Below are 57,671 nucleotides of genomic sequence, written 5' to 3'. Positions count from 1 at the left end.
TGACGCTGAAGAGGACGATGACGATTCAAACGATAATCCTGACGATCAGGATGAAAAGGACCCTGATGCCGATGATGACAGCGATGATGCTGACGCGGATGAAGGGCGTGATGATGACGGTGATGATGATACCGACGACCGTAATGTCAAAAAAGGTCGCAGTGCTGAGCGTCAGCGCTGTGCACGTATCTTTGGCAGCAAACATGCTACCGGGCGCGGAGATTTAGCGGTTTCTCTGGCACTCAATTCCGGCATGAGTTCCGCCGCAGTGATCCGTGTTCTTGCCTCCACTGCAGCTACTTCACCGGCATCAGCCCCTCGTAAACGTTCTTTGGATGAGCGGATGCAAGCCCACGGTAATGTACAGCCTGGACAAGACACCGCCGCCGCATCAAAAGGCGCGTCACTGGTCAATAAGATGACCAGCCTCTATGACTCAGCAAAGGGTAAAAAATAATGGATAACTTCGGACAAAATGCTTTCCAGCCGGGTATGCGCTCATCTCTGTATGTGCCCGACCAGTTAATCGCCGGAACACTGCAACTGGTCACGGATACCGCTGTTATTGCTCAGGCAGCGGCAATCCATTTGCGTGGCACCGTGATGGGAAAAATTACAGCATCAGGCGAATACATCAAGTCAGTAAAAGATGCGGATGACGGCAGCGAAGTGCCGGTTGCGATCCTTGTCGATGATGTGGATACAACAACAACGTCTCAGCGCGGGGGCCTATACTTGATGGGACAATTCAATCAAAACCGCATTATTCATGATGCTTCATGGACGCAGGCCGAGTTAAAAACGGCACTTCGGACGTATTCAATCTTCCTCGAAGACAGCACCCAAGCAACAGTTTAAAACCTCACTTTCTGATTTGCACTCAATGCCACTCACCTGGCAGGGGTTTGCTCGTCTTCAATCTTGATCTGGTGGCTCTGGCTGCCAGAAAATTAAAAGAGATACTACATGAATATTTTTGATACCAACGCGTTGGTTCAGGTTGTTCCTAACCTTAAAACAAGCCAAAACTGGTTACTGGATCGCTTCTTTCCTAACATCGTGACCTATGAGACTGAAGAGGTTTCAATTGATGTGGACATCGGTAAGCGCCGCTTGGCACCTTTTGTCTCCCCGTTAGTCGCCGGTCTTTTGGTTGAAAGCCGAAAATATCAGACCAATACCTTTAAGCCTGCTTACATTAAAGATGTGCGGGTTCCAGATCTACGAAAACCTATCCGCCGCCAAATGGGCGAGCGTATTGGCGGCGAGTTCACCGCCACTGAACGTGAGATGCTCAATATTCAATTTGAAATGGAAGATCAAATTGACATGATCAACCGCCGCTTGGAATGGATGGCGGCCAGTGCACTGACCAAGGCAAAAATTATGGTCGTGGGTGAAGGGTTTGAAACGGCTGAGATTGACTTCGGCCGCTCAAGTTCTCTGACCATTACACTGAGTGGGTCAGATAAATGGCCTTTATCTGTTCCCGCAGGCACGACCAACACCCGACCGTCAGATGATATTGAAGACTGGCAAACACTGATGTTAAAAGAGTCCGGGGCGGTGGCCACTGACTTGGTATTTACGACCTCCTCATGGAAAGCGTTCCGTCTCGATACCTCTATTAAAGACAATGCCATCACATTCCCAGCATTGAGTCCGTTTGGTAATCAGGTTGACGCCGGACCACGAATTTCAAAAGGTGCAGTCTATAAAGGTCGCTGGGGAAACTATGATTTGTGGTTGTATAACGATTGGTTTATTGACCCGGTTGATGGTATCGAAAAACCAATGATCCCCGATGGTGCCGTATTGATGTCAGGTGCTGACTTGATGGGGACGCGTGCCTTTGGTGTCATTCTGGACCCTGAGTTTAATTACGGGCCTTTGGCGTTTGCACCGTCATCATGGACCATGAAGAACCCCGCTCAGCGTTATTTGATGATGCAATCCGCTCCGCTGGTTATTCCAAGCCGGGTGAATGCCTCCCTCTGTGCGACGGTGGTGTGATATGGCAAAAACACCGAGCAAGCAGCAAGCCAGCATCAACGAACTGGGCGGCTTGCCGCCCGAGTTCGCCGCTGACACCCCGCAGGAACAGACTGTTGTGACGGATAATAACGAAACACAGCCTGATCCTGAGGTGCAAAAAGAGACATCAACGAGTGAGGAACCGCCTAAAACACCTGAAATATCAGATGATCAGAGCACGGTTTTTGGTGAGTCTCAGACTCAGGAAAACACCACAGAGAATGAACTGGGGAGTGATGGTCCTGCTGATGACTCTGACGAGATGGAGCTTGTGGTGGTAAAGGGCCAGACCCTGCGCCATAGCGGGGAAACTCATGAGGAGAATAGCCGTTTATTCCTACCACATAATGATGCTGAAAGGCTGATTAGTCTGGGCGTGGTTGCTGATGTGAAAGCATTACGGCAGCAGGCAGCACGCGCTGTAGGCCCCTCAATCACTGTCGATGATGGTGTGAAGATAAATCGGGGTAGCTGATGGGTATCAACTGGGATCAGCATCTTCTTGCACCCTTGCATTCGGTATTTGGTGACCCGGTTGATTATCGCCCCGCTGGTGGTAAGCCAACTTACACCATCAGAGGCATCTTTGATCGGGCCTACACCACCATCGATACGCTGGATGATGGCAGCACCATAAATACCACTAATCCCGTTTTAGGGGTCAGAGATAGTGAGTTTCGTTCGCCACCCAAACAAGGGGATCGGGTATTTATTGGTGTCGTGGCTAATGAACCAGTCAATACCTTGTTTGCTGTCGCAGATGTTCAGCCAGACAGTCACGGTGGCAGCAAACTCATTCTTAATCGGGTAAAAACATGAATACAGCGCAGGTCAGGCAGTTGGTTGTTGATGCCATTGTTGGGAATACTGACGCGGGAAACCGCGTCTACTCCCCGCGTGACTGGCCAACGACCGAGGAAATGTATCCGGTTATTTTGGTGCAAACCCTTATCGAGGAAAAGCAGTCATTAGGCCGTAACGCCCCACAGTTCAACACCATCACCACCGTTCGCATTACTGGCCGGTTGCAGGAGTTGGACGGTGAGAATGAGAATGACGGGGCGAACAAGGCAGAGTTGTCGCTCGAGCGGTTGCGAGAACAAATTGAACGAGCGGTGATCAACAGTTATGACCTCACCCGCCAAATACAGCAGTTTGCCCGAGTTCGCTCAACCATTGATCTGGATTCGAGTGGTGAAGGGCATATGGCTCAACTACTGATGGAGCTGGATATTGAGTATTACCAAGGCCCAGAGGATTTTTACCCCATTGTGGGCGATCCTCTGGAGGGTATCGATATCACTATGTCGATGCCAGACGGCACCACTCAACCTGTGGTATCAATAGACCTTTCGGAGTAAACCCCATGATTGTTAAACCCGTAGCCGGTCGCACTGTACGCGACCCGGTTAAGGGCACCTTTTTGCCTGAATCCGGCGCTGAGGTTCCCGATAACTCATTTTGGCGTCGTCGTTTAAACGACGGTGATGTCGTGCGTGAACAGCCTAAAGAGGCTAAACCCGCGCCAGAAGTCACTAAAGCGGAGAAAACCAAATAATGACTATTCCTTTTACTAACATTCCGAGCAATCTTCGGACGCCGCTTTTCTTCGCTGAATTTGATAACTCTCAGGCGAACACGGCAACAACGACGCAGCGAACACTGATTATGGGGCAGATGCTGGATGAGGGGACTTTACCGGCAGATATGCCCGTACTGGTTTCCTCCGTGGCCACCGTCGCGGGACAATGCGGTGCAGGTTCAATGTTGCATGGTCAGATGGCTGCATACTTAGCGAATGACACAGCTGGTGAGATCTACATTTTGCCGTTGAGTGATGCGGAATCGATGGTGGCGGCAACAGGTAAGATCACCGTGACCACGCAGGCATCAGCAACCGGGGTTATCTCTCTTTATATCGCCGGTATTCGTGTACAAGTCGCGGTGGTAGCGACTGATGATGTGGCGGCTATTGCCACTGCATTAACCGCCGCCATCAATGCAGCAAGTGCCTTACCTGTCACTGCTGTCGCTGTGGAAGCAGTCATCACGCTCACGGCTAAAAACAAAGGTGCACACGGTAACACGATTGATTTACGTCTGAATTATCTGGGTAGCACTGGCGGTGAAACCACGCCAGATAGCCTGGTACTGATATTCACACCGATGGCTGGCGGTGCGGGTGCGCCTGAATTGGATGATGCGCTGGCTAATTTGCAGGACCGAACCTTTGATTTCATCATCAACCCGTACACCGATACGGCATCGTTGAATAAAATCAAAGAGTTTCTGTCAGACAGCACCGGTCGATGGAGCTACAGCCAGCAATTGTATGGCCACAGCTTCGCTGCTCAATCCGGCACTTATGGTCAACTGACAGCTGCAGGCGAATTGCGTAATGATCAGCATGCTTCACTGTTGGGGGTAAATGGTTCGCCAACACCGAGCTACGTCTGGTCAGCGGCTTATGTTGGCGGGATTGCGCAAAGTCTGCGTAATGACCCCGGACGCCCGTTACAAACATTAGCGATTAGTGGTGTACTGGCCCCGCCACTGGCAAGTCGATTTACGCTGACCGAGCGTAACAACCTGCTGCACAGCGGGATATCGACGGTCACCACTGCCGACGATGGCACGGTACAGGTAGAAAACATCATCACCACCTACCAAAAGAACAAATATGGGGCGGAAGATGACAGCTATTTGCAGATTGAAACCTTATTTCTGCTGATGTTCGTCACCCGATTCCTGCGCACTCAGGTGACATCGAAGTTTGCCCGTATGAAGCTGGCGGCTGATGGCACCCGCTTTGCTCCCGGCTCGGCGATTATCACCCCGAACGTGATCCGCGCCGAGTTGATCGCGCAGTACCAGACGTTGGAATTTAACGGTTACGTGCAAGATGCCAAAGGTTTTGCCAAGGGATTGATTGTCGAAAAGAGCGCCAGCAACCCGAACCGCGTTGATGTGCTGTGGACGGGTGTTCTGATCAATCAGTTACGCATCTTTGCCGTTCTCAACCAATTCCGCCTACAGGCATCTGCATAAGGACGCATTATCATGGGTGATACCTCCAATCGCCTCGCCGGGACAGCGTATGTCACGGTTGACGGCATGACTATCATGGTGGCGGGGCAGTTCAAGTACAGCCCTTCCAAATTCAAGCGTGAAACGCTCACAGGGATGGATGGGGTACATGGTTATAAAGAAACCTTTAGTGCTCCGTTTATTTCCTGCCAAATCCGCGACAGTGGCGGCACGTCGATCAGTGATTTTAACGATCAGACTAATGTCAATATTGTCTGTGAGCTGGCCAATGGCAAAACGATTATCGGCAGTGGTATGTGGTCGGTCAATACTCAGGAAGTGGATAGCACTGAGGCAACGGCTGATATTCGCTGGGAAGGTGGCTCTGTATCGGTGACGGAGAACTAAGATGTCTGAACTGGAACGCACTAAAACAATCACGCTTGTTAAGCCTATTTCTCATGATGCGACTAAAACCACCTATGAGTTTATCGAACTCAGTGAGCCGGTATTATTACAGGTTCAGCAGTTTTATGACGAGCAGGCTAAATCGGGCGCACTGAGTGCGATGGGGCTACTTATTTCGCTGGTGTCGAATGTGCCGCGTGAAGCCATCAAAAAGATGGCCTTTACCGACTATAAATCCTGTGAGGTCTACATGATGAGTTTTTTAGCCTACTCCCCCCAGCCGGAGAGTGGGGTAATGAGCTAGCAGATGTGACTTATTACTATAGGTGGGGGCCAACTGATGCTTGGTCCCTGACCTATAGCCGATTGCAGTGGTGGTATCAGCAAGCGGTCAGAATTAACAAGGTTAAGGCGGGTAAAGATGGGTAATGCATTTGATTTTGAACTGACTGCGTCAGATCAGGCATCGGCCTCCATTCAGCGCATCGAAGAGGCTGTAAAAAACCTCCTTCCCGATCTGGATAAAACGCGCGAGGGACTTAAGCTGGGCGGGCAGGAATCAACGGAAGGCATTGATGATCTGAATACTCGCCTCAAAGGAATGGGGCAGTTTGCGCGTGACGGTGTGCAGTTTATCGGCGATCTGGTACCGCCCCTTAAAATGGTCGGTGAGATAGGCGGTAAGGCGCTCAGCTTTGGTGCGCTTGGCGCTGTTGGCTATCTTGGCATCAAAGCCGCTCAGGGGTTAAGCGCTGCTGCTGATTCGGCGTACTCACTTGATGTCGCGGCTAAAAATGCCGGTATGTCAGTTGATAATTTTAGCCGTGTTAGCGGCGCGATGCAGATTTTGGGAGTAGATAGCGACTCCGCCCGTCAATCTGTAGAAGACTTATATAAAACGTTCAATGACCCTTTGTGGGCGAGAAATGATACGACGCAGGCATTATTGGCTCAAAACGGGATTATCATTGAGCGGCTCAAGGATGGCACGGCAGATGTGTATAAGACCTTGGAAAATGTTGCAAAAATATTCCCTAAACTATCGCCGCAAACACAGAAAACAGTGGCTGATGCCTTAGGGTTTGATGCGCCTATGTTGGCATTAATGCGTGAGGGCGTCAGATACAAAGAGTTACTGGCTAAAGCGGATAAATTCAATTTAACCGTAGACCCTGCCCTCAATCAGCAACTCACCGAATTAGACCGCACAATAGCGGAGGTGAGCGCCGCATGGGATGGGCTAAAACAGCGCGGACAGAATAAGTTTTATAGTGCGATCCTGTCTGATGGTTCAGTTAAAGACGGGATAGAAGGCGTCACTGATGTCGTCACTAATGGTATAGACAGTATTTCAGTTGCGCATTTTTTAGGGTTAAACCGAGGGAAAGAGGCTGATCAATTACGTCGTGGTTATAACGACCCCGAGTTTTATAAAAATCTGAGCGAGTGGGATAAGGTTGGGTCAGATTACGGAATAATGACTGAGGGTTATCGGAAAAAATATGAACAATATTATGGGCCTAAAGATGAGCAAGAACAGAAGCGACTTGATGCAGAAAAGGCAATAACTCCCGCCAATACCCCATACAGGTTTCCCAGCGAGGATCAGCAGCAAATAAGGCTAAAACAGTTAGAGTCGCAGTATAACCTTCCACCTACAATCCTTGATCGGGTCTACCTGACTGAATCTAATCGAGGTAAAAATCTACTATCACCCGCAGGGGCGCAGGGTCCATTTCAGTTTATGCCGCCAACAGGTAGAGATTATGGCTTAAACTCGATGGATGACCGAATGGACTTCAATAAATCCAGCGAAGCAGCAGCCAAGTATCTTTCTGACTTGCTTAAAATGTTTGATGGGGATGTCAATAAGGCCGTTGCTTCTTATAACTGGGGACAGAATAACGTTAAAAAATATGGGCTAGAGCAAGCGCCTGCTGAAACGCGTAACTATCTCCAGAAGATTATGCCGGGTTTACCTGCCATTCATCCTCAGTCCGGCGGGTTAGCGGCTAGTACTCCTTCTGATATCAACGTATCACCTCCAGTATCGATAAACGAAACCGGAGAAAGCATCACAGGAAATCAGCCACCATCTATTTTAACAAATCCGAATAATAGCGTTAGGGACATTGATGACATAACTCAAGGTGTTGGCGGCAAGTCTGAAATAGAGCTAACGCTGATTGATGATAAAACAGGTGCCCGCAGAACCATTACTTCCCCAGTAGGCGCTAAAATATCAACATCAATGAGTTACCCAAGCTAATGCAACGTCGTTACCAACCTCGCTTCTGGCGGGGTTTTTACTTTAAGGGGGAATAAATGTCTCTGATAGGTAATGCACTTTCTGATTTATTAGGTACGGGCGGTGATAGTTGGCAGTGGTCCGAGCATCTACACCCTGCATCATTTCGTGGGGTTCCCTTTGCGGTTATCAGTGCGGAAGGTGTTTTCGGTCGTCGGCAGGCCATTCATGAATACCCTTATCGAGATACCGCATGGATTGAGGATCTGGGCCGCGCCACTCGTCGCCTGACTATCCGTGGTTTTCTCATTCAGAGTAGCGGCCTTTATAACGCGCCCGATGTTATGACCCAGCGCGATTCATTGATTGCCGCCTGTGAAATGCCCGATGCAGGGACATTAGTACATCCAACTCTGGGCGAAATGACGGTCAGTATTCCCGAAAGCGGTCTTCGCCTGAATGAAGGGGCGGAGTCAGGGCGGGTTTTTGAATTTACGTTGACCATCATTGAGTCTGGTTTACGGGTGTTTTCTGTTACCAGCTCCGCTGATGCGGTTTCGTCGATTCAGTCGTCATGGTTTGGTCTGGCCTCCAAGTCCGTCGCCACCTTTATTGCCACGGTCAAAGGCGAGATCCGTTCAGTGACTAAAACCATCAGAACGCTGAAAAGTACCGCCGCATTCTGGGTCAACATGGTGAATTCAACCACCAGTGAGGCGACAAATCTCGGGAATGTTCTCCGCTCAACCCTTGGGCGCGATCGTTATGGCCGTTTTAATCACGGTGCGGTTGGGGGGAGCGTGTCAGGGGCCACTGCATCTGTCATCACGCAGAGCGACACAACGGACCTGTCCGCGCTGGTGGATCAACGAATGGCTGTTTCAGTCGAGGGGCGTGCATCACTCGCTGCTGCTACCGATGCCTTGACAGAGGCCGCAACGGTAGCAGTACATGCCAACGCTGTTCTGGCTGTCGTGAATGCCATCTTGGCCAGCGGAGCCAGTACCCTTGATTTAATCCGCATGATGCAAGAGTTAACGGCAATCAATGACGACACCTTTCGACCCAATCCCGGCGACAGCAATACCGCCGCCGCCAGTTATCAGCTCATTATTGTGTTGTGTGCGGGCGCGATGGTGTTTGCCGCGTCGCAATATCAACCGGAAAGCTATGACGATGCGGTCGATATATTGACGCGGGTCTGTGATGTGGTAGACGGTGCCGCGCTTTCAGCGGCTGATACAGGCAATGATGAGGTGTATCAATCATTAATGACGTTACGTGAGTCTATCGTCACGCTGTTACAGCAGACGGGCGCTAACCTGTCTCGCGTTGAGATAGTCAATTTTAACCGCTCACTGCCCGCGCTTAATCTGGCCAATCGGCTCTATCAGGATGCCAGCCGGGGTGATGCACTGGTGAAAATGGCGGTGCCTGTTCATCCGGCATTTATGCCCCTTCGATTTAAGGCGCTGAATTCATGAGTGATGATTTGACGCTGCGTATTGGCAATAAGCTGATCACGGGCTGGGATAATATCCGTGTCACTCGCAGCATAGAGCGGTTGCCCAGCGATTTCAGCCTGTCATTGATGGACCTTTATCCGGGGAGTGATAACCAGCAGTGGGTCAATCCCGGCGACCCCTGCGTGGTTAATTTGGGTGATGATGTGGTGCTCACCGGGTATATCGACCGCTGGGCACCGATGATCAGCCGTAACCGCCGCGAAGTGAGGGCGACAGGGCGGAGCAAGTGCCAAGACTTGGTTGATTGCTCCGCAGAGTGGCCAAACAATGTGATCAGCCAATCAACAGCGCTACAGATCGCCCAACGATTGGCGCAGCCCTACGGCATTACGGTAACGACAGATGTGACCGACTTGGATATTGTCCCCCAATTTACATTGAACTGGGGTGAATCCTCGCAGGAAATCATTGACCGGATCACCCGCTGGGCGGCGCTGCTCTATTACGACTTGCCCGATGGGAACCTCTATCTGACTCGGGTGGGGACGCGCAAAGCGGCCAGCGGTGTCGCGCAGGGCATCAATATCGAAGACGCCGCGTATAACTCCGGTATGGATCAGCGCTTTTCTGACTACATTGGTGTATCGATGTCGGTGAGCCAACTTCAGGAGCAGGTACAGGACGCCGGATATGGCGCGGTGACGTTAGCCCGCAGTCGCGATCCTGAAGCGGCCAAAATGCGTTATCGCAACCGTATTATCATTGTTGAAAGCACGATGAAAGCGCTAAAACTGGCCCAGCAGTGCATCGACTGGGAAATGAACCGCCGTTATGGCCGCTCTAAAGAGCTGTTGGTGACGGTCGATAGCTGGCGGGATAAAGACGGAAAACTGTGGGAACCTAACACGCTGATCCCCATTGATTTACCTGTTTTTGGTTTAAAGGATGAACTCTGGCTGCTATCGGAGGTGACCTACCTCAAAGACGATCACGGCACCGCCGCGCAAATGGTCCTGATGCCCCCCGAAGCCTTTACCGTCCAACCTTATCAGTTTTATTCAAATCTTATGGAGTTAAACCAGTAATGAGCGACTCAGGGCAACTCTCCAAGTTATACCGGCAAATAAAAATGATGATCGGGGTGGGGCGAGTGACGGGCAGCAATGATGGTGGCACCGTTCAGACCGTCCAATATCAAACCCCTTTAGAAGTTCGTAGTGATACCCCGAGGCTGGCTGAGTTCGGTTTTTCATCAGGACTTCCCGCCAATACTGATGTGGTTATTGGTTTTTTAGGTGGGGATAGGTCAAGCGCAGTCATTATTGGCTCAAATCATCAGTCTTTTCGTCATACCGGACTCAATACGGGTGAAACGGTTATTTATTCGCAATGGGGGCAATACGTTAAGTTAACTGAAACAGGGATTATTATTGAAGCCAATGGCCAGCCGGTCACGATTAATAATGCTACGGAGGTGACGATTAATGCTTCGGAAAAAGTGCGGCTAAATACGCCTTTACTGGAGGTCAGCGGCGATATTATTGATAACGCTGGCAGCAATGGCACCACACTGAAAACCTTGCGCGAAGCCTATAACACCCACAATCACCAACTTAAAAATGTTCAGGGTGGCAGCTCGACATTAACCAGTGAAGTGACGGGGAAGGTGGTTGAATGACAACCGATATCAAAACAATCTGGGAGCCGGACAAATTGCTGGGCGACTGGCAGACCGGCGGCGGTGGGCTACTGGATGGCAATGATTTAGAGACCGCCATTTTGATTAGTCTGTTCACTGACCGACTGGCCCGTGCTGATGATGCTATCGAGGGCGATGATCGCCGGGGGTGGTGGGGCGATACGGGATCAGAGTACCCGATTGGCTCCCGTCTGTGGTTGCTGCGCCGCAAAAAACTTACTACCAAGGTAGCGCTAAAGGCTGAAGACTATGCCAATGAAGCCTTGGTTTGGTTGCTTGATGATGGTGTGGTGACGGCAATCAGCACCAATGCCCAGATAATGTACCCCAACCGATTGAATCTCATCGTCAGCTATCAACAACCTGCGCAAACACAGGCGTCTGTTAAATTTTCATGGGTATGGGAGACCTAATACATGCCATTTAATCGCCCCACATTAAGCGAACTGCGCCAGCGCAACCTGTCTTATATTCAATCAGAGCTCAAGACAGGCGGTAACTTATTACGCTTCTCCAATATCGGTGTGATCAGTGATGCTGATGCCGGAATGGCGCATTTACATTATGGCTATCTGGATTATATCGCACTGCAATCCACGCCTTATAATGCCACCGACGAATATCTTGCCGCATGGGCCGCATTGAAAGATGTGTTTCGCAAGCCAGCCAACCCCGCCACCTGTCCTACCGTCGAATTTAGTGGCACTACAGGCCGTGTGATTGCCGCTGGGAGCCTGTTAAATCGGGCCGATGGTTATCAATATCGCCTCGATCACGAGGTCACGCTGGGCACTGGCGGCACAGGCACTGGCTCAATTACGGCGGTTCTGCCAAGCGTATTGGATGACAACACGGGCGGTGGTATTGCCGGGAATGCCGATGCAGGGACATCCCTGACATTGGATGTGGCCATCGATGGTGTTCTGTCGGTGGCCACCGCCACAGTTAAGATATCTGGCGGCGCTGATATTGAATCAGAAGATGCTTTTCGTTCTCGTATGCTGCTGGCTTATCAAAATACCCCTCAAGGCGGCAACGATACCGATTATCGCGGCTGGGCTTTGGCTGTGCCGGGGGTGACTCGTTGTTGGGTGAAGCGCCGCTTGCAGGGGGTGGGCACGGTCGGTATTTATATCATGTGTGATGGCAATGATTCAGGCGGCTTTCCGGTCGGGACTGACGGCGTATCTCAGCTTGAAGAGTGGGGCGCGGTAAAAGCGACCGGTGATCAGGGGCGGGTAGCCGACCACATTTACCCCTTACAGCCCATTATTGCCATCATCTATGTTTGTGCGCCGGTGGCGGCACCGGTGAATTTTGTGATTAGTGGTATTTCTACAGCAGATAGCGAAACCACCACAGCAATAAACACGGCCATTGACGAGGTGTTTTTTACTGAGGGCGAACCGGGCGGTAAAATTCTACTGTCGTCACTGCTGCTGGCCATCGGTGATGTGACAGGCACCAGTGGTTTTATTCTCGACTCCCCAACGACTAACATCCAGCTTGAAACCGGACAATTACCTCTCCGGGGCACGGTGACCTACCTATGAGTCGATATTCTGTTAATGAATATACCGCCGCAATTCAATCGCTGATGCCGAGGGGCTTAGTTTGGCCCAAAATATCAGATGGGGTTCAAACCAGCACGTTACGAGCACTGGCAAGGTCTTACCAGCGCAGTGATGAGGATGCCCGTGATCTGCTTGATGCCGCTTTTCCTTCAACAGCGACCGCCATGCTACCCGAGTGGGAAGCGACGCTTGGGTTGCCGGATTTATGCGCGATAGGTGAGATAGACAGCATTATCCAGCGCCAGCGGGCCGTCGTCTCCAAACTGTTCGGCATTGGTGGCCAGTCGGTGGCTTACTTTACCCATGTTGCCGGGGCGCTGGGTTACACCATCTCAATCACCCAATATCGACAGGCATGTGCCGGGATGTCGGTTTGCGGTGACGCCATAAACGGTGAAAAGTGGCCGTTTACATGGCTGATCACCTCGCCGAAAACCACGATTAATTATGCCCAATGCGGTTTGACTTATTGCAGTGATCCACTGCGTTCGTGGGGAAACAAACAACTTGAATGTCGGTTAACAGTGTTAAATCCATCCCATACCATTCTTAAATTTGGCTACATTAGCTAGTTAATCACTCTCTATTTATTTTTATGCGCCTTAACTGGCGAGGGTTTCTTATGCAAAAAATTGGCGATATCCCTAATACGCGCGCCGACAATAATGGCGAGTTTACTGATGGTAATGTTGCTGGTGGCGTACCACCGACAATACTACCGGCAGAGTGGTTTAATACCATTCAACGCGAATTAATGAGTATTTTAGCAGCAGCCGAAATTGAAGCTGATAGTGATGCTTTTGATCAAGTTCTATTATCGATACAAAAGCTCGTTAGTGAGGGAATCCCAGATCTTAAAGATGCCTCATTAACCCAAAAAGGTATTGTTCAGTTAAGTAGTTCGACTGGTAGCACCAGTGAACTATTAGCAGCCACGCCGAAAGCGGTTAAAACAGTAAATGATGCCACTCTAAAGATTGCAAGTAACCTTTCAGAGATCGCAGCAGCAGGGCCAGTCGCAGTCGCAGCTGCCCGCACAAACCTTGGTGTATCTCCCCACGGATTTTCCCGTTTTACATCAAACGGAAGCTTTACTGTTCCTGCCGGTGTTACTCAGATTTTTGTGAGTGGCTGCGCTGCAGGAGGCGGTGGAGGTTCTTCACTCGCCACTAACAGCAGCTCTTTCGTAACGGGTGGTTCTGGTGGTGGCGCTGGACAGCCAGCCATGTCCGTTCCAATCACTGTCACTCCTGGCCAAGTTATCCCAGTAACGATCGGTACTGGTGGCTCGGGGGCATCGCCAGCAACAAATAACGCCACAGCGGGAGGTAATACTCAGCTCGGAACTGGAGGGTCATTGCTGAATCTAGCTGGTGGATCTCCAGGCCTTATAGGTGGTGGCGGCACCGGATTCCCAAGCGACTATGGTGGCCCGGCGGGTGGTGCAGGTTATCCAGCTGGTGGCCCCGCTCAGAATACTACTTCATTCACAGCAACCTCGGCTACTGGTGGGCAGGGCGGTCAAGGTGCAAGCGGGCCTTTTGGTCAGGCTGGGCCCGCAGCGCGAGGGTCGACAAACAATAACATTGGTGCTGCCGTCGGGTATGGTTATGGTGCTGGCGGGGGTGGTGCTGGCGGCGCATACAGGTCTACTGTCAGCGCACCTGGCGGAGCTGGCGCATCGGGTTTGGACGGCTATCTTGTAATTGAATGGTGATTAGAATGAGTAAATACGCATTGGTTGAAAACGGCATTGTAATCAACGTTGCTCTTTGGGACGGCGTTGAGTTTAATGAAAATGATGGTACTGGGTGGAGTCCTCCTGAAGGCGTCATTGCCGTAAAGGTAAAGGAGGGCGAATTCCCTAATATAGGACTCGGCTACGAGGATGGCGTGTTTGAGCAGGAATTTCCAGACGAAGTTGTGATCCCTTCAGTCACACAGCAGGACAGCTAAAATCAGGCGCGGCACGAATGTGGATTAAACCCCGCGATGGTGTTGGTGTCCATGTATAGAGAATGATAGGGGGTAGGATTTGATAGGGCAGGGATGCCCATTGAGTTGGTTGTAAAATAAAACTGGGCTTATTTGGCCCGGAAATTAAACTCTAGGTACTAACCTTCGTTCTGCAATTAACCGATAGTCATCTTCAAATCGATCGGAGAGTATGAATTCACTACCATCTATTGGTTTGAATTTTCTCATCCCGTCCCACCACAAAATTCTGCCATCGCTATTGATTAAACGTTTGGCCCATTGGGGGGCGCGGATAAAATCATCTTCAGCTCCCTTCATTAATTTCCACTTCATCACGACGAGTTTATCCTTACGGTATGACCATGACTTAAGGGTGCAACAAGGATAAGGGGATTCGTCTGAGGCTTTCAAATTGGTTCGGCAGATCAATAATGAAAGATTGATCGTTTAAAACGATCGTTGAGATTTATCAGATTTATAAAATACAAACCGGGCTTAATGGCCCGGTCTATTCTAGGCACAAAAAAGCCCACGTGAGGCTATGTGGGCTAAAGAAGCAATGTTGAGCAAGGCAATCTCTGGTGTTGCAATTTGATTATGGTAACACTTTTGCAACATAGCAAGATTACAGGCACAAAAAACCCGGCAGCGTGGCCGGGTTAAGCTTATCAGAATGAGAGGTAGTCCATCGCTTTGCTTTTATTGCTCTGAATTAATGTCTGCATCAAGTTGTCTGCTTTCTTGCGCTCTACCTGCATTACCTCCTCGAGGCGTAGCTGGGTTTCTTTTTCTTTTCCTTGAGGCTTGTCTTTCTGGTTTCTCATCATCTTTTTTAGCATTATCTTCATCCTTTTGCCCGGATAATTCATCTGAAGCGAGTTGTCTTAACTCCTTCATCTGGCTAATATTAAACACTACGTTACTATATGAGCGTGGTGGGAATCTTTCATTGAAAAATGCAGCTATCTTAAGCTCTGTATCGTCAGGAGAACTGACATTATTAAATAGTGTTTTTGCTTCTTTCCGATCTATAACGAATCCATGTGATGGATAGCCAGCAATCAATTTGGATAGTGAGTCTTCGGTCATCGGCTTGTCATATGCATTTAGTCTTTCGCCGTACTTCTCGGCAATCTGTACTGCCCTCTGGACTTCTCCAAGTTTAATTGGGTCAAGTTGCTGAAATATCGGACTAAAAAGGCCGGTTGTCAATGTCGAAGAAAAATCCGCTGCTGTTTTAGCAGTTATTCCACAACTTGATTTTATATCAAGAAGGTAGTCTTTGAATGCATTTTTAGTAAAACTTTGTAATCCTGATAATGCTTGATAATAGTCTAAAGCAGAGCTACTTTCGAACATCTCATCATGTTTTCGTAATTGAACGTCTAATGGACCTAGCTCACCCATATCACACATTACAAGCTTAGAACCTCCAATTGCCAATAATGTTCCGGCACTTTTACACTCTCTAGGAATTATAATGGTTAGTTCATGATAGTTGTGACGTAAGGCTCTAGCTATGCGATATGCCGCATCCGGATCTCCGCCGTACGTCGCGAGGATCAACGTTGCATTTCTTGCAGGACTTGCTTTTCGGCTCGCCTTTGTTATCTTCAGGTAGCCATTTCTATCAATGGGACCATTGTATAGGATTACATCGGCTCCATCATCGAATCCGTCAATAAGCGTAAATAACTTATCCAGTAAAGAATCACTTTCAGCCATATATATTTCTCAGTAAGTCCCTGGAAAAGTTTAACGCGCTCCGGTCTTTGCCAGATTCGCTGTATTTGTTCTCCCACCCCTCTACAGGCTAGCAGTGGGTTAACTTACCTAGCAAACGTCTCTGAGACTATGTACCCAGCCACAAAAGCAGCAACTATGAGGACAATAACAACCACGGTGCTGTTTAATTTCATATATTCTCCAGTCGGTTAGCTTACGCAAAACCCAAATGCAGTGTACTAGCTGAGGTAGTAGGTCATATCACCAACTTTTATCCCATTACCCAGCAAGGCTATAGTGATAGCTATTAGTGCAGAAATAACTAAAACAGTAGCCAAAACTAAGATTGCAGGAACTAAATATTCTTTCATTGCGCCCCCTTAAGCTGTCTATGGGCTAGCTTGGGTCAGGTGAACAATTAAATATTCTGGACACCAAACCTTAATTTTCTTTAAGCATCATAGATCGAATAAGTTGTAACACAAATACTGGGGATTTATCAGGAGGGAGCAATGGCCGATGTGTGTCACCGGCCAGATAGGAGTAATTCAAGCCTGAAACCAATCATCCGCGCTTTCCCACGTTTCCTGCAAAATCTCCTGAATCACTTCTTTGTCGTCAGGCGACCCACCGAATACAGTTAACCCGTCCATACCTGCCAATCTTATTGTAGCCTCAGCCTCTGGATAGCGACGCTTTACGCGATCATTAAACTCGATGGCCAGTGCTGATAGAGCGCCAGCGGGTAATTTCTTGGTTTTATCAACGGTCACTTCGATACGTAGCATAAATCCCCCTTCAACTGTGATAGCGGGTTTTGGTGTTAATGTCCTCAATACCCGATTCGATGTAATCCACGCGCCTCTGTAGTTCGCGGATAAGCTTCTTGGCGGCATCTAAACGAATCATGACTTGTTGGTCTGGGTAAACCTCTGGCTCAATGTGCCTAAACCCAGTCAGGGTGTCTGTGAAAGATGAGCGCATGATTATGAACTTACCAAAGGCGCTATGCTCGGTATTAAAAGAAGTCAGTTCCCGCATTCCGCTAATTTCGTCTTTTGGATTTCTAGCCATGATGCCTCTCAATTTTTATTACTGTTTGTATATACAGTAATGAATTCTTTTTCGGTTGAAAAGCCCTTCTGCAAAACTATTTTTCTTTGCTTGATAATCAAGGGGTTGCAAGCATCATTTTTTGACGGTTTTTATGAATAAAAAAGCCAGTAACCATTTACTAATCATGTGGTTACTGGCTTTTGGTCTATCTACTGTTGCGTCATATGGGCTGGTTCGAAGCGGCTGATTTAATTATCAAAGGCACCGAAGGCGCGATTCAGGCCAAGACAGTGACTTACGATTTCGAACGTCTGATGGACGGCGCTAAACTGTTGAAATGCAGTGAGTTTGGCGACGCCATTATTCAGCATATGTAATTGCATATTGAGTGCAATATCTCACGGAGGCTTCGGCTTCCGTGATTTTTAAAGCCCGCCTAACTCGCTGTTTGGCTTATCAACAGATAAGCCAACGGTTAAATCATAGAAGCCGGTAGCATCAGATTCATAAGTCGAGTAAACGCCAAAAATTGGAGTGTCTGGTAGCCGTGCTGAGATATGCTGGCTGTTTACTGTTGGGCGAGTTGTATTGCTCTGTCCTTAACCTGTCGTGAGATTGATAACCCATTAGTAAAGGGTTGCTCCGCTGACTGTAAATCATCAGGATGATTAATATAGGCATCTAGCAAGTGCTGATATAACTTTTGAACTACAGAATCATAAGCTTCAGCAATCGCAGGATTAGCATCACTCATTACAAGAAAATTCCTACACGAATAGGCTCGGTCTCTGATATTAAAAATCAACTGAATGGTCATAATACACTCATAAAATAATACAGAGTCCTTGGTGCATAGCATCATGACTGTGTTTTTCGTCGTATCTGGCCATTATTGATTTTGTGTGGTTTAGAACCACATATGGATATATGAATGAAACAGCAGCTAATTAAATTAACTGTATTATCTTCTTTGCTTTTCAGCATTGCTACGGCATATGCCGTCCCACCTGTTGCTGAATTGAAAGTAAAAGGCACACTTAAAGTCCCTACATGCGATGTCAGTGCACCTGATAATGGTATTTATAATTTCGGTAAAATTAGTTCAACTCAAGTGTCCAGTACTGGTGTTGCGAATTTAACCCCAATGACTAAAAACTGGGTCGTCACATGTGATGCAACAACCTATTTGAATATAAAACCGATAGATAACCGCGATGACTCTATGTATCCACCAAGCACAAGTACTTATGGCTTAGGTATGGTGAATGGCACTGGAAAAATAGGCAGTTATACGCTTGTTTTACAAAATGCTTTAGTCGATGGGATTTCATCAAAATTATTTAGTGCTTCAACAGGAACCTTTACCGCTGTCACAGCAGCAACGCTGTATAAGAATGGTCAATCGACGGGTTGGGCATCCGCGGATAATACTCAGTCAGCGGGTAAAGTCTTCAGTGCAGATATTATCGTTAGCCCTATGTTAGCACCGACTTCCATAATGAATGGTCCTATTACGGAAGATACTGAACTCGATGGGTCAGTAACACTAAACTTTGCCTTTGGCATCTAAGAACAAACACTACCGTATTTTAAGGCTCACTTTAGTGGGCCTTTTGCATTTGAGGGATGGGTAGTGAATATTTTTAAGGTTTTAGGTGTTCGTCTCATGGTTTTTATGCCACTCCTGCTACAGTGTGGCTACTGATTATTATAGGAATAGTAATTGATGGGACGGATTTTAAGTGTTTTTTTGCTGGCTTTTGCTTTAACTGCCTGCGATAGGGGGCACGAGCCACTCATCTTCACAGCAAACGTTGCGAGTTATTCGAACATATTTGGGTTTGATCCAATACAAGGTCCAGTAAAATCGGTGACTCAAAAAATGCTAGATGCAAAGGGGGATGTCTATTCTGAGGCGCACGCCGAGATTAATCAGGATGGTTGTTTTACCGTCCTTCAACTGAGAACACCAACGCAGGAAGTCGATTTAGATTATGTGAAAGAAGGACATTACCTAGTTGATAGTAAAACTAAAGAAAAACAACTTGTCTTAAATGATAAATGCAACATTCTGCAAACTGTAAGTGGGAACGTTAGTGTCATCACTAATGAGAAGGGGTTTGTCACAGACGTCAAAATGGCTGACTCTGATGTGATTAAAAAACATTACGAGTATAGCGACAATGGATTCCCTATTGTCGACATGAGTTATGATAACGGTAAGACGTTTAAAATAGTGGCTGAGGTCAGTGATAGCGATAAAAAACTATTTAATTATAAAACTAAAATTTACGAAGATGAAAAGTTGCTACTTGCTACAAAAAGAGATTGTGCGACTGATTCATATGGAAACCCGACATCCTGTAAAATAGAAAGCATGGCACCGGATGGTAAAGTCATCGAAGTCTATACGGCAATATATAAAACAGAATACTATTGATCACGATGTGATATCTGATTTTAAGCCTTAAAAAAATAGGCGGGAATGATTCCCGCCATCTAATACTATCTCTATACAAAAGGCGGCTCATTTCTTAAGACTTTATCAATAACATTGAGTACTCCTGCGTCATTATTTGATCCAGCCTGATATTTTGCTAATTTCTTAATTCTATCGGGAGCATTTGCCATGGCATGGCTAAAACCGGCGTATTGCAACATTTCAACATCATTACCGCCATCACCAAAAGTGACGACTTCTTCGTCTTTCACTCCCCAAATATTCTGCAGTAACTTGATCCCATTAGCTTTGTGAACCCCTGGTATTATCAAGTCAACAGAGCCATGCCCGCTGGATACAGGCGTCACAATACCGGCTAATTCATGTTCAATGAACACCATGAAATCCTGTAATTTCTCATCAGGTAAGCTTATGGCGAATTTAAAAGCAGGTTCGGTAACTTGCTTAAAATCATCAATGATTTCGAGACGATGATAGTATTGATTCATCATGGTGTAGAAGCTTTTATCCGATGAAGTGAGCATATATGCCCCTTCTTTACCGCAAAGAATCACATCCAGATAGGGGATTGGAAGCAGTATTTTTAACACTTTATCGCAATCATCACGAGTGATCTCGCCACAAAAAACTTCAGTATTCTGATTGCTGACATAGGCACCATTCTCAGCAACAAAAGCGATTTCATGTGCAATGTCAGGAAAAAAAGAAATTAACTGATAATATTGATTACCGCTGGCGACAACAAATTTTATGCCACGTTCTTTTAATTGTGAATATTGCGCACTGAATCTCTTCCGATCAAAACTCATCTGATCGTTGAGGAAGGTTCCATCCATGTCGACAGCAATAATTTTGATGCTCATTTCGTTCTCCTCTTTCACTAAATAAAACTAATAGAAGATATCTTGGCATAATTTTTCTAAAAAAAAGCTAGCATACTTCTGCTAGCCGGTAAATTTACCTACTCAGTTGCACTTTAAATTTATTAAAATAGTAAGGTTAAAATTCCACGAGCTTTATCTCGATAGAATCACGATTAGTCATGGGTGTATTTCAACTTAAAAGCCCCGATCGCGATGATTAGGAATGTCAGCGAGACGATTGAAAATGCAATATAAAGATCCGTTAAATGGGCAATAAAACCGATCAGTGCAGGGCCACCTAACACACCGAAATAGCCCATCGTAGCGACCATCGCAACAGACATATTGACGGGCATGACTTTCTCCTGACTTGCTAGTGTTATGAGTACTGGGACAATATTTGCGGCCCCAACGCCAACCAGCGCAAAGCCAAGCAGGGTGAACCGCCAGTCAGGAAAAATAACGGCAATGGCATAACCCACCATGGCAAAAATACTGCTGATAATCAGAACATGTTTGCGGCCTAACAGACTGACAACTTTATCGCCCGTAAAACGCATTACCGACATGGCGCCACCGAATATTGCAAACCCCCAACCAGCATGGGCGACATCAAGACCACGATCATTGGTCAGGAATACGCCCCCCCAATCCAATACAGCACCTTCTGCCATGAAACATATCATGCACATCAGAGCCATAAAGTAGAGCCTAAAATTAGGCCGCGGTTTTGTTGTAACAGTCTCACTTGGCTCTTTATGATCGCCAAAAGGAATTAAATCGTTCAATACAACAGAGGTGATAATCACGATCACTGCGATAGATATAAATGTCACGGTTAAGGGCATTAAGCCAATGGTAAAGAGTATTGCGCCACCTCCCGCACCAGCAATTGACCCGACACTAAATAAGCAGTGAAAACCTGACATAAGGGGCTTATCAGAGGATTGTTCAACCATAGATCCTTGAACATTGACGGCAACATCAACCAAACCAATGCCAGCACCAAAAAAGAACAGGCAAAGTGCCATTAAGGGAAATTGGTCAATAAAGGCCAATGTGGGTAAAAAAAAGCAGGTTAGTGCGATACCCAAGAGCATTATCTTTTTACAGCCAAAACGGCCGATCAGCTTTCCTGAAAAAAGCATCGCAAGCAATGAGCCGGTACCTAAGCAGAGTAACAACATGCCCAATGAGCCCGCATCGAAATTAAGCCTTTTTTGCGCGTAAGGTACTAGAGATGCCCAAAGGCCCATTGCAAAGCCAGCAACGAAGAAAATCGCTCTAGTGGCGACACGTTTAGCCTGAGAATTCAAAGGGTAATAGAGGGTAGAGGTAGACATTTAGTTATGACCTTACTCGGGATGATTGTTATCTTATGAGAATGAGCAATCAAGGTACAATTAGTTAATAAAAGACTTTTAGTAAGTAATAAAATATATTGTTTGAGCCTATCGTGTCAAGAACATTCTTGGTGAGTGAAGTGCAATAAAATGTGTCACTGAAGGGCAGGGATAGTCACTGCTCAGTGGCAGTGTTTTTTACTGCTAAGAGGTGTTGGTTGTCTCTGAAATAAGTGGGACATGCAGAAGTTGTTAAGATCTTAAATATCAAAAATACGGAAGTTATTGAAAGCATCGAGGGTGTATTCAGAAATACCATTATGATAATCAGTTTTGATATTATTCCGATAAACAAAATGAGGTATGTGCTGTTTATCAAACCTTTTTAATAATTCACTAGAGATAACTTCACTAGAATGTTGAGTGACTTGCTCGCCAGATATGGCAATGGTGGCAGGGTTTATCACTGCAATTAATGATGAGGTGATATGGATGAGCCTCTCTAAGACGAGTGAGTTTGAGATGGTGATATTTATGCTTTCGGTCAAATCATCATAAAAGGGTAATTTTGAGACTTCACCAGCAAATTGGCTTGCGCCTCTTAGCATCTGTCCAGAAATAACAATGCCACATCCAGCGCAATGCCTTTCTGGCATATAAATATAAGCAATAGGAGCTTCAATATTGCTGCAATTATTCCGGTAAAAACCATATGCCGCATAATTTATGTCATTGCCGACTTGGACAAATATACCAAATTTGACACTTAACATATCCGTAATAGCCAATCCTTCTAGGTGAGTAATATCGCAGGAAAGTACATTTCCCTCAACAATAACCCCTGGTAACCCCAAACCTATCGCTTTGATATTATTATTTTTATCAATAACTCTTTGAATGTGACTTAACAGCATTTCATGGGTGAAGTCACAATAATCTTCGTCGCATTCTTCAATGGTCTTATTGTCAGCAGAAATCAGACGTGAGGATATAACACCTGAGCCATCGGTCCCTTCAACATAAATACTTAATACACTAAAGTAGTTAGAGTTATATTTGTAACGTTTCGCGGGCCGACCACCACGTGATTCATCAAGAGACTCTTCGATAATCTCATGTTTAGCGCACAGTTCATTCAAAATTGTGCCGCACGTTGCTAAACTGAGGCCGGTGTGGCTCGCAATATCGCTTTTGGTCGCTGATATCAGTGATTTTAACGTACTCATTACCAGCATAACGTTTTTTTGTTTCATCTGTCTGGTGGTATTAATCGGTACAGTCGTCATTTATGTTCACCAATGATTCAGTTGAAGCGAATATAACATGTCAGTATTGATGAAGAAATCACTATCATTCACTCTGGCGTTAGGCATCCCAAACTTATTTCAGCAGTTTTGTGGCGAATATTTTAATTCTGATGGTTAAGTATTAACCACATTACAGTGAGCTGATAATATGCATAAATGAACTAAAAAAGTGAAGGGAGATGGCTGTGAGCGCAAATAGGATTATGTTACAACGCATTTATGATGTGCACCCACCTTACAAAGCGAATACTTTTATGGTTGACCGCCTTTGGCCACGAGGCATCAGTAAAACCCGTTTGGACGGTGTTGTATGGCTAAAAGAGGTGGCTCCTGAAAATGAACTGCGGAAATGGTTCCATCAATGTTTGAATTGGCCTGAATTTGTGGTGCGCTATCAGACTCAACTTAATAACTCAAATGCATGGCAACCTTTACTGGAGGTGCTAAAACAGCACCCAATCACTTTGCTCTACGGCAGTAGAGATACAGAGCAAAACCATGCCATGGTGTTACGTGATTTTCTTTTGAGCAAACTTGATTGAGCAGATGATGCATAAAATTCAATTCAGCCAGTAGGTGTGTAGCAACCCAATGGCTGAATTGAGCGATTAACGTATTAACCTGCTGACTCTTGCTTATATAGTTCTTTAGGCACTATTTTCTGTGCCCCAGATTCTTTGAAGGAAGCATCTTGCGATGTTGCATCAACGGGGGCCGCAGCAACTTCGCTAGCGCGTTTGCGTAAGCTGAACCAACCTGCAGTGAGCAATATAGCGACCACTGGAACTGTGGCGATAGTCCAAGTTCCATTCGGGTAGTCAAAAGCCATCATCACTAATACACCTAATAAAAAGAGAAGTGTCAGCCAGGATGTTACGGGGGCGCCGGGCATTTTAAAGGAGACGGGTTTGGCCGTTCCTTGTTTGATTGCTTGTCGTAATTTCATCTGGCAAACAATAATAAATGCCCAAGTGCTGATAATACCTAAAGAGGCAATATTAAGGACAATTTCAAATACTTGTGATGGAACAAGATAGTTCAGTAGTACACCAAAGACATAAATACCTACGGTGACCAATATCCCAGCATAAGGAACAGACTGTTGGCTCATTTTGGACATGAATTTAGGGGCAGATCCCCCCATAGACAGTGAGCGTAGAATGCGGCCCGTGGAGTAAAGCCCGGAGTTCAGGCTGGAAAGTGCGGCTGATAGCACTACAATATTCATAATACTACCAATGTATGGGACACCTAAATTGCTGAAGAATGTCACAAAGGGGCTTTGGCCTGCCTGATAAGCATTCCAGGGTAGCAAACAAACTAATAGCACGACGGAACCAACGTAAAACAGGCCGATGCGCCAAATAACGCTATTAATGGCCTTAGGTAGCATTTTTTCCGGATCTTTGCATTCGCCTGCCGCTGTACCAATTAATTCAATACCGGCGAAAGCGAAGATGACACCTTGAACTAGTATCAATGCAGGTAATAACCCATGAGGGAAGAACCCACCATTATCGGTTATAAGATGCATACCTGTCGGATGTCCTGCAACACTCTGGCCTGTGCCAAGGAATATCACTCCGACGGCTAGAAATATTGCAATAGCGGCGACCTTGATTAAGGCAAACCAGAATTCCATTTCAGCAAACCATTTCACACCAATCATATTCATGGTCGCGACAATAGATAGCGCACCGAGAGCAAATAACCACTGAGGAACATCGGAGAATGACCCCCAATAATGCATATAAAGTGCAACGGCAGTAATATCAACAATCCCTGTCATGGCCCAGTTGAGGAAATACATCCAACCAGCAACATAAGACGCTTTTTCGCCTAAAAACTCTCTAGCGTATGAAACAAAACTGCCACTTGAAGGGCGGTGTAGGATGAGTTCACCGAGAGCTCTGAGAATAAAAAACGAGAAAATGCCACATATGAGATAGACAATTGCGAGTGCTGGGCCCGCCATTTGAAGACGGGCACCTGTACCCAAAAAGAGCCCAGTACCAATAGATCCTCCAATAGCTATCATCTGTATGTGACGCCGCCCCATACTTTTGTGGTAGCCAGCATCATGAGAATCTAACCAACGTTTCTTTGCGGCGTGTTGGGTTTCCGCGGAGTATTTTCCTGACATCATAGAATTTCCCTATTTTCCTGTCGGTCGAGCAATTATCGTGAATGTATTACAGACACAGATTGCTAAAGGTTAATGCATAAATAGCGTCTTAGCGCCTTCAGTTATTATGGTTTTTATTACTATCATTCGGTTTAGGAGGCGCATGCTATCGTTTCTATCGTGATGAGGCAAAAAAATATTTACATATAAATTATTTTTTTTAAGTTATTACAAGAATCATTAATTAAAATCAATGGGTTGTTTTATATGCAGTGAAAATGTTTGCCTAGGATAACATTCCCTACATCTATCGAGTGAAAAAACACCGATCCATAAGGCATTGGTTATTTGACGAAAATTTAAACATTTCTTATCTCGCATATTAATTGTTAGCTCATGGTTAATATCTCAATGAGCATCGTCATAACTTAATGTTGTCTGATTACTTCTCATCATAGAATTGAGCGTTTCGTTTGTGACTATAATTTACACTTATCATTATACTCAATGTTGAATTTTAAAATCATATGGTATTTTTATGTAGCAAGGTTAACGTTCGCAATGATATTTGTTAAGGTGATTAGGTCTTTGCAGTAAAACCCGTTTTTTAATGAGTAGTGGTACAGATATTCTCACATTGGAATTCTGTGATGGTCTGTCTGCGCATAAGAAACTCAATAAATCTATAAAAAGTAAAAACACACGATACAGCAATGAGTGGGTGGCTTGTTTAGAAATATCTTAAAAGAAAATGGTGCGTCAGTTGGGAATATTATTAATTAGCCAGCTTAAGCCTGAAGGATATGCTAAAAACGCCTCCAATGATCTGCATTGAGTTCAAAATCAAATTAACCACTTCCAACTAAATAGCATACCAAATAAATTAGGGGTGCTTCGAATTTTTTAATTACAAAACGCCAAAATAAGTTAATTATAATAAACTTGACGATAAATTCTCAAAAATTAAAATCATTGGTCATTAGCGGTTTTTTTATTTGTAACCGAGTGGTAGCTTAATGGTATATATCATTGGCTCCAATAAAGAGAATTGATATGCGATGTCGGATTTTTATGTTTTTCACTGATTTTATTGATTATTCCATTTGATGTATAAATCGTGTGAATATTAAATTGTTGCGACATTTGATAAGACGCCAATTCCTTATGTATTACCCAACTGTAGGTCTAAAATGAAAAAAATAAATCAGGATATCGCCCTTGAATCCACTGAAAACAGTGATTTAACAAATAAGTCCACAGTGAATAGATTTATTTCAATAATCAACGAAATGAATATAAATACAATGCCAGTGATGTTGTTTATCACGATTTCAGCCATTGTATTCATTTCGGCCTATGCCAGCTATTTACCGAAAAATATGATTGGCGGTTTAGCGGTGATCATGACCATGGGGTTTGTTCTTTCTCACATTGGTCGCCATATACCTGTTTTAAAAGATATCGGTGGACCGGCTATTTTATGCTTAATGGTGCCATCGGTACTCGTTTACTTTGGCATTTTCCAAACGAACACGTTGGATACCGTTCACTTGTTGATGAAGGAAGCAAATTTACTCTATTTCGTGATAGCCAGTTTGGTCGTTGGCAGTATTCTCGGAATGAACCGTGTCGTGCTAATTCAGGGAATGACCCGGATGTTTATTCCATTGGTAGTCGGCACGATAACAGCTGTGGCTACCGGTTTACTGGTTGGAAAACTATTCGGTTTTACCTTCTATCACACCTTCTTCTTTATTATTGTACCCATCATCGGTGGCGGTATTGGTGAAGGTATCTTGCCATTATCATTAGCTTATTCCGCAATCCTTGGGCAATCACCCGATGTCTATGTTGCTCAACTTGCGCCTGCGGCCGTTGTTGGGAATATCTTCGCGATTATCTGTGCGGGAGTGCTAGCGCGCATTGGTATGCGCCGCAAGGATCTCAATGGCGAGGGAATGTTAATTCGTTCGGCAAAGGACAACGCCATTTTCACTTCACAAGAAGGACCAAAACAAGCTGACTTTCAATTAATGGGGGGCGGGTTGTTGATGACCTGTGCTTTCTTTATTGTGGGGGGCTTATTTGAACATCTTGTTCATATTCCCGGCCCTGTGCTGATGATCTTGATTGCAGTGATGTGTAAATACGCACAGGTTATTCCAGCAAAAATGGAACAGGGCGCGCATAGTTGGTACAAATTTGTCTCCACAACACTGGTATGGCCGCTGATGATTGGCCTAGGGATGCTGTATGTTCCACTGGAAAGTGTCGTGGCGGTATTCTCTGTCGGCTATGTTGTGGTCTGTGGTGCCGTAGTGCTTTCAATGGCAGCAATCAGTTTTATCATCGCCCCGTATTTAAATATGTATCCAGTTGAAGCTTCCATTGTCACGAGCTGTCATAGCGGGCTAGGCGGAACCGGGGATGTTGCGATTTTGTCTGCATCTAACCGGATGTCGTTGATGCCTTTTGCTCAGATAGCTACTCGCATTGGCGGTGCATCGACGGTGATTGGCGCGACGCTGCTATTAGGTTGGATTATATAAAGAGATCTTTATAGCCGATAAGTGATTAGCGGTACCCTGATTGGGTACCTTTTTTTGGCAAGATGATCTGGCGCTTACGGCTTATGGATAACCCCTTATTGACAATACTGCTTTAACACTTCTTGCTGATTAGGTAAGCGCTTGTAGAGATAAACGGGCCGTCCAGTTGCCCCGTAAAGAACCTTAGTGCTAAGCACCTCGGTATCAGAAAGATAAATTAAATACTTACGGCAAGAAACTCGCGAAATACCAATGGCGTTTGCCATCTGTTCAGTCGAGAACTCTCCCTCCTGCATTTCTTGAATCCATTCGCATACAGTACGCAGTGTCTGCGCAGTCAGCCCTTTCGGAAGTTTTTTACGCTCGGTAGGGGCGGTATTGCTGCGCCGTAGTAAAGAATCGACGTCTTCTTGAGCACAATATTCACGTTGTTCCAGTAAGTTCTTTTTCTCACGGTAGGTGGACAGCGCCTCTTCGAAACGTGAAAACTGGAAAGGCTTGATCAAGTAATCAACCACGCCATATTGCAGCGCTTTTTTGATGGTATTGACATCGGTCGCTGAAGAAATAACGATCACATCAGTATGCACACTGAATTCACGTAACACTGGCAGTAAATCTAACCCATTATCCTGACGCATAAAAACATCCAATAGCACCAAATCAATGGGGTGTAGTGCCGTCATTAAATATTCTCTGGCTTGCTGCAAGCTGGAAACTGAACCGCAACAGTTGAAGCCGGAGACCTGATTGAGGTAGCACTTGTTCAGTTCCGCCACCATTGCATCATCATCCACTATTAATACATTAATCATGATTTACCGCACTGATGTTGTTTGAAGAAATATCACTAGAAGCCATATTATTATTCGATGCACTATTATTAAGGATAATGTCATAGGGGAGACTGATAAAGAACTGTGTGAAAACACCGGCTTCAGAGTCAAACTCAATATCGCCGCCAATACTTTCTAAACTCTGCCGCACCAAACTCAAACCGATACCGTGTTCAGTTCCTTTGGTGGAGAAGCCGTTATCAAAAATGCGATTTTGTAATTCAGCGGGTATTCCTGGCCCGTCATCACTGACGACACAATGCACCCGGCCATTTTGATAATGAAAACTGACATTGATTTCGCGTTGGTTCTGGTTGCCGATCGCCTCGAGGGCATTCTCAATTAAGTTACCTAACACCGTAATTAATGTCGTGGTCACTTGTTCATTCTCGGTATCTGGTAATAGGCTGTCGTCACTGATGGATAGTGTGATACCTAAATCCCGTGCGCGATTAATTTTACCTAACAAGAAACCAGCGATAACTGGGGATTTGACTTTACGCAATAGTGAGCCAATTTCTGCTTGATAATTGTTCGATGTTTTAACGATATAATCTTCAAGTTGCTGATAATACTTCATGTGTAATAGGCCAAGAATGACATGAAGCTTATTCATAAATTCGTGTGACTGCGCCCGTAAAGCGTCTGCGTAATGCACCATGCCAGTCAGGCGTTGCATGAGTTGACTCACTTCAGTCTTATCGCGAAAGGTCGCGATTGCACCAATCACATTGCCTTTTACCATGACCGGGACAGTGTTGGTCAGTAATATGCTGCCATTAAAATTTATCTCTTCGTCACGGCGAGCGATGCCAGTTTCTAACACTTGTTGTAGATATAAGCGCACCGGCCAATATTTGCTGGCATTACTCAACAATAAGTTCTCCATCGGACCGCTTTGCTTGAATAAACGTTTTGCTTCGTGGTTCACGACAGTAATACGTGAATCGGCATCAACGGCAATGACACCTTCCTTAATAGATTGCAGCATGGCATTACGCTGCTCAAATAAATTTGAGATTTCATAAGGTTCGAAACCCAACATAATTCGCTTCAGTGCTTTCACTAAAAACCAGGTCCCAACAGAGCCGATTAATGCGCCAAACAAGATGGTCCACGGGATAGTCCAACGGGTTTCACTGACAACCGAGTCAATACTGGTTAAGGAAATACCAATGGCCACTACGCCAATTTGTTTCCCCTGAGACCCATAGATGGGAGTGAAAACCCGTAATGCCCGTTCCAGCACACCACGATTTACCGCACTGTTTTCTTTGCCCTGTAACGCGGGTTCCAGATCATTGCCGATAAAGTGTTGGCCGATCATTTCTGGGTTAGGGTGAGAATACCGGATGCCTTTCATATCCGTAATAACGATGAATAATAGGTCATTGGCTTTCTGGACGTCGTGTGTGTAAGCCTGGATCTTCTGTCCATCAGCAGGATTAGATAAACCGTTAATGATGGTGGGTGAGAAGGACAATGCGCGAGCAACAGCGACGGCTTTATTTTGTAAACTGTCTTGCGCCATCTGGCTAAGCTGGATAAAAAACAGTGTGTGAACGACCAATAGCACTGAGACAATCACCGCAGAAACCATCAGGGTGATTGAGGTGCTGAGTCGTAACGGCACTTTTTGCTTACCTGCCGATGATGCGTTGTTCATGTCATGCTCCAGAGACACCGATCTTAAGGGTTTTCAGACGTCTAGATTGATGTAAAGAGGGGAATACCAAATCGCAGTAAGCGCAATTAGCGGGCTTACAAAGTTGGCTCATAGTTTACGCTGTTTAGTGATTAGGATGCTAAGACTTAGGGTTACTTTAGCTACATAACGATTTATATAGTTATACAAAACGACAGGTGCTTATGTGCTCTGTGCCTCAGAGCAATCTTTACGTTATGGCACCAGTGATTTAAATCTTTTCACTTGAAGAGGCGGTGAGCCATCAATATTCATTTCTTCTCTGCTTAGCAGTCACTCTTATTTTCAGATTTATCGTGGCTAACTTTATTCATTGTCACTAACAGCAAATTCTCTGTCTTAGCCATTATGTTATGTCGACGGAAAGCTAACGGGCATATGAATCTGCTATAGATAATTAATTGAGCGATAAAAACCCCCAATTATTCATTTCTATGCCATGAACCTGAAACATCAGCGACATTTTACCAAGATTTAATGATAATCAAATTGTTGAAAACAAGTGATATACAGCTTTCTTAAGCTAGGCTATCTTACTCTTAGTTGGCTTTCCTTAAGATTTTTTTGATTAATTAGCATGTTTAAGCTTTAAAACCGTTTCAATTGATTATTACTATTTTCTATAAGATAAAACGGCAGGCGTATTCTGCCGTCTTAAATAAGAAAAAAGAAAGACAAGAAAACAAACGGAAGTTAAACAAGAGATAACCAATATGCCTACAGATAATAGCAAAAATGGAATTATCGACTACGTATCAACCGGACATCTACCTGACCCAGACACGGTAGTGAGATTGGTGCAAGAAGCTCATCAGCGTTTTGGTACAGATACAGAAGGTGTGGTGTCAACCGTTTATCCCGCATTAGAACGTATTCCACCTAATCTCTTTGGTGTCTGCATGGTTGGTACTAACGGCAAGGTGCATTCAGCTGGCGATGTAGATTATGAATTTACCATCATGAGCGTTTCCAAGCCGTTTGTGTTCGCCTTGGTTTGTCAGGCTATCGGGGCAAAAGTTGCCCGCGAAAAATTGGGTGTGAACAGTACCGGAATGGCATTCAACTCCGTCACTGCGATTGAACGCGCCGCCGATGGGCGCACCAATCCCATGGTGAACTCTGGGGCAATTGCGACCACCAGTTTAGTACCGGGGGAGACCAGTGATGAACAATGGAAATTCATTTATGACGGTTTGTGCCGTTTTGCCGGACGTGAATTGACACTGAATGATGAAGTGTATCAGTCAGCCTGTGAAACTAACTACCGCAACCGTGGCATTGCCAATGTGCTGCAAGGGTATGGGCGTCTGGGATGTGACCCGCTTGTGGCGACTGATTTGTATACCCGCCAATGTTCATTGAATGTTAGCGCCCGCGATCTGGCCGTGATGGGGGCAACATTGGCTGATGGAGGCGTTAACCCGCTGACCGGCGAACGAGTCGTGGATAATGATGTGTGTCATTACGCTTTAGCTGTCATGGTCACGGCAGGGTTGTACGAAACCTCGGGAGACTGGCTTTATGACATTGGTTTACCGGGTAAAAGTGGCATCGGTGGTGGCATTGTGACAGTGTCACCAGGTAAAGGAGGCTTAGGGACTTTTGCACCGTTGCTCGATGGTGCGGGAAATAGTGTCAAAGGGCAATTGGCTGCTCGCTTCTTATCACGCAGTCTTGGGATGGACATGTTTGTTTCTGAACCTTACACCGAAAAGAGTTGAGCTTGCACGGCGGTATTGCGTTGAAAGTTCATCGTTTCAATAACTGGGCGGATATGAAAACCGACTGGTTCTGAAACCAAGAATAACATGTCAAAAGGATAGATAAATTTATGGCGAATCAATCTACTCATCATGCAGGTGTGGAAGTCAAAGAGTCCTGGGTGCCGATGATCACCATCGCAATGGCTCAGATTTTAATGTCATTCAACGTTGCCTCTCTGCCTGTTGCTTTGGGTGGAATGGTCAAAAGCTTCAATGTGCCGCCGACGACAATTGCGACCGCGATCGTGATGTACTCACTGTCCGTTGCCGGTTTCGTAATGCTGGGTGCCAAACTCAACCAGCGTTTTGGGCCGTTAGTGGTGTTTCGCGGTACCGTTTTACTGTTTGGTATTGCGCAGGTGATGATGACATTCAGTCCGAATGCCACCGTGATGATCAGCGCGCAGGCACTGAGTGGTTTAGCGGGCGCAGCGTTAGTCCCTGCATTAGTTGCGTTGATTGCTGAAAACTACCGTGGTACACAACAGGCTACCGCACTCGGGGCTTTGGGTTCTGCTCGCGCAGGCGCAGGCGTGGCGGCGTTTCTTATTGGCGGGATTCTTGGTACACATATCGGTTGGCGTCCTGCGTTTGGTATTTTGATTGTGTTGTCGGCAATCATTTTTGTACTGAGCTTCCGTCTAAAAGCCGATAAAGGCCGCCCAGAAGTGGGCATTGATATTATCGGTGTGATTCTGGCGGCGGCGGCGATTATTTTGCTGTCATTTGGTTTTAACAACCTAAACCGTTGGGGCTTTGGTCTAGTCCGTGACGGTGCGCCTTTTGATCTCATGGGTTTTTCACCTGCACCCTTTATGATTGTACTGGGTATCGTACTAGGGCAGGCGTTTGTGGTTTGGACGCGTCGCCGCCAAGAACAAGGTAAGACACCATTACTGGCACTGGAAGTTATCACGTCATCCACGGAAAAGGCCGCGGTATTTGCCATGTTCTCGGTCGTGGCATTAGAAGCAATGCTCAATTTCTCTGTTCCGTTGTATATCCAGATAGTGCAGGGCAGTACGCCAATGGCCACCGCAATCGCGATGATGCCGTTTAACTTGTCTGTGTTCTTCTCAGCCATGCTGATTGTCCGTTTCTACAAAAAACTCACGCCGCGTAAAATCGGCCGTTATGGCTTTATCACTTGTACTATTGCTTTACTGTGGTTGGCATTTGTCGTGCGCAACAACTGGAGTGAGTTCGCAGTACTGATCGGTCTGGTCATCTTCGGTCTTGCTCAAGGTGCATTGGTGACTTTGCTATTCAACGTGTTGGTCAGTGCATCACCGAAGGAACTGGCTGGCGATGTTGGGTCATTGCGTGGCACGACGAATAACTTAGCCAATGCCATCGGTACTGCGGTCGCCGGTGCTTTGTTGGTGGGCTTGTTAAGCGCTAATGTGATGCGTGGCGTGGCTGAAACACCGATTCTAACGGCTGAGCTTCAGGCTCAGGTCAATATGGATAGCATTAACTTCGTCAGCAATGATCGCCTGCAAGGTGTGTTAGCGCAAACGAACGCTACCCCTGAGCAGGTTGTCGAAGCGGTACGCGTGAATGAAGAAGCACGTTTACGCGCACTGAAGTTCGGTTTGTTGATTATGGCGCTGTTATCTCTCGTGGCAATCTTCCCTGCGGGTCGCTTACCTGACTATCTACCAGGTGAATTACCTGCCGATAATCTGGATCCGAAAGCCAATAAATAAACGACGATATTGGTAGGAAAGCGGGATAAAAAAGACTGACAGTGCGTAATGAAGATTGCCACTGTCAGTTTTCTTTTGGAGCAAAAGATCATCTTATTTGTGAAAGCGGGGCTTGGGTAAGGCAATATAGGTAATCGATGAGAATTGTAAGTGATGCATAAACTCTCTTAAAATCAGCAATCTGGCAGCAAACACGTTGTCGGCTGGTATGCCTTCTGAAGCCGCAGGCCTGCCCATCATAACTGCTGCTAATCTATCAAACATCCGCTCAACGGATTCCAATGACATGATGGTTTGAGCCTGTAGCGGCAAACCCGCGAGCTGGGCAATATCCGCAAGATTGCTGTCTGTTGTCAACAACTGCGAGGTACGATTCACCGCAGGGCTAATACGAATCACCTCGTCTTCGACCACCATAATGGCTGTTTCCATCTCATCTGGTGTCGGCGGATTGTGCTTGAAATAAGTCCGCGCAATATGGCTGGCACCCACGGTAAGTGGCTGCGTCACGACAGCATTATCTACGCCAGATGTCACGACACTGGTCGATTCATCACCAATCTGCAACAACGTCATCGCGGTGCTAACGCTGAGAGATGCACGAAGAGAGTCATAATCTGATTGCGTGTTATCCATCATTGAGTCCCTAAATCAGTCAGTTACTCGGTTAATCCATGTGGGACGACTAGATTACCTCGAAACACTTGTGGATTCATATGTTTGCCCGCACGGGAATCAATCAAATCGACCACTCTCCTAGCCAATGTCTCTAGCGAATACTCGATAGCGGGCACCGCCGGAACACCCGGTAATTGTACGGAACCGTCCAGACTGAAAACCATCACTTTATCGGGAACGGTACGTTTAAACAGATGTAATAGGGCAATCGCTTTCTGGGCTTCAATCTCGTCCATGACCAACAGGGCATTAAACTGCGCGCCATTGTTCAATAGCGTCTGTAATGCTTCGGAGGAGGCATTAACACTGCCCATCACCAAATTACGGTTATAGGGAATCAGGTAGTTTTCCAGCGCCCGCTGATAACCTAATAGCGTCTGTTCTGCCACCGTACCTGAGGCATGATTTAATAGCGCAATATGCCGACGCCCCTGACTGACCAAATAGTGGCAAGCTGTTTCTGCTGCAAAAGAGTGATCGAATAAAATACTGTTAGGCGTCGAAGATTCGAGGCAATCAATCATGATGGTTTTTTCATCGGGGGCGGGTAGTGGAAAGCGTGCTCCGATGATAATAATGGCATCACACAGGCCATTGGCCAACTCTGTCACCGCATTGGCGACCCCAACACTGTTATCGGCAAAGCGAAGTAATAAGTGTTTTTGATGCTGGCTAAACTGCTTTTCTAAAGCAAAAAGATAACTGGTCGTTTGCTGAATGTGTTCAGTCGCGCAAATCACACCAACACAGCCGGTTGACTGCGCCGTCAGAAATTGGGCAATCACATTCGGCTTATAGTTTAGAACTTCGACTGCCTTCATAACAGCCAAACGGCTCTCTTCCTTGACACCGCGCGACCCGCTCAACACGCGCGACACAGTGGCTTTAGATACGTTGGCTAACCGCGATACATCATTAATAGTCGACATAACTTCACTCCACTTTTTCTGATCAATGGCCAGAGGGCCTGGTCAGTTCCCTTTATCCTTGGTTCCCATTCTACTTCGTCCATTCTATACCCTGATTGCCATTACGGAAACCGTTGTTACCAGAGAGTATCCAGTAAAGCACCGATTTCTGCTTAGCTTTTTGTGACGTCTTTCACAACTGCATATCTTTCAGTAAGTAAATATATGAGCGCGCTCTCATATCTATTCCGTTTGGATGGAAACCGGTTTCCATTTTGTTTCCAATGGTGCTCAATATGACAAGGTTACAGTGAGGAAATAGGTGATGAAAAAAATAATGTTGTGCTGCTCCGCAGGGATGTCCACGAGTATGCTAGTCAAAAAAATGTTGGCAGAGGCTGCAACACGTGGGTTAGAGGTTCAGATTGATGCTTTTGGTGCTAGCGAATTCAATGAGCAATTCAGCCGCTATCAGGTTGTGCTGTTGGGGCCGCAGGTGAAGTACATGCAACGAGATTTGGCTGCGATAGCTGAACCTTTCGGTATTCCAGTGATGACTATCGACATGATGGATTACGGCATGCAACGCGGTGATAAGGTGCTCGATTTCGCCTTATCTCTTATTAATGCAGTGAAATAAAAGGTATCTGCAATGAGTTCTCTTTACCAAACAATGGTTGGGATGATAGAGCAAACCATCACGCCGCTGGCTGGGCGGTTAGGACAACAAAAATATATTATCGCGATCCGCGACGGCTTTACCTCAGCATTACCCTTTATGATCATCGGCTCATTTATGTTGGTCTTTATCTTCCCACCATTTTCCGCTGATACCACATGGGGTTTTGCCCGCGCATGGCTGAATTTCTCCAGCACTTATCGTAATGAATTGATGTTGCCTTTCAATCTCAGCATGGGCGTCATGACCTTCTTCATCTCCGTGGGAATTGGTGCCAGCTTGGGGCGGCAATATAAATTGGACCCCATCATGACGGGTCTATTGGCATTGATGTCATTCCTGCTAGTGGCAGCACCTTATTCTGACGGTCATATCTCTACTCAATATTTCTCCGGCCAAGGGATTTTTACTGCCATTATCACGGCGGTTTACTCCACTGAACTCTATGCCTTTTTAAAACGCCGCAATATCACCATTCGTCTACCGAAAGAAGTCCCGACAGGGGTGGCTCGTTCCTTTGAGATTCTCATTCCGGTGGTGGCGGTCGTTGGTACGTTGCATCCACTGAATTTATTCATCGAATCATCTACCGGAATGATAATTCCAGAAGCGATTATGCATTTGCTGGCACCTTTGGTTTCAGCGTCAGATTCGCTGCCAGCCATATTATTGTCGGTATTACTTTGCCAAATTTTGTGGTTCGCCGGCATTCATGGTGCATTGATTGTTACGGGTATTATGAACCCATTCTGGATGACCAATCTGGCACTGAATCAGGCTGCGTTAGCCGCAGGTGCACCTCTGCCACATATCTATCTACAAGGCTTTTGGGATCACTACTTACTGATTGGCGGTGTCGGCTCTACGTTGCCACTGGCCTTCCTATTACTTCGTAGCAAAGCTATTCACTTGCGTACTATTGGCAAGATGGGGATTGTGCCGAGTTTCTTTAATATCAACGAACCGATTTTATTCGGTGCACCGATCATCATGAACCCTGTGTTCTTCCTGCCCTTCATCTTTGTGCCGATGATCAACGCCACATTGGCGTATATCGCCACCAAGTTAGGTTGGATAGCGCAAGTGGTGTCATTAACACCTTGGACAACCCCAGCACCGATTGGCGCTTCTTGGGCGGCAAACTGGGCCTTCAGTCCTGTCGTTATGTGTCTATTATGTATGGTGTTCTCTGCGGTGATGTATTACCCCTTCCTCAAAGCTTATGAGCGCAGCCTGCTGAAAGCGGATGAAGAAAAAGAGCAACAACTGAGCTTTGCTGAATCAGCCGAAACTCGCTAAATTTTGATAAGACCTATTTTTATGGAGAGTACGATGAAGTATCAATTTCCACGTGATTTTTGGTGGGGCAGCGCTAGCTCCGCGCCGCAAACCGAAGGTGAGAGTCTGAACGGTGGCAAAAGTGCCACAATCTGGGACACTTGGTTTGATAAGCAGCCAGGGCGTTTTCATCAGCAAGTTGGGCCACAGCAGACATCAACTTTTTATCAGCATTGGCAACAAGATATCGCGTTACTGAAGCAGTTGAATCATAACAGCTTTCGCACCTCAATTTCGTGGGCGCGTTTGATACCAAATGGCCGGGGTGAAGTTAACCCAGAGGCAGTGGATTTCTATAATGGCGTGATTGACGAATTGCTGGCACAAGGGATAACCCCGTTTATCAATTTGTTCCATTTTGATATGCCGACAGTCATGCAAGAACAAGGGGGCTGGGAGAGTCGCTATGTGGTTGAGGCTTATGCCGAATACGCTGATACCTGCTTCCGCTTATTTGGGGATCGCGTACAGCACTGGTTTACGTTCAATGAGCCTATCGTGCCTGTTGAAGGTGGTTATCTGTACGATTTCCATTACCCCAATGTGGTGGATTTCAAACGGGCGGCAACGGTGGCTTACCACACTGTAATAGCCCATGCTCTTGCGGTAAAAAAATACCGCCAGCGCGAATTAGGCGGCGAGATCGGTATTATTTTAAACCTGACGCCATCTTATCCTCGTTCTGAGAATCCTGCTGACGTCAAAGCGGCTAATATCGCGGATTTAATGTTTAACCGGAGTTTCCTTGACCCTGCATTACGTGGTGAATATCCTGCAGAGCTTGTCTCTCTGCTGAAAGATTACGATCAATTACCGGATTGCCAGCCTGGTGATAGTGCATTAATTGTTGAAGGGAAGGTTGATTTACTTGGCATTAATTATTATCAGCCACGCAGAATAAAGTGCCGTGATAGTCGAGTGAATCCTGATGCGCCATTTATGCCTGAATGGCTATTTGATTATTACCAAATGCCGGGATGCAAAATGAACCCGCATCGCGGTTGGGAAATTTATGAGCCCGGTATTTATGACATCCTGACTAACCTTCGAGAGAATTACGATAATCCGCGCTGCTTTATTTCAGAAAATGGCATGGGCGTTGAAAATGAACAGCGATTTAGCCAGAACGGGCAGATTAATGATGATTACCGCATTGAGTTTGTCTCTGAACATTTAAAATGGGTACATAAAGCATTAGCCGAAGGCAGCCATTGCTTGGGTTACCATATGTGGACGTTTATTGATAACTGGTCATGGTGCAATGCCTATAAAAACCGTTATGGTTTCGTCCAGCTAGATTTGAAAACTCAGCAACGGATTGTGAAAAAGAGTGGTGAATGGTTTGCTGCAACGGCTAGCAATCAAGGTTTTGATGAGGTAGCGAAAAATGATTGATCTTGAAGAAGCTGTCATGGAGATCATCGTCAATGCAGGCCAGGCGAGGAGCCTGTGCTTTGAAGCCTTGCGTGCCGCCAGGGAGGGGGATTTCACGCAGGCGCATGCACTCTTAGCCGAATCTGATGGGTTTACTAAAGCGGCTCATCGCATGCAAACCAAACTGATTGAACAAGATGCGGGGGAAGCTAAAACCCCGATGACGCTAATTATGGTCCATGCTCAGGACCATTTAATGACATCGTTATTAGCCCGTGAATTAACCAATGAATTAGTCCTATTGTATCAGCGGGGATAATTAACCCCGCATAAAGAATGAATCATTAAAATTAAAATATTATTATTGTCGAGGTCAAATATGAATATTTAGCCATGGCGATTTATTTGCCAATTGATACTTCTGGGTATAAAAATAAATACATTATTAACTCTTTAATGACGGGTGGTCATGTGCTGCCCTGATTTTAAAGAAAAACTTTTACTTCACATTATCCTAAATAGAGATGGTCAATATGAATAAGTTTATTCTGGTTGGACTTGCCAGTCTTTTGTCATTGCCTGCGTTTGCTGAAGTTACCTGGGAAACACCACAAGGGAATCTTAAATTATATGGTGATGTTGAAATTAATATGGACGCCGCAAGTAAGAGCGGGCAGCTCACCTCATTACGTACGAGCGCTAATAAAGATTGGAAACCCAGTAATAGAGAGCAATGGGATATTAATGGCCGAATTTTAATTGGGCTGGATGGTTATCGCCGACTAAATAATGGCAACTTTGCCGGCTTTACCGTGCAGCCGTTGGCTGATGTTGGCGGTAGTATGAATCTTGATGATGCGGCTTTCTTCTTTGGGCATGAAAAAGATTGGAAAGTTAAAGTCGGCCGCTTTGAGGCTTACGACATGTTCCCTCTCAATCAAGATACCTTTGTTCAACATTCAGGTAATACCGCGAATGACTTATATAGCGATGGCTATGGCTATATCTATATGATGAAAGAAGGCCGTGGGCGCAGTAATAATGGTGGTAACTTCTTGGTTAGCAAATACCTAGGGAACTGGTATTTTGAAGTGAACACCATCTTGAAAGATGGCACAACGTTATTTGCCAATAATACGTACCACGGTAATGCGCTGGAAAACGAAAAAAATGTGGCCTATGTTCGCCCCGTTATTTCGTGGAAACAAGACAGCTTCTCAGCCGCTATCGCGATGGAAAGTAACGTCATCAGCAATGCCTATGGTTATCGGGATGATCAAGGAATATGGCAGGATCAGTCTAAACGTAATGGCTATGGTGCCACTTTTACCTTCAACAATCAGGATAAAGATCCCGAAAATGGCATTGTCGCAAACCTGAGTTCAGCTTATATGGATGCGACTAATGAGAAGAACTTTAGTGCTGGCGCTAACATCTTATGGCGAAATTTTGAAATTGGCTATATTTACGCCCACAATGATATTGAATACTTCAACAGCGCGAATGCGGGTGTGGTCACCTCTGGAATATTAACCTCACCTGATAAATATGATATTCACACAATACACACCTCTTATAAAATCCCTAATATCATGGATATGAATAACTTTAATTTATACTTGGGTGCTTATTGGTCTAAATTGGAAGTCGCTGATAATAATAAAGTGGCTAATGGCGATAATGATGACCGTTATGGTGTTCGTGCTCGATTCAAGTATTTCTTCTAATTTAATATCAACGATTGGATAAATAATATTATCAATTAACTATTATTACTCAGAATAAACTTTACTGAAACAAACGCCTGTCTGCGGATTTAGGTCACCTTCACCTGTGGTATTTCCGCAGCAGGCGAGTATTTGTGGTTACCCACATGTCACGTCAAAATACAGCCATGCCAACAAGCACAATATAATCCGCTGAATTAAACCCCACCATAAGTAGGGAAAACCGGCTTTCCTGCTAAGAATTGCGGTACGCCCCGCATTTCTAAACAAAAATTCAAGAGACTAAATATTTTTTGATACTGATCAAGACACATTTCCCTTATTTAGTGTTAATGTTAATAAATCTCATTATCAACTTCATGTGCGTCACTTAAAATGCGAATTTGGCAAAAAATTATTCTGCTTTGCTGCTGCTGGTGGCTGTCAGGCTCATTAGCGTGGGCTGCTGTGGATTATCAGCAACTTGTTAATGATATCCAATCCCGCCTAGATAAAACGTCTCAACTCTATCAACAACACAATAATGATGAAGCCCGCACTACCGTGCAGATGGCGTATTTTGAAGTGTTTGAGAATCTGGAAGGGCCGATTCGTATCAATATCTCTGCCCAAAAGAGCTATCAGATGGAGGCTGCATTTGGCGAAATTCGTCGCATGATAGGTGAGGGTAAGCCGCAAGCCGAAGTCGATAGTAAGATCAACTGGTTGAAGAGTGAGCTGGCGGGGGTGTTACCCGTATTAGCCGATGGTCATAAGCTGACTGCAGAACAGCAACATGCCACTTATGAAAACAGTGATATCGCTGTGTACTGGCAGCAAAGTTTCAAAATCATTGATGATTTACTGGCGCAGGCTATCACTGAATATCAGGCGGGTCATTTTGCCGCCGCGAGTCAAAGTGTGCAACAGGCGCACTATCAAGGTTTTAAAAACTCTGAAATGGAAATGTCGGTGCGGGGAAATCGTTCTGCGCAAGACGCCGCTGCGATTAACCAACAATTCACCGCGTTGATCGATTTAACCAGCAAGCCTGATCAAATTACCGAAGTGGCTTACCGCGTGACTGGCTTGCTACAAACCATCGAAGATATCCTGCCAGGGCTACCCACTACCCGCGAACAGCAACAAGTGACGGCTGACCAACCCAATGCGGGGCAATCTTCTGCGGACGGAGCTAACTCAGCAGAGCAAACCAACGCGGATTGGGCCGCAGTCTCAGAAAAGATAAATCAGGAAATTACTACAGCTATCGGCCAATACCAAAAAGGACAAACCTCACCGGCGATGTTGGCCGTGCAGGATGCCTATTTTGATTTGTTCGAAGCCAGTGGCATGGAAAACAAAGTCGGTTCACGTGATGCGGCGTTTAAGTCAACTCTCGAAGGCCACTTCACTCGCTTAGTCAGCTACATGAAAGCAGGTCAGCCAGTTGAGAAGTTACACGCTGAAGCTGCGGCCTTGCAAAAGGATCTGTCTAGCGCAGTAGAGATGTTAGGCGGAGGGGATGAAACAGACTGGAGCCTGTTTATTTACAGCCTGCTGATCATTGTTCGTGAGGGTCTGGAAGCCTTATTGATCGTGGCGGCCATCGTTGCCTATCTGGTGAAAAACAACCATCAAGACAAGCTACCGTTGATTCGCCAATCCGTTGTGGTAGCCCTGATTGCCAGTGTACTCACTGCCTTCGTCTTCCAGTGGCTATTTGCTAACTCAGGACAAAGCCGTGAATTGCTGGAAGGCTTCACCATGATGATAGCCGTGGTGATGTTGTTCTCCATGAGTTATTGGCTGCTTTCAAAAACGGAAGCGCGCCAATGGAAAGCTTATCTCGAAGGTAAGTTCTCCAAATCACTGAGTAGCGGTTCAATGATAGGGCTATGGCTCACCAGCTTCTTGGCGGTATACCGCGAAGGGGCAGAAACCGTCCTGTTCTATCTGGCCTTAATGGGGGATGCAAGTACCACGAGCGGTCACCTGTCGATTTTGGCCGGTTTCGGCGTTGGTTGCATCTTCTTGCTCATTGCTTATCTGGTCATGCGTTTTACCGTGGTCAAATTGCCACTCAAGCCGTTCTTTATGTTTACCGGCGGCTTTATGTATCTCATGGCGTTTGTCTTTGCCGGTAAGAGCGTACTCGAGTTGATCGAAGGCAAGTTGTTTGAACCGACCTTGCTGCCGGGTGTACCTGAAATTAGTTGGTTGGGAATCTATCCGTATTTGGAAACATTGATTCCTCAAGGGATATTACTGATCGCTGCACTGGTTGCCCTTTGGGTAATGCAACTCCGCGGTCGTGCAATCCCAGCATAATGGTCCGGCATGATGCCGGTGTGAATTACGACAATGTACTAATCATTTGATACCAGAGGGTGTGCTACATGACCATGAAGAAAACGATTATTGCCAGCAGTATCATCGCCAGCATTTTTGCTGCGCCTGCCGCATTTGCCTTTAAAGAGTATCCAGCTGGCGAACCTATCAAAATTAATGATATGGAAATTGCAGCGGTTTACTTGCAGCCTATTGATATGGAACCTCGCGGCATGGGCTTGCCCGCAGCGAAAGCTGATATCCATTTAGAAGCGGATATCCATGCAACTGAAGGCAATAAAAACGGTTTCGGCGCAGGTGAGTGGATGCCGTACCTGACTATCGCTTACACCTTGGTCAATACCGATACCGGTGCTAAACAAGAAGGCACCTTTATGCCAATGGTTGCCAGCGATGGTCCACATTACGGTGCTAACATCAAAATGATGGGCGTGGGTAACTATAAAGTGACTTACCACATCAGTGAGCCATCTAAAGCAGGTTTACATCGCCATACTGATAGCGAAACAGGTGTGGGCCGCTGGTGGAAACCCTTTGATGTGAGTTATGACTTTAAATATACCGGTTTGAATTGATATGAATGGCCGCGATGACTGATTGAGTGATTGCGGCTTTTTCTATCGATATTAAATAGTCAGACAATTGTTGTTTTCAGTGCGATAAAAGCGCTGATCAGTGATAACTGGCAGGTGTTTTGATGTCCTTGCCCAAGGTGTGTGCTCATGAGTTATTTTTTTGTTTCCGTACTGCAAGCCTTTTTACCGGTAGCCTTACTACTGGGGTTGAGTTGGTCGATTCGGCCCGCCCCTGCGTTAAATCGGGTGGTGTGGATAACAATACTCATGGCAATAGTGGGAATATGGGCAGGGACTCATTACCCTAAATCGCAGCAATTGCAGTTAACGTTGGCGGGAGTTCAACTTCTCGCACTGTTGTTATTCTTATTCAGTCAACTCACCCCCCGCCGTTCATTAGGTTATTGCTGGCAAGTTCTGCTGGTATTCGGCGCGGCATTCAATTGGGGGAATAACCCAAACTTGGGTGCATTCACCAATACGCATGTTATTAATACCGACTTGTTACTGAATCTCGCGGCAATCATTGTCGCTTTTGCATGGGTCGTTTTCTGCGCGGTATTGCTGCTGATGATGATTCGGCAATTACCGCGCTGTCGCTGGCTGCTACTGATACTGCTAACGCTGCTTTTAATTTTGCCACTGAGTGGCGATGCTCTCCTGTTATTGATGAAATTACAGGTCATACCGTTAACCAAATCACTGCTCAGTTACGTGGCCTTGGTGACTAACGGCCATGCTTGGCTCAGCTATATTTGTGCGTTGCTATTGGCGTTGACAACGCTGTGCTATTTGATACCGCTGCGTCATGCCCACCAGATAGTCAGGGCCAATGCTGAACCTATTGCCCACCGTAAAGCGTTGGCCGGTTATCGCAATGTTCGAAGGATTTTTGTCTTTGCGCTGCTGGCATGGGTTGTCGTGGCAGGTGCTCAGCTTTATTGGGACAAAGTGGCGTCCCAGCCCCCACAGCTGTCTGAGGCATTGCCCGTCACGATAGCCGCTGATGGTTTGGTTCATATTCCGGTCGAACAAGTACGGGACGGTAAATTGCACCGTTTTGTTTGGATTGCCGATGATGGCAAAGCAGTACGTTTCTTCATCATTAACCGTTATCCCGATCGTTTGCGTTTGAGTGTGGTTTTTGACGCTTGTCTACTTTGTGGCGACCAAGGTTATGTGATGGAAGGCAACCAGGTGATTTGTGTTGCCTGTGCAGTCCATATTTTCATCCCGTCCATTGGTAAAGCTGGGGGGTGCAACCCCATACCGCTAGAAGATTGGAAAAGTGATGAAAAAGAACTGGTTATCCCTAAAGCCTCTTTAGAGGCGGGCGTTAATTACTTCACCACAGTGGTGACATTAGATGTTATCGATCCCGTTGATAAAACACATCTGACTAACCAAAAGGCCGAGTTTAAATATAGCTATGGCGATAAGACTTACTTCTTCTCCAATGAGGCGAATTACAACCGTTTCCGTGAACATCCGGAGCAATTTGTGACGCCAGTTGTTGGCAGTGAAGACAGTGAAGAAAGTGACACGCAGGAGAACCCATAATTATGTTGTGGCGCATGCTCAAGCAGTCTTGGCTCAGGAATGTTCGGCGTAAATCACTGGCCGTATTTACGGTATTCCTTGCCGCTGGGTTGATCTCTTCATTGCTAGCGGTATCGATAGATATTGGCGATAAAATGTCCCGTGAGCTGAAATCTTATGGTGCCAATATTCTGATAGAACCTGCGGGTCAAGTGGCGTTGCCATCACTCTTTGGCGAGAAGAGTAATCCGCTGAGTGGGCAGGACTTTTTGGATCAAGCAGAGTTACCCAATATTAAAGACATTTTTTGGCGTAACAATATTGTTGGTTTTGCCCCGTTGCTCAGTGGCGAAACTGAAGTCAATGGGCAAGCCATCCCGCTGTTAGGCACCTATTTTAATCAGCCGGTTGATGTGCCCGATGAAGAGGATTACCACACGGGCCAGCAGATTATCAGCCCGTATTGGCAGGTTAATGGTGATTGGCCGCAAGAACCCATCAAACCCGATGATCAAGAAGTTCAGGCGCTGCTGGGTAAACAACTAGCACAACAAACTGGTTGGAAGATAGGCGATGAACTGCACCTCAACGGTGTTGCTGGACCGTTGACGGTGAAAATTAGTGGCGTGTTGAGTAGTGGCGGTGAAGAAGAGAGTCGCTTAGTGCTACCTCTCGCTGCAGTGCAATCGCTACTAGGGCTACCTGGGAAGATTCAAGCGGTACGGGTTTCAGCCTTAACCGTGCCGGAAAATGAATTATCCCGCAGAGCGCGTGAGAATCTCGAAGCCCTCAATGCTGAAGAGTATGACCTGTGGTACTGCACAGCTTATGTTTCCTCCATTGCCCACCAACTCGAAGAAGCTATTTCTGGTTCAGTGGTGCGGCCTATTTGGCAAGTTGCCGCCTCTGAAGGTGTGGTGATAGAAAAAATACAATTGCTGCTAGCCGTCGTCACATTAGCGGCATTGATTGCCGCCGCAATGGGGATAGCCTCATTGATGACCAGTACGATTATGGAGCGGGCCAAAGAGATTGGGTTGATGAAAGCGCTAGGGGCGCGCCAATGGCAGATTTTAATGTTGTTCTATCTTGAGGCTGCCATGAGTGGCTTGATTGGCGGCCTAGCCGGATGTTTGGCGGGATGGGGGCTAGCAAAAACCATCGGGCTGATGCTCTTTGGCGCACCACTGAGCTTCGCTTGGATGGTCGTACCTTGTGTGCTGGTGATATCAATCCTGATTGCAGTTATCGGCACTTGGTTCCCTGCGCGGCGTATTGCCAGCTTATATCCGGTGGAGGTGCTCTATGGCCGATAATCACCAGACAGCGCCTCATCAAGGTCGTCATAGCATGTTTTGGCGACTTGTCTTACGGGCATTACGGTTACGGATGCAGCGAGTGAGTGTGGTCTTTGCGGCACTCACGGTTGGGGCCGCGATTGTCACCGCCATGTCAGCAGTCTATTTCGATATTAATGCCAAGATGAGCCAAGAGTTACGCACTTTTGGAGCGAACTTTTATATTGGTCCTGGGCATGGCAGTTCGTTTGAACAAGACAGATTCCAACCCATCATTGATGCCGCTCCAAAAGGGCTGATCAACGCCTCCAGTCCCTATATTTATGGAATGGCTCGTACCGAGTTAGAGAAAATCGTGCTCATGGGCGTGTGGTTTGAATCCCTCCAGCAACTGGTGCCGTATTGGCAAGTCACGGGAAATTGGATTGGCGTCAGCTTTGATGATCGTAATGCGATGATCGGTGTCAAACTGGCCGAACGTCTACATGTCAAAGTCGGGGATAGCATCACCTTGGTGAGAGAGGGTGAACGCCAACGGCTGCAAATCAAAGGCATTGTTGAGGCGGGCGATGCGACCGACAATATGCTTATTGTGAATCTGGAACTGGCACAGAAATGGCTTAATCAACCGGGGCACATCAGTAACGCGTTGCTTAGCGTCAGCAATGATGTCGGTCAAGTTGAAACCTTTGCTACCCATCTACGTGAACAATATCCCGATCTGGAAATCCGGCCGATTCGAAAAGTGTCCGCCTCTGAAGGGCAAGTGCTCGATAAGATAAAAGGGCTGATGGGGCTGGTTTCCGTCGTGATCCTGATTTTGTCATCGTTATGCGTTAACACCACGCTGATGGCGATAGTGGGTGAGCGCTCGAAAGAGTTTGCCTTACAAAAAGCACTGGGTGCCAGTGGGGCAGACATCATTCGCCAGATGCTGACTGAAACACTGATTATCTCGTTGGCTGCTGCGGTTTGTGGCGCTTTACTCGGGTATGTATTGGCGCAGGTATTGGGGCAGACGGTATTCAGTGCGGCAATCGCTTTGCGTGCGCCAGTATTACCATTGACGCTAGTACTGTCATTGTTGGTTGCCGCTGTGGCGGCCATTGTTCCCACCCGTCGGGCGATTCATATTGAACCCGCGAAAGTTCTGAAAGGAGAGTAGCAAATGACATCGTCACTAACACAGGTGAAACCTGAACAGGTTAAGGATGCCGTCATTGAAACTCGGCACTTATATAAGCGTTTCGGGCAGGTCACGGCGCTGGAAGACATTAATATCCGCATTAATCGTGGCGAATTTGTGGCGATTATGGGCGCGTCAGGTTCAGGTAAAACGACGCTGATGAATATTTTGACGTGTCTGGATACCGTCAGCGAAGGGCAAGTGTTGCTCGATGGTATTGATGCTGCAGGCTTAGATGAAGAAGGGCGCAGGAAATTTCGGGCAGACAAGATAGGGTTAGTTTTCCAACAGTTTCACCTTATCCCCTATCTGACAGCATTAGAAAACATCATGCTCGCGCAGCATTACCACAGTGTGGTGGATGAAGAGGCCGCTCGGCAGGTATTAGAACAGGTGGGGATGACACCGCGTATGGATCACTTACCTAGCCAGCTTTCAGGCGGTGAGCAACAGCGGGTCTGTATTGCACGCGCACTGGTCAATCAGCCACCCATTATTTTTGCCGATGAACCGACCGGTAACCTCGATGAAGAGAATGAACAGCGGGTATTGGACCTGTTAAACCATATACATCGCCAAGGAAGAACCATTGTGATGGTTACCCACAATCCAGACTTAGGGTGTGTTGCTGATCGGATCATCCGGCTCCAGCACGGTAAATATCTTAACGAAGAGAGTCGTCATCATGTGGCGTAATGGGTTAAAAACAATCGGTCTATGCAGCGTATTATTGCTACTCAGCGCCTGCAAACAAGAAGAAGTGGCGGTGGGTGAAGTCGCACCTCAGTTAGCTGCCTATGATTTGCAAGGCCAGCCCGTCGCCCTTGATTACTGGAAAGGTAAGCAGGTTTATCTTAACTTTTGGTCAGCAAGTTGTGGTGGTTGTCTGGCTGAAATGGCTGCACTCAATAAGCTGAGTGATGAATATCAAAATGATATTGTCGTGGTGGCTATCAACACGGATTCGGAAAAAGTCGATATCAGCCCGATACTGGAGCAACGCAAACTCAGCTATCCTGTGATCCGCGACCAGCTCGGCATTACTCAGGAGCGTTATCAGGTTATCGGAACGCCCACCTCTTTTCTGATTGACCGTCAGGGCAAGGTCACTGAAGTGCATCAGGGTGCACGTAATGAAAAGGATTTGGCCAAATTATTCCAACAATGGGCGGCAGGCGCATAATGAAAGTATTGCTGTTAGCGGTAAGTGTTGTTGTATTCAGTTTTACCGCGCAGGCCGCCACTGATGGCGAACATATCTACAAGCAAACCTGCTCAAGCTGTCATGGCCGTCTTGCTGATCGCAAGGGGTTAGATAAAGCGCCACCACTGGTGTCGTTATCCCGCGATGAAATTGTTGATGGCCTCACCGCGCGGCGAGATGGCAAGATTGTCGGAAGAGGCAACAAAGCCAAAGCGCATCTGTCAGATGAAGATATCCAGAAGTTAGCGGATCATATTGAAAGTCTAAAAACAGCTAAGTCCAAAACGCCTTAATTCAGGTTTTTTTAATCAAAATGGTGCCGCCATATCAGTTGATCTTATACATCAGATAAGCATGGCACCATCACTGAATATGTGTGTTTGGGTCACTTCATTTGGTGGGTTGAATGCTGTATTATATGTTGCATATTAAATGCAACTTTAAGTTATCTGAGGACTACCAGCATGGGAAATACATCAGCGCTGCTTTGCTACAAACAATTACCTGTCTGGAACAGTGCTGGCGTGCCAGCGATGTTTCGGGAGAAACACAACACTAAAGCAGGTACATGGGCCAAACTCACCATTCTTAGTGGCGAGATGGATTTTCTCATTCTAGACGAAGCGGGTAATACACTGGAAAGACATTCTTTTTCCAAGGAACACCAGCCGCCGTTTATTGAACCGCAAGCTTGGCACCGTATTGCCGCTTGTTCTGATGATCTGCAATGCCAACTGAGCTTTTACTGCACAGCAGAGGATTACTACGCTAAAAAGTACAATTTAACTCCAACACATTCTGAAGTGATTGAAGCGGTTAAAACTGTCCAGCCGGGTAAAGCATTAGATTTAGGCTGTGGCTCGGGGCGTAACGCGTTGTACCTGAATTTGTTGGGGTTTGATGTTACAGCGGTAGATAAAAATCAAGACAGTATCAGCAATTTGCAGCAGATCATTGTGCAGGAAGATCTGCACAATATCACGGCTGATACGTACGACATTAATGAAGCTAGCTTGGATAATCGTTATGACTTTATTTTGTCGACGGTGGTGCTAATGTTCCTTCAACCAGAAAGAATTCCCAATATTATTAACAACATGCAAGAATGCACTTTGCCCGGCGGCTATAACTTGATTATCTCCGCCATGTCGACTGATGATTTCCCTTGTACAGTGCCATTTTCTTTCACATTAAAGTCAGGTGAACTTAGCCAGTATTATCAAGATTGGGACATCATTAAGTACAACGAAGATGTCGGTCAGTTACATAAGACTGATGCGCAAGGTAACCGCATAAAACTGCGTTTTGCGACATTGTTGGCAAAAAAACGCTAATGACCGCATAGCGCGAAATGGAGTGCTTAGACCAAAGCTTACCGCCGTAGATAAGCGAAAACTAAAAGCTGAATGCCCCTTCATTTAGCGGGCGGTAAGTGAGGTTCATCTCGCAAGCAATTAACGAGGTAGTCAATAAAGGCCCGTAGTTTAGGGGCCAAGTAGCGTGTTGGTGGGTATAGCATCCATAATCCGCCGCTGTATGAGCTGATAAAGCGCCACGCGGGTAACACCGGCACCATCTGGCCCTCTTGTAACGCATCTCTCGCGGTAAAGTAAGGCAGGCTGCCAATGCCAATATGTTGCAAAACGGCATCCAGCCTGACACCGGTGTGATTGGCGGCATAGCGGCCTTTTACGGCAACCGTAATAGCCTTGCTGCCCTGACGGAATTTCCATCGTGCATCCGCCGGTGTTTCTCCCAAATAAATGCAACTGTGATGTGCTAAATCATGGGGATGCAGTGGTGTGCCGTGAGTGGCGAGATACTCGGGTGTGGCACATAACAAATGCTCAATATCCATTAATTGCCGTCCGACCATACCTGGAGGCGGTTGATTGGTGATCCGGATGGCCAAATCCACATTCTCATCGATCAGGTCGACATAGCGATCATCCAGTATCAGTTGCACATCAATTTTGCTGTAGCGGCGTAAAAATTCTGGTATATGGGGATGAACCACAAACCGACCAACTGCTTTCGGCACACTGATGCGAATAAGCCCCTCAGGTTCTTGATTGTATTGGCCGCTAACCTCCATCACGGCATTCGCGGCACTGAGCATCGCATGACAACGCTTATAGACTTCTTCGCCACTTTCGCTTAAACGCAATTTACGGGTTGTACGCTGCAATAAGCGGGTTGCGAGTGCTTTCTCCAATCGGCTGACACTGCGGCTAATCGCTGATGGTGAGACCCCTAATTGGCGAGCGACCACGGAAAAGCTACTCGCTTCAACCACTTTAACAAAAATCGCCATTTCACTGAGCAGTGCCAGCGGAAGATTTGTGCTCATAGTGCAAAAGTCCTTTGAGTCTGTGACGGATTATCACGTCAGGTTGACACTAATATAATCATATTGGAAATGATAAAAGGATAATGATTATGACGATGCGACTATTTTTTGAGAGCGATGCATTAGCGACTGAGGTGACTGTCTTGAGCTGTCACCCTGAAGGCGAGCAGTTTGCCACGATATTGCAGGCAACAATTTTCCATCCGCAAGGGGGAGGCCAGCCATCTGATACTGGTTGGATAGGTGACAGTCAGGTATTGCGGGTCGTGCTACAGGGGCAATTGACGCACTATCTGGATAAGCCTGTCGCATTGGGAACACACCAAGCCCGCATTGACAGTGAACGTCGCGCACTCAACACGCGTATGCATTCTGCTGGGCATATCATTGGCAATATTGGTGAGTGTCTTGGTTGGTTACCTATAAAAGCGCACCATTGGCCGGGAGAGGGCAGAGTCTCATTTAAACGAGGAGAAAACCCTCAGCCAATCGATATTGTATTTATTCAGGCGTCTTTGGCGCAATTAATCAGTAAGAATCTACCGAGACAGACTCAGGTACAGGGCGATTTCAGGGAAGTGGGATTTGGTGATCTGCCTGCCTATGCCTGTGGTGGGACCCATGTAAAGACTTTGCACGAATTGGGGGATGTGGTTATTCAATCGATCTCGGAGAAGAAAGGGGTAATGTCGATCAACTATATGTTGAGTTAGTGGGCCGCTGATATTCATTACGCACAGAACTTCCTGACACGCGGATCTAATACTTAGCGTACTCGTAAAATGGTTCACCAATCTGCAACTTCAATGACTTTGGGTATATGATTCACCCTACAGAAAAGAAAGTTTTGAAGGATATTTTGGTGAACGACGAAAAGATTAAGCATTTAAATGCGGTCAGCCATCGCGCCCGTAAAGTGATGGAAAGAGAAGGGCTGGATGCACTGGTCGTCACTGTGTGTGATAACTTTTATTATTTAACTGGGTTTGCCAGTTTCTTTATGTATACCTTCCGACACACCGGGGCGGCAGTTGCCATCTTGTTTCGCGATCCTGCTATCCCATCACAAATCATCATGAATGAGTTTGAGGCTGCCAGCACACACTTCGATATGCCTAATATGGTGCTAAAAACCTTTCCCGTGTGGGTTGATGTGGATGATCCGCGTAATCCACTCAATCACCAAAAGAAGCGTGAACGTCCAATTGGACCACCCATTGAAGCCGTTTTTGGCCTAGTGAAAACAGCACTTCAAGAAGCGGGAGTAATGGATAAGAGGCTCGCGATTGAATTACATGCGATGTCCAATGGTGGCAAAAGCGTGCTGGATAAAGTTGCTCCGGGACTAAAATGGATCGATTCCACTGCGCTGTTTAATGAAATAAGAATGATAAAAAGTCCGTGGGAGATTGAGCACCTACGAAAAAGCGCTGAAATTACTGAGTATGGCATTGCCTGTGCAGCTAAGAAAATTCGGGTTGGATGCACAGCGGCTGAATTAACCGCTGCATTTAAAGCTGCGGTGATGACATTCCCAGAAACCAATTTCTCTCGTTTTAATCTTATTTCTGTCGGTGATAATTTTTCACCAAAAATGATGGCAGATAGCACACCAGCAAAACTGGGCGATTTAATTAAATTCGACTGTGGTGTTGATGTGGCAGGTTATGGCGCAGATCTTGCCAGAACCTTTGTCTTAGGTGAGCCAGATGAACTGACACAACAAATATATGACACCATCAGAATGGGTCATGAGCATATGTTATCGATGGTTGCGCCTGGCGTGAAATTAAAAGATGTTTTTGATTCCACGATGGCTGTCATTAAAAAGTCAGGTTTACCCCATTATAACCGTGGTCACCTTGGGCATGGTGATGGCGTATTTTTAGGGTTAGAGGAAGCCCCTTTTATTAGCTCGCTAGCCACTGAAACGTTTAGTCCAGGGATGGTATTAAGCCTGGAAACACCTTATTACGGCATCGGCGTCGGTTCAATAATGCTGGAAGATATGATTCTCATTACCAATAACGGGTTTGAATTTTTAAGCAAATTGGAACGTGACCTAATTCGTTGCCATTAATTTGTGCGCAACATCTCATTTTATATGAATAAAATTCAACTTTGAAAATTAGCATCTTTGTTGTTTTATCACATTAATTTGAGTACTCGGCCACTTAATTATCAGTACAAAAAAGTCATTAGATTATTCATATAAAATAAAGTGTTACCACATAAATTGTGGTAACACTTCTGCTATTTATATGTTCACAGTTATTTATAATATTGAAATGGTTTTATTAATAATGATAACGGAGGTGATAATCGATTATGCCGATAATAGTGAGTTTGTATTGTTCAATATATAAAAAATACTTCAGCTAATCAAAATCCTAAGTACTTGCAGTTCAATAAATGAGCAAAAAAAACAAATCGTGCTACCCCTGAACAGAAGACTGTATCGAACTAATTGCCAAGAGAAAATATTTTAAATTGCCAATGGTGTATTTAATGGTGTTTTTAACTAGGAATAGTCCTATGGTCGTCAAAAATAGCGTACATATCACATTTTCGCCGCTATCAATCGCTGGAATAACAATATTCTATAATAATTAAGCAACAGTATTTTCTTTCAACTATCCTATGTAACATGCTGTAATACATTCCAAGGACGTCTTTTCATCATAATTTCATCATGAAAATGTAAATCCGTGAAGTCGCTTTTATCGAACATCAAACAAGTTGCTGGCTTAAGGGTTATATAATGTATAACGCATTTACGACACTGCTGCGTCCGTTGCAACGGCACAGAATTACTATATTAGCGCTATTAATTTCCGGCCTTTCAGTTAACTCCGCTTTGGCAGAAACACAGTATGATTCATTAATCATCAAAGCTAGAGCAGGGGACACTGCGCCGGTCCTTGACTATTTACAAAAAGAATCTAAAGCGGGCCCGCTTAATAGCGGGCAAGTTGACGACTGGCTGCAAATTGCCGGTTGGGCAGGGCGCGATCAAGAAGTTATCGATGTCTATGAGCGCTATCACTCTTCAACAAATCTTTCGTCGCGAGGATTGGCGGCGGCGGCACGTGCCTATCGGAATGAAAAACGTTGGGATCAAGCGTTGGCACTGTGGCAGAGCAGTTTGAAGAAAGATCCCACTAACCCTGATCTGATTACTGGCATGATCATGACTCAGGCTGACTCTGGGCGTGGTGGTGAAGCTTTACAGCAAGCAAAAGAATTGGCTGAGCGTAATCCTTCCGCAAAAAACTACATGACACTGTCCTATCTGAGCCGTGCGACCAATCGTAATTATGATGCGTTACAAGCTTCCAGTGAGGCGGTACGACTGGCGCCAGAATCGGAAGAAGTATTAAAAAATCATCTTGAGATATTGCAGAGAAACCGAATTGCCGATCCGGCGTTACAGTTAGCGAAAGAAAACCCAAAACTGGTGACCGCAGAGCATTATCGTCAACTCGAGCGAGATGCGGCAGCGGAACAAGTTCGTATGGCGGTCATGCCAACGCGCAGTGAAACAGAGCGTTTTTACATTGCCGATCAAGCTCTGGCCGACTATCAGGATTTGTTAACTCGCTGGAGTAAAGATCCCGCAGCTCAAGAGGATTACCAGCGTGCGCGTATTGATAGACTTGGTGCATTATTGGTACGCCGCAATACAGTTGAGTTGATTAAAGAATTTGAAGCGATGGAAGCTGAAGGCTACAAAATGCCTGACTACGCTCGTCGCTGGGCTGCCTCTGCTTATATTGATCAACGTATGCCTGAGAAAGCCGCCCCGATTCTGACCAGCTTATATTACGCCGATGGGAAAACCTTCCGTAACAGTGACGACTTGCTTGATGCCGATGACCTCTATTACTCACTGAATGAAAGTGAGCAATTAGATAAGGCACATCAATTTGCTAAAAACTATAGCGAGCAAACCCCGTATCAAGTTGGCGTTTATGGTCTGCCGGGTAAAGAGCCCAATGACGACTGGATGGAAGGTCAAACGCTGCTGGTTCAATCTCTGGTCGCCCTCAATGACTTGCCAGCGGCGCAGAAAAAACTGGAGACATTGTCCAGCACCGCACCGGCTAACCAGAACTTACGCATTGCGTTAGCCAGTGTTTATCTAGCAAAAGATTTGCCACGTAAAGCGGAACAAGAATTGAAAGCGGTTGAATCATTGGCACCGCGCAGTCTTATTTTGGAGCGTGCGCAAGCTGAAACCGCGATGGACCTGCAAGAATGGCATCAGATGGAGTTACTGACCGATGATGTGATTGCCCGTTCGCCGGAAGATGTACCCTCGCAGGAATTAGACCGCCAGCGTAAAATTCACAATATGTATGAATTGCGTGTGAGTGGTAACCGCGCACTTTCCTCCAATAGTCCAGTCAGTGGCAACAAAGACTATGGTTTTGAAACCCTCTTATATAGCCCGCCGATAGCCGAAAACTGGCGGGTCTTTGGGGGCGGTAGTTATAACAACTCTCAGTTTGAAGAAGGTACCGGCATTAACCGTGTGTTGCGTTTGGGCGGGGAATGGACGTCTCGTGACCATTGGGTTGAAGCTGAAGTGAATAACCAGAACTATGGTTTTGGCAATAAAACCGGTGCTCGCTTAGCAACTTGGTACGACTTTAATGACCATTGGCGTGTGGGGGGGCAGGTTGAACGGTTGGCTAAAGATACCCCGTTACGAGCGATGAAAAATAACATCACTGCCAACAGCGCTTCAGCCTTTGTGCTTTGGAAAGCTGATGATCGCCGTGATATTGAATTCAATGTCACACCATCCGATTTCTCTGATGGTAACAACCGTTGGGAATATGAACTTAACGGGCGTCAACGTATTTGGACGGGACCTTACCTGACAGCCGACTTCAGCTTGGGTCTGGCCGCTAGCCACAATACCAAAGAAGACGTGATTTACTATAACCCGAAAAGTGATTTCACTTACTTACCTGCAATAACCCTGAATCACATCATGTACCGCCATTATAAAACGGTCTGGAGCCAGCAAATACAGCTCGGTGTCGGTGGCTATTGGGAGAAAAACTACGGAAATGGTCTGGTAACCACGGCAGGTTATGGACAACGTATTCAATGGAATGATGTCGTCGATGCTGGTTTGGCATTGACCTACGATAAACGTCCTTATGATGGTGTCCGTGAGCACGACCTCTCGCTCGCTTTCGATTTGAATTACCGTTTCTAAGAGATCAGTGCTATGGCAAAGATATTATTGATAATCCGGATTCTTGTAGTCGGAATAATAACGCTACTGGCATCCGCGTGTTATGCCGAGAAACCTGTATTTGTTCCACCAGCCGAACGTGCATTGCCGTTGAATGAAAGGCCGTGGCAAAAAAATACGTTTGTGGTCATCGCGTATCATGATGTTGAAGATGACTCTGCTGACCAGCGTTATTTGTCGGTTAGAAGCAGTGCCTTAAGTGAACAATTGGCGTGGTTAAAAGACAATCGCTACAACGTGATTTCCGTCGATCAGATTTTGGCCGCTCGCAATGGTGGTGCGCCATTGCCTAACAAAGCCGTATTGCTAACGTTTGACGATGGTTACAGCAGTTTTTATACCCGTGTTTTCCCGTTGTTAGAAGCCAACAATATGAGCGCAGTATTGGCACCGGTAGGAACATGGATTGATACTCCGCCTAATAAAAAGGTGGATTTTGGTGGGTTAAGTACTGATCGCGATCGTTTCCTAACGTGGAAAGAGATCGGCGAGATGTCTAAGTCGAAGCTGATTGAAATCGGTGCTCATACCTATGCCTCTCATTATGGTGTCATTGCTAACCCGCAAGGAAACACCGAGCCAGCGGCAGCTAATCTGGCCTACGATCCAAAAACCAAAAAATATGAAACTGAAGCAGCCTTTAAGCTGCGGATGGAAAAAGATGTTTCGTTGATTACCGAACGCATCATCAAAGCAACCGGCAAGCAGCCTCGCGTCTGGGTATGGCCTTACGGCGCGCCGAATGGCACCGTACTCAGTATCTTACGCCAACACGGTTATCAGATGGCGATGACATTGGAACCGGGTATTGCGAACGTCAATGATTTGATGAATATCCCTCGTATTCTGATCAGCAATAACCCCTCGCTAAAGGACTTTGCTCAGTTAGTCACGTTGGTACAAGAAAAAGATATCATGCGCGTCGCGCATGTCGATTTAGACTATTTGTACGATCCTGATCCCGTACAGGAGAAGGAGAATCTCGACAAACTGATCCAGCGTATTTCTGATTTACGTGTGACGACGGTGTTCTTGCAAGCGTTCTCTGATCCGAAAGGGGATGGCAATATCCGCGAGGTGTATTTCCCTAACCGCTGGATACCGATGCGCCAAGACTTATTTAACCGTGTTGCATGGCAATTAGCCTCACGACCAGATGTTGATGTTTATGCTTGGATGCCAGTATTGGCATTCGAAATGGACCCTTCATTGCCACGGATCACGCGTATCGATCCGAAAACGGGCAAAACAAGCATCGATCCTGACCAATATCGCCGTCTGTCGCCATTCAACCCTGAAGTCAGACAGCGCATTATCGATATCTACCGCGATATGGCCTA

58 protein-coding genes and 1 pseudogene (2 of these 59 cut by a window edge) are annotated in these 57,671 nt (G+C 46.1%); 44 read left to right on the top strand and 15 right to left on the bottom strand.

Features of this window, described 5'->3' with window-relative positions; genetic code table 11:
- From DA391_RS13145 to DA391_RS13055, 19 genes are all read left to right on the top strand, one after another.
- Window positions 1-457, top strand: the 3' portion of a protein-coding gene (locus DA391_RS13145) for a DNA primase (RefSeq protein ID WP_108087808.1). It extends 128 nt beyond the left edge of the window; only the last 457 of its 585 coding nucleotides appear in the window; its start codon lies off the left edge, out of view; its stop codon occupies window positions 455-457.
- Window positions 457-858 carry a head decoration protein gene (locus DA391_RS13140; RefSeq protein ID WP_108087807.1) on the top strand — a complete coding sequence of 134 codons (402 nt, stop codon included), beginning with the start codon at window positions 457-459 and terminating at the stop codon, window positions 856-858. The genes DA391_RS13145 and DA391_RS13140 overlap by 1 nt, the downstream gene beginning before the upstream one ends.
- 108 nt (window positions 859-966) lie before the next feature.
- Complete coding sequence (locus DA391_RS13135) at window positions 967-2,013, top strand: major capsid protein (RefSeq protein ID WP_108087806.1); 1,047 nt, start codon at window positions 967-969, stop codon at window positions 2,011-2,013.
- Window position 2,014: 1 nt separating this feature from the next.
- Window positions 2,015-2,509: a hypothetical protein gene (locus tag DA391_RS13130; RefSeq protein WP_108087805.1), complete on the top strand. Its 495-nt coding sequence runs from the start codon at window positions 2,015-2,017 to the stop codon at window positions 2,507-2,509.
- Window positions 2,509-2,853: a head-tail joining protein gene (locus DA391_RS13125; RefSeq protein WP_108087804.1), complete on the top strand. Its 345-nt coding sequence runs from the start codon at window positions 2,509-2,511 to the stop codon at window positions 2,851-2,853. The genes DA391_RS13130 and DA391_RS13125 overlap by 1 nt, the downstream gene beginning before the upstream one ends.
- Window positions 2,850-3,395 (top strand): ATP-binding protein, encoded by a 546-nt coding sequence (locus DA391_RS13120; RefSeq protein WP_108087803.1) that lies wholly within the window; start codon window positions 2,850-2,852, stop codon window positions 3,393-3,395. The genes DA391_RS13125 and DA391_RS13120 overlap by 4 nt, the downstream gene beginning before the upstream one ends.
- Before the next feature lie 5 nt (window positions 3,396-3,400).
- Entirely contained in the window at window positions 3,401-3,592 is a 192-nt protein-coding gene (locus DA391_RS13115) for a DUF2635 domain-containing protein (RefSeq protein ID WP_049678640.1), read from the top strand.
- Entirely contained in the window at window positions 3,592-5,082 is a 1,491-nt protein-coding gene (locus DA391_RS13110) for a phage tail sheath subtilisin-like domain-containing protein (RefSeq protein WP_108087802.1), read from the top strand. Before DA391_RS13115 ends, DA391_RS13110 begins: the two co-directional genes overlap by 1 nt.
- A gap of 12 nt (window positions 5,083-5,094) precedes the next feature.
- Complete coding sequence (locus DA391_RS13105; RefSeq protein WP_108087801.1) at window positions 5,095-5,469, top strand: phage tail tube protein; 375 nt, start codon at window positions 5,095-5,097, stop codon at window positions 5,467-5,469.
- Between the two features lies 1 nt (window position 5,470).
- Window positions 5,471-5,773: a phage tail assembly protein gene (locus DA391_RS13100; RefSeq protein WP_108087800.1), complete on the top strand. Its 303-nt coding sequence runs from the start codon at window positions 5,471-5,473 to the stop codon at window positions 5,771-5,773.
- A 117-nt stretch (window positions 5,774-5,890) separates the two neighbouring features.
- On the top strand, window positions 5,891-7,738 hold the full coding sequence (locus tag DA391_RS13095) for a lytic transglycosylase domain-containing protein (protein ID WP_108087799.1): 1,848 nt from the start codon (window positions 5,891-5,893) through the stop codon (window positions 7,736-7,738).
- A gap of 56 nt (window positions 7,739-7,794) precedes the next feature.
- A complete protein-coding gene (locus DA391_RS13090; protein ID WP_108087798.1) occupies window positions 7,795-9,201 on the top strand; it encodes a DNA circularization protein in 1,407 nt (468 codons plus the stop codon).
- Window positions 9,198-10,268, top strand: coding sequence for a phage baseplate assembly protein (locus DA391_RS13085; RefSeq protein ID WP_050097022.1), 1,071 nt, complete (start codon window positions 9,198-9,200; stop codon window positions 10,266-10,268). Before DA391_RS13090 ends, DA391_RS13085 begins: the two co-directional genes overlap by 4 nt.
- Window positions 10,268-10,861, top strand: coding sequence for a phage baseplate assembly protein domain-containing protein (locus DA391_RS13080; RefSeq protein WP_050097023.1), 594 nt, complete (start codon window positions 10,268-10,270; stop codon window positions 10,859-10,861). Before DA391_RS13085 ends, DA391_RS13080 begins: the two co-directional genes overlap by 1 nt.
- Window positions 10,858-11,295, top strand: a complete 438-nt coding sequence (locus DA391_RS13075) for a phage GP46 family protein (protein ID WP_108087797.1) — start codon at window positions 10,858-10,860, stop codon at window positions 11,293-11,295. Before DA391_RS13080 ends, DA391_RS13075 begins: the two co-directional genes overlap by 4 nt.
- Before the next feature lie 3 nt (window positions 11,296-11,298).
- Complete coding sequence (locus DA391_RS13070) at window positions 11,299-12,435, top strand: baseplate J/gp47 family protein (RefSeq protein WP_108087796.1); 1,137 nt, start codon at window positions 11,299-11,301, stop codon at window positions 12,433-12,435.
- Window positions 12,432-13,028 carry a YmfQ family protein gene (locus DA391_RS13065; RefSeq protein ID WP_108087795.1) on the top strand — a complete coding sequence of 199 codons (597 nt, stop codon included), beginning with the start codon at window positions 12,432-12,434 and terminating at the stop codon, window positions 13,026-13,028. Before DA391_RS13070 ends, DA391_RS13065 begins: the two co-directional genes overlap by 4 nt.
- 50 nt (window positions 13,029-13,078) lie before the next feature.
- Window positions 13,079-14,173, top strand: coding sequence for a phage tail protein (locus DA391_RS24495; protein ID WP_240624730.1), 1,095 nt, complete (start codon window positions 13,079-13,081; stop codon window positions 14,171-14,173).
- Window positions 14,174-14,178: 5 nt separating this feature from the next.
- Window positions 14,179-14,412 (top strand): hypothetical protein, encoded by a 234-nt coding sequence (locus DA391_RS13055; RefSeq protein WP_108087794.1) that lies wholly within the window; start codon window positions 14,179-14,181, stop codon window positions 14,410-14,412.
- Window positions 14,413-14,556: 144 nt separating this feature from the next.
- Here the strand turns inward: DA391_RS13055 and DA391_RS13050 are convergent, their stop codons facing one another.
- The 5 genes from DA391_RS13050 to DA391_RS13035 all read right to left on the bottom strand — a co-directional run bounded on the left by DA391_RS13050 (window position 14,557) and on the right by DA391_RS13035 (window position 17,232).
- Window positions 14,557-14,769 carry a hypothetical protein gene (locus DA391_RS13050; protein WP_159074569.1) on the bottom strand — a complete coding sequence of 71 codons (213 nt, stop codon included), beginning with the start codon at window positions 14,767-14,769 and terminating at the stop codon, window positions 14,557-14,559.
- 363 nt (window positions 14,770-15,132) lie between these two features.
- On the bottom strand, window positions 15,133-16,158 hold the full coding sequence (locus DA391_RS13045) for an SDH family Clp fold serine proteinase (RefSeq protein WP_108087792.1): 1,026 nt from the start codon (window positions 16,156-16,158) through the stop codon (window positions 15,133-15,135).
- 239 nt (window positions 16,159-16,397) lie between these two features.
- Entirely contained in the window at window positions 16,398-16,529 is a 132-nt protein-coding gene (locus tag DA391_RS24600; protein ID WP_260655005.1) for a hypothetical protein, read from the bottom strand.
- 177 nt (window positions 16,530-16,706) lie between these two features.
- Entirely contained in the window at window positions 16,707-16,946 is a 240-nt protein-coding gene (locus DA391_RS13040; protein ID WP_019210716.1) for a DinI-like family protein, read from the bottom strand.
- 10 nt (window positions 16,947-16,956) lie between these two features.
- On the bottom strand, window positions 16,957-17,232 hold the full coding sequence (locus tag DA391_RS13035) for a hypothetical protein (RefSeq protein WP_240624729.1): 276 nt from the start codon (window positions 17,230-17,232) through the stop codon (window positions 16,957-16,959).
- 191 nt (window positions 17,233-17,423) lie between these two features.
- On the opposite strand from DA391_RS13035, the pseudogene DA391_RS13030 reads away from it, so the two are divergent.
- Window positions 17,424-17,591, top strand: a pseudogene (locus DA391_RS13030) (NADP-dependent isocitrate dehydrogenase); the annotation flags it as partial.
- Window positions 17,592-17,782: 191 nt separating this feature from the next.
- Here the strand turns inward: DA391_RS13030 and DA391_RS13025 are convergent.
- Entirely contained in the window at window positions 17,783-17,968 is a 186-nt protein-coding gene (locus DA391_RS13025) for a hypothetical protein (protein WP_057650672.1), read from the bottom strand.
- A gap of 177 nt (window positions 17,969-18,145) precedes the next feature.
- Here DA391_RS13025 and DA391_RS13020 point away from each other — a divergent pair, with 177 nt between their 5' ends.
- Together DA391_RS13020 and DA391_RS13015 are read left to right on the top strand one after the other, a co-directional pair.
- On the top strand, window positions 18,146-18,784 hold the full coding sequence (locus DA391_RS13020) for a DUF1120 domain-containing protein (RefSeq protein WP_108087791.1): 639 nt from the start codon (window positions 18,146-18,148) through the stop codon (window positions 18,782-18,784).
- Between the two features lie 156 nt (window positions 18,785-18,940).
- The gene (locus tag DA391_RS13015; protein WP_050081579.1) at window positions 18,941-19,654 is read left to right on the top strand and encodes a YnfC family lipoprotein; all 714 of its coding nucleotides are present in this window, start codon (window positions 18,941-18,943) and stop codon (window positions 19,652-19,654) included.
- A gap of 71 nt (window positions 19,655-19,725) precedes the next feature.
- Here the strand turns inward: DA391_RS13015 and DA391_RS13010 are convergent, their stop codons facing one another.
- The 3 genes from DA391_RS13010 to DA391_RS13000 all read right to left on the bottom strand — a co-directional run bounded on the left by DA391_RS13010 (window position 19,726) and on the right by DA391_RS13000 (window position 23,167).
- Entirely contained in the window at window positions 19,726-20,538 is an 813-nt protein-coding gene (locus DA391_RS13010; protein ID WP_108087790.1) for a Cof-type HAD-IIB family hydrolase, read from the bottom strand.
- A gap of 173 nt (window positions 20,539-20,711) precedes the next feature.
- Window positions 20,712-21,881: an MFS transporter gene (locus DA391_RS13005; protein WP_057643906.1), complete on the bottom strand. Its 1,170-nt coding sequence runs from the start codon at window positions 21,879-21,881 to the stop codon at window positions 20,712-20,714.
- A gap of 260 nt (window positions 21,882-22,141) precedes the next feature.
- Entirely contained in the window at window positions 22,142-23,167 is a 1,026-nt protein-coding gene (locus DA391_RS13000; protein WP_050873395.1) for an ROK family protein, read from the bottom strand.
- A 200-nt stretch (window positions 23,168-23,367) separates the two neighbouring features.
- Here DA391_RS13000 and DA391_RS12995 point away from each other — a divergent pair, with 200 nt between their 5' ends.
- The gene (locus tag DA391_RS12995) at window positions 23,368-23,730 is read left to right on the top strand and encodes a DUF488 domain-containing protein (RefSeq protein ID WP_072084726.1); all 363 of its coding nucleotides are present in this window, start codon (window positions 23,368-23,370) and stop codon (window positions 23,728-23,730) included.
- Between the two features lie 74 nt (window positions 23,731-23,804).
- Here the strand turns inward: DA391_RS12995 and ansP are convergent, their stop codons facing one another.
- Entirely contained in the window at window positions 23,805-25,334 is a 1,530-nt protein-coding gene (gene ansP, locus DA391_RS12990; RefSeq protein WP_057643909.1) for an L-asparagine permease, read from the bottom strand.
- 1,169 nt (window positions 25,335-26,503) lie between these two features.
- Here ansP and DA391_RS12985 point away from each other — a divergent pair.
- The gene (locus DA391_RS12985; RefSeq protein ID WP_050285995.1) at window positions 26,504-27,862 is read left to right on the top strand and encodes a 2-hydroxycarboxylate transporter family protein; all 1,359 of its coding nucleotides are present in this window, start codon (window positions 26,504-26,506) and stop codon (window positions 27,860-27,862) included.
- A 95-nt stretch (window positions 27,863-27,957) separates the two neighbouring features.
- On the opposite strand, the gene dcuR is transcribed toward DA391_RS12985, so the two are convergent.
- Together dcuR and DA391_RS12975 are read right to left on the bottom strand one after the other, a co-directional pair.
- On the bottom strand, window positions 27,958-28,677 hold the full coding sequence (gene dcuR, locus DA391_RS12980; RefSeq protein WP_050081568.1) for a two-component system response regulator DcuR: 720 nt from the start codon (window positions 28,675-28,677) through the stop codon (window positions 27,958-27,960).
- Window positions 28,670-30,364, bottom strand: coding sequence for a sensor histidine kinase (locus DA391_RS12975; RefSeq protein ID WP_050081566.1), 1,695 nt, complete (start codon window positions 30,362-30,364; stop codon window positions 28,670-28,672). The genes dcuR and DA391_RS12975 overlap by 8 nt, the downstream gene beginning before the upstream one ends.
- Before the next feature lie 752 nt (window positions 30,365-31,116).
- Between DA391_RS12975 and glsA the strand changes: the two genes are divergently transcribed.
- Both glsA and DA391_RS12965 read left to right on the top strand, forming a co-directional pair.
- Window positions 31,117-32,124: a glutaminase A gene (glsA, locus tag DA391_RS12970; RefSeq protein WP_050081564.1), complete on the top strand. Its 1,008-nt coding sequence runs from the start codon at window positions 31,117-31,119 to the stop codon at window positions 32,122-32,124.
- A gap of 110 nt (window positions 32,125-32,234) precedes the next feature.
- Window positions 32,235-33,875, top strand: a complete 1,641-nt coding sequence (locus DA391_RS12965) for an MFS transporter (protein WP_050081562.1) — start codon at window positions 32,235-32,237, stop codon at window positions 33,873-33,875.
- Between the two features lie 93 nt (window positions 33,876-33,968).
- Here the strand turns inward: DA391_RS12965 and DA391_RS12960 are convergent, their stop codons facing one another.
- Both DA391_RS12960 and DA391_RS12955 read right to left on the bottom strand, forming a co-directional pair.
- Window positions 33,969-34,511, bottom strand: a complete 543-nt coding sequence (locus tag DA391_RS12960) for a hypothetical protein (protein WP_050081560.1) — start codon at window positions 34,509-34,511, stop codon at window positions 33,969-33,971.
- 23 nt (window positions 34,512-34,534) lie between these two features.
- The gene (locus tag DA391_RS12955) at window positions 34,535-35,482 is read right to left on the bottom strand and encodes a LacI family DNA-binding transcriptional regulator (protein WP_050285991.1); all 948 of its coding nucleotides are present in this window, start codon (window positions 35,480-35,482) and stop codon (window positions 34,535-34,537) included.
- 304 nt (window positions 35,483-35,786) lie between these two features.
- On the opposite strand from DA391_RS12955, the gene DA391_RS12950 reads away from it, so the two are divergent.
- From DA391_RS12950 to tehB, 14 genes are all read left to right on the top strand, one after another.
- Window positions 35,787-36,101, top strand: coding sequence for a PTS sugar transporter subunit IIB (locus DA391_RS12950; RefSeq protein WP_019209710.1), 315 nt, complete (start codon window positions 35,787-35,789; stop codon window positions 36,099-36,101).
- 12 nt (window positions 36,102-36,113) lie between these two features.
- Complete coding sequence (locus tag DA391_RS12945) at window positions 36,114-37,439, top strand: PTS sugar transporter subunit IIC (protein WP_019209711.1); 1,326 nt, start codon at window positions 36,114-36,116, stop codon at window positions 37,437-37,439.
- 33 nt (window positions 37,440-37,472) lie between these two features.
- Complete coding sequence (locus DA391_RS12940; protein WP_050873405.1) at window positions 37,473-38,873, top strand: glycoside hydrolase family 1 protein; 1,401 nt, start codon at window positions 37,473-37,475, stop codon at window positions 38,871-38,873.
- Window positions 38,866-39,171 (top strand): PTS lactose/cellobiose transporter subunit IIA, encoded by a 306-nt coding sequence (locus DA391_RS12935; protein WP_019209713.1) that lies wholly within the window; start codon window positions 38,866-38,868, stop codon window positions 39,169-39,171. Before DA391_RS12940 ends, DA391_RS12935 begins: the two co-directional genes overlap by 8 nt.
- A 205-nt stretch (window positions 39,172-39,376) precedes the next feature.
- On the top strand, window positions 39,377-40,579 hold the full coding sequence (locus DA391_RS12930; RefSeq protein ID WP_050081554.1) for a carbohydrate porin: 1,203 nt from the start codon (window positions 39,377-39,379) through the stop codon (window positions 40,577-40,579).
- A gap of 375 nt (window positions 40,580-40,954) precedes the next feature.
- Window positions 40,955-42,889 carry an FTR1 family iron permease gene (locus DA391_RS12925; RefSeq protein WP_108087789.1) on the top strand — a complete coding sequence of 645 codons (1,935 nt, stop codon included), beginning with the start codon at window positions 40,955-40,957 and terminating at the stop codon, window positions 42,887-42,889.
- Between the two features lie 68 nt (window positions 42,890-42,957).
- Window positions 42,958-43,485, top strand: a complete 528-nt coding sequence (locus DA391_RS12920; protein ID WP_004390794.1) for an iron transporter — start codon at window positions 42,958-42,960, stop codon at window positions 43,483-43,485.
- A gap of 147 nt (window positions 43,486-43,632) precedes the next feature.
- Window positions 43,633-45,045 carry a Fe-S-containing protein gene (locus tag DA391_RS12915; RefSeq protein ID WP_050285985.1) on the top strand — a complete coding sequence of 471 codons (1,413 nt, stop codon included), beginning with the start codon at window positions 43,633-43,635 and terminating at the stop codon, window positions 45,043-45,045.
- A 2-nt stretch (window positions 45,046-45,047) separates the two neighbouring features.
- Window positions 45,048-46,340: an ABC transporter permease gene (locus tag DA391_RS12910; protein ID WP_050081548.1), complete on the top strand. Its 1,293-nt coding sequence runs from the start codon at window positions 45,048-45,050 to the stop codon at window positions 46,338-46,340.
- A 34-nt stretch (window positions 46,341-46,374) separates the two neighbouring features.
- Window positions 46,375-47,487, top strand: a complete 1,113-nt coding sequence (locus tag DA391_RS12905; protein WP_167398228.1) for an ABC transporter permease — start codon at window positions 46,375-46,377, stop codon at window positions 47,485-47,487.
- 3 nt (window positions 47,488-47,490) lie between these two features.
- Window positions 47,491-48,204, top strand: coding sequence for an ABC transporter ATP-binding protein (locus DA391_RS12900; RefSeq protein WP_050873410.1), 714 nt, complete (start codon window positions 47,491-47,493; stop codon window positions 48,202-48,204).
- Window positions 48,194-48,691 (top strand): TlpA family protein disulfide reductase, encoded by a 498-nt coding sequence (locus DA391_RS12895; protein ID WP_108087787.1) that lies wholly within the window; start codon window positions 48,194-48,196, stop codon window positions 48,689-48,691. The genes DA391_RS12900 and DA391_RS12895 overlap by 11 nt, the downstream gene beginning before the upstream one ends.
- Window positions 48,691-49,005: a c-type cytochrome gene (locus DA391_RS12890; RefSeq protein WP_050081541.1), complete on the top strand. Its 315-nt coding sequence runs from the start codon at window positions 48,691-48,693 to the stop codon at window positions 49,003-49,005. The genes DA391_RS12895 and DA391_RS12890 overlap by 1 nt, the downstream gene beginning before the upstream one ends.
- A gap of 171 nt (window positions 49,006-49,176) precedes the next feature.
- Window positions 49,177-50,046, top strand: coding sequence for an SAM-dependent methyltransferase TehB (gene tehB, locus DA391_RS12885; RefSeq protein ID WP_108087786.1), 870 nt, complete (start codon window positions 49,177-49,179; stop codon window positions 50,044-50,046).
- Window positions 50,047-50,126: 80 nt separating this feature from the next.
- On the opposite strand, the gene DA391_RS12880 is transcribed toward tehB, so the two are convergent.
- Window positions 50,127-51,062, bottom strand: a complete 936-nt coding sequence (locus tag DA391_RS12880; protein WP_108087785.1) for a LysR family transcriptional regulator — start codon at window positions 51,060-51,062, stop codon at window positions 50,127-50,129.
- A gap of 89 nt (window positions 51,063-51,151) precedes the next feature.
- On the opposite strand from DA391_RS12880, the gene DA391_RS12875 reads away from it, so the two are divergent.
- The 4 genes from DA391_RS12875 to pgaB all read left to right on the top strand — a co-directional run.
- The gene (locus DA391_RS12875) at window positions 51,152-51,775 is read left to right on the top strand and encodes a hypothetical protein (RefSeq protein WP_108087784.1); all 624 of its coding nucleotides are present in this window, start codon (window positions 51,152-51,154) and stop codon (window positions 51,773-51,775) included.
- Window positions 51,776-51,924: 149 nt separating this feature from the next.
- Window positions 51,925-53,142: a M24 family metallopeptidase gene (locus DA391_RS12870; protein WP_050286109.1), complete on the top strand. Its 1,218-nt coding sequence runs from the start codon at window positions 51,925-51,927 to the stop codon at window positions 53,140-53,142.
- 681 nt (window positions 53,143-53,823) lie between these two features.
- A complete protein-coding gene (gene pgaA, locus DA391_RS12865) occupies window positions 53,824-56,292 on the top strand; it encodes a poly-beta-1,6 N-acetyl-D-glucosamine export porin PgaA (RefSeq protein WP_050081536.1) in 2,469 nt (822 codons plus the stop codon).
- A 12-nt stretch (window positions 56,293-56,304) separates the two neighbouring features.
- A protein-coding gene (gene pgaB, locus DA391_RS12860; protein ID WP_050081535.1) for a poly-beta-1,6-N-acetyl-D-glucosamine N-deacetylase PgaB crosses the window boundary here: on the top strand, window positions 56,305-57,671 show its 5' portion. Its footprint extends 658 nt past the window's final position; only the first 1,367 of its 2,025 coding nucleotides appear in the window; its start codon is at window positions 56,305-56,307; its stop codon lies beyond the right edge, outside the window.

Source organism: Yersinia massiliensis (assembly GCF_003048255.1).
Lineage (GTDB): Bacteria > Pseudomonadota > Gammaproteobacteria > Enterobacterales > Enterobacteriaceae > Yersinia > Yersinia massiliensis_A.
Note: the sequence above shows the minus strand (reverse complement) of the source record. Positions and strands in the feature narration are given on the sequence as shown.

Excerpts from the sequence above, each read along its gene's own strand:
- DA391_RS13140 (WP_108087807.1), top strand. The coding sequence starts at position 457 with ATGGATAACTTCGGACAAAATGCTTTCCAGCCGGGTATGCGCTCATCT.
- DA391_RS13135 (WP_108087806.1), top strand. The coding sequence starts at position 967 with ATGAATATTTTTGATACCAACGCGTTGGTTCAGGTTGTTCCTAACCTT.
- DA391_RS13130 (WP_108087805.1), top strand. The coding sequence starts at position 2,015 with ATGGCAAAAACACCGAGCAAGCAGCAAGCCAGCATCAACGAACTGGGC.
- DA391_RS13125 (WP_108087804.1), top strand. The coding sequence starts at position 2,509 with ATGGGTATCAACTGGGATCAGCATCTTCTTGCACCCTTGCATTCGGTA.
- DA391_RS13120 (WP_108087803.1), top strand. The coding sequence starts at position 2,850 with ATGAATACAGCGCAGGTCAGGCAGTTGGTTGTTGATGCCATTGTTGGG.
- DA391_RS13115 (WP_049678640.1), top strand. The coding sequence starts at position 3,401 with ATGATTGTTAAACCCGTAGCCGGTCGCACTGTACGCGACCCGGTTAAG.
- DA391_RS13110 (WP_108087802.1), top strand. The coding sequence starts at position 3,592 with ATGACTATTCCTTTTACTAACATTCCGAGCAATCTTCGGACGCCGCTT.
- DA391_RS13105 (WP_108087801.1), top strand. The coding sequence starts at position 5,095 with ATGGGTGATACCTCCAATCGCCTCGCCGGGACAGCGTATGTCACGGTT.
- DA391_RS13100 (WP_108087800.1), top strand. The coding sequence starts at position 5,471 with ATGTCTGAACTGGAACGCACTAAAACAATCACGCTTGTTAAGCCTATT.
- DA391_RS13095 (WP_108087799.1), top strand. The coding sequence starts at position 5,891 with ATGGGTAATGCATTTGATTTTGAACTGACTGCGTCAGATCAGGCATCG.
- DA391_RS13090 (WP_108087798.1), top strand. The coding sequence starts at position 7,795 with ATGTCTCTGATAGGTAATGCACTTTCTGATTTATTAGGTACGGGCGGT.
- DA391_RS13085 (WP_050097022.1), top strand. The coding sequence starts at position 9,198 with ATGAGTGATGATTTGACGCTGCGTATTGGCAATAAGCTGATCACGGGC.
- DA391_RS13080 (WP_050097023.1), top strand. The coding sequence starts at position 10,268 with ATGAGCGACTCAGGGCAACTCTCCAAGTTATACCGGCAAATAAAAATG.
- DA391_RS13075 (WP_108087797.1), top strand. The coding sequence starts at position 10,858 with ATGACAACCGATATCAAAACAATCTGGGAGCCGGACAAATTGCTGGGC.
- DA391_RS13070 (WP_108087796.1), top strand. The coding sequence starts at position 11,299 with ATGCCATTTAATCGCCCCACATTAAGCGAACTGCGCCAGCGCAACCTG.
- DA391_RS13065 (WP_108087795.1), top strand. The coding sequence starts at position 12,432 with ATGAGTCGATATTCTGTTAATGAATATACCGCCGCAATTCAATCGCTG.
- DA391_RS24495 (WP_240624730.1), top strand. The coding sequence starts at position 13,079 with ATGCAAAAAATTGGCGATATCCCTAATACGCGCGCCGACAATAATGGC.
- DA391_RS13055 (WP_108087794.1), top strand. The coding sequence starts at position 14,179 with ATGAGTAAATACGCATTGGTTGAAAACGGCATTGTAATCAACGTTGCT.
- DA391_RS13045 (WP_108087792.1), bottom strand. The coding sequence starts at position 16,158 with ATGGCTGAAAGTGATTCTTTACTGGATAAGTTATTTACGCTTATTGAC.
- DA391_RS24600 (WP_260655005.1), bottom strand. The coding sequence starts at position 16,529 with ATGAAAGAATATTTAGTTCCTGCAATCTTAGTTTTGGCTACTGTTTTA.
- DA391_RS13040 (WP_019210716.1), bottom strand. The coding sequence starts at position 16,946 with ATGCTACGTATCGAAGTGACCGTTGATAAAACCAAGAAATTACCCGCT.
- DA391_RS13035 (WP_240624729.1), bottom strand. The coding sequence starts at position 17,232 with ATGGCTAGAAATCCAAAAGACGAAATTAGCGGAATGCGGGAACTGACT.
- DA391_RS13025 (WP_057650672.1), bottom strand. The coding sequence starts at position 17,968 with ATGAGTGATGCTAATCCTGCGATTGCTGAAGCTTATGATTCTGTAGTT.
- DA391_RS13020 (WP_108087791.1), top strand. The coding sequence starts at position 18,146 with ATGAAACAGCAGCTAATTAAATTAACTGTATTATCTTCTTTGCTTTTC.
- DA391_RS13015 (WP_050081579.1), top strand. The coding sequence starts at position 18,941 with ATGGGACGGATTTTAAGTGTTTTTTTGCTGGCTTTTGCTTTAACTGCC.
- DA391_RS13010 (WP_108087790.1), bottom strand. The coding sequence starts at position 20,538 with ATGAGCATCAAAATTATTGCTGTCGACATGGATGGAACCTTCCTCAAC.
- DA391_RS13005 (WP_057643906.1), bottom strand. The coding sequence starts at position 21,881 with ATGTCTACCTCTACCCTCTATTACCCTTTGAATTCTCAGGCTAAACGT.
- DA391_RS13000 (WP_050873395.1), bottom strand. The coding sequence starts at position 23,167 with ATGACGACTGTACCGATTAATACCACCAGACAGATGAAACAAAAAAAC.
- DA391_RS12995 (WP_072084726.1), top strand. The coding sequence starts at position 23,368 with ATGGCTGTGAGCGCAAATAGGATTATGTTACAACGCATTTATGATGTG.
- ansP (WP_057643909.1), bottom strand. The coding sequence starts at position 25,334 with ATGATGTCAGGAAAATACTCCGCGGAAACCCAACACGCCGCAAAGAAA.
- DA391_RS12985 (WP_050285995.1), top strand. The coding sequence starts at position 26,504 with ATGAAAAAAATAAATCAGGATATCGCCCTTGAATCCACTGAAAACAGT.
- dcuR (WP_050081568.1), bottom strand. The coding sequence starts at position 28,677 with ATGATTAATGTATTAATAGTGGATGATGATGCAATGGTGGCGGAACTG.
- DA391_RS12975 (WP_050081566.1), bottom strand. The coding sequence starts at position 30,364 with ATGAACAACGCATCATCGGCAGGTAAGCAAAAAGTGCCGTTACGACTC.
- glsA (WP_050081564.1), top strand. The coding sequence starts at position 31,117 with ATGCCTACAGATAATAGCAAAAATGGAATTATCGACTACGTATCAACC.
- DA391_RS12965 (WP_050081562.1), top strand. The coding sequence starts at position 32,235 with ATGGCGAATCAATCTACTCATCATGCAGGTGTGGAAGTCAAAGAGTCC.
- DA391_RS12960 (WP_050081560.1), bottom strand. The coding sequence starts at position 34,511 with ATGGATAACACGCAATCAGATTATGACTCTCTTCGTGCATCTCTCAGC.
- DA391_RS12955 (WP_050285991.1), bottom strand. The coding sequence starts at position 35,482 with ATGTCGACTATTAATGATGTATCGCGGTTAGCCAACGTATCTAAAGCC.
- DA391_RS12950 (WP_019209710.1), top strand. The coding sequence starts at position 35,787 with ATGAAAAAAATAATGTTGTGCTGCTCCGCAGGGATGTCCACGAGTATG.
- DA391_RS12945 (WP_019209711.1), top strand. The coding sequence starts at position 36,114 with ATGAGTTCTCTTTACCAAACAATGGTTGGGATGATAGAGCAAACCATC.
- DA391_RS12940 (WP_050873405.1), top strand. The coding sequence starts at position 37,473 with ATGAAGTATCAATTTCCACGTGATTTTTGGTGGGGCAGCGCTAGCTCC.
- DA391_RS12935 (WP_019209713.1), top strand. The coding sequence starts at position 38,866 with ATGATTGATCTTGAAGAAGCTGTCATGGAGATCATCGTCAATGCAGGC.
- DA391_RS12930 (WP_050081554.1), top strand. The coding sequence starts at position 39,377 with ATGGTCAATATGAATAAGTTTATTCTGGTTGGACTTGCCAGTCTTTTG.
- DA391_RS12925 (WP_108087789.1), top strand. The coding sequence starts at position 40,955 with ATGCGAATTTGGCAAAAAATTATTCTGCTTTGCTGCTGCTGGTGGCTG.
- DA391_RS12920 (WP_004390794.1), top strand. The coding sequence starts at position 42,958 with ATGACCATGAAGAAAACGATTATTGCCAGCAGTATCATCGCCAGCATT.
- DA391_RS12915 (WP_050285985.1), top strand. The coding sequence starts at position 43,633 with ATGAGTTATTTTTTTGTTTCCGTACTGCAAGCCTTTTTACCGGTAGCC.
- DA391_RS12910 (WP_050081548.1), top strand. The coding sequence starts at position 45,048 with ATGTTGTGGCGCATGCTCAAGCAGTCTTGGCTCAGGAATGTTCGGCGT.
- DA391_RS12905 (WP_167398228.1), top strand. The coding sequence starts at position 46,375 with ATGTTTTGGCGACTTGTCTTACGGGCATTACGGTTACGGATGCAGCGA.
- DA391_RS12900 (WP_050873410.1), top strand. The coding sequence starts at position 47,491 with ATGACATCGTCACTAACACAGGTGAAACCTGAACAGGTTAAGGATGCC.
- DA391_RS12895 (WP_108087787.1), top strand. The coding sequence starts at position 48,194 with ATGTGGCGTAATGGGTTAAAAACAATCGGTCTATGCAGCGTATTATTG.
- DA391_RS12890 (WP_050081541.1), top strand. The coding sequence starts at position 48,691 with ATGAAAGTATTGCTGTTAGCGGTAAGTGTTGTTGTATTCAGTTTTACC.
- tehB (WP_108087786.1), top strand. The coding sequence starts at position 49,177 with ATGGGAAATACATCAGCGCTGCTTTGCTACAAACAATTACCTGTCTGG.
- DA391_RS12880 (WP_108087785.1), bottom strand. The coding sequence starts at position 51,062 with ATGAGCACAAATCTTCCGCTGGCACTGCTCAGTGAAATGGCGATTTTT.
- DA391_RS12875 (WP_108087784.1), top strand. The coding sequence starts at position 51,152 with ATGACGATGCGACTATTTTTTGAGAGCGATGCATTAGCGACTGAGGTG.
- pgaA (WP_050081536.1), top strand. The coding sequence starts at position 53,824 with ATGTATAACGCATTTACGACACTGCTGCGTCCGTTGCAACGGCACAGA.